The sequence below is a fragment of the Sphingobacterium corticibacterium genome, assembly GCF_004208525.1.
Classification (GTDB): Bacteria; Bacteroidota; Bacteroidia; order Sphingobacteriales; family Sphingobacteriaceae; genus Sphingobacterium; species Sphingobacterium corticibacterium.
In genome coordinates this window covers 1-57671 of record NZ_SGIT01000003.1, presented here as the reverse complement: position 1 = coordinate 57671, position 57671 = coordinate 1, and the positions used below count along the sequence as shown (strand labels likewise).

Genomic DNA, 57671 nt, shown 5'->3' with positions numbered 1-57671 from the left:
TCAGCGATCATCCAACGTCGCATATCAAACCAACGCTGTCCTTCGCCGACTAGTTCCACATGTCTTTCCTGCACAATAGCCTTAAACTGGGCCTCCTTGTTGCCAATGACAGTGGTCTTTACTCCATTGGCGGCTAATTCTGCATAACCCGAAATCCCTGCTCGAGTCCGGATCATATCGATGTATTCGATGATTTTTGGATCGTTTGGATTGATCTCGTTTAGTACTTCGGCATAATACAAATAGAAGTCGGCTAAACGGAATATGATCGATGGTCTCGACCATGAAGTATATACCGTATAAGCGGTGCCATCTACGGAGATGGATGTTCGCCCCTGCGCGATACGTCGATGTTTGAACTTGTAGAATAAGTAACCCGCTCGAGGCCAGTTCTCTCCTCCCGAAATGCCAGACGGTTTCCCGCGCCCAAACCACTGACGGTAAATTCCATTGGGATTGTTGTGTTCATTAGCGTGGATATGCCAACTTTTGCCATTATATCCTACTGCCGCGTAGAATCGCGGTTCTCGGCGGGCATACATGTTGAAAACGTTAGCATCTGCATGATTTTTGACATGGGTCGGGTTGTTCACAGTCGTAAAGCCATCTTCGCGATATCCCGATCCGGTATCATATATCGTAAGTCCATTGTCCATAAAGAATGCATCGACCGACTCTTGTGAGATACCGATATTCGCAAAGTTGGTTGGATTTGCATATAGGTCTATTGGGTTGGAGCGACGTTCTTGTGCATTGGGATTACTATATTCGTTGTACGCTGTCGCCCAGATAATCTCGTCGTTGTACTTTTGGAACACCTCATATACGGATTCGTGCGGATTGATGTCGCGAACACCCGGATTACCCGAATCCTCGGGATAATATTCGATGTGCAATTTATGGCCAAGACCATGTGCGTAATCGAGAAATTCCTCCAAGCGGATTTTAGCCGTTTGCCATTTTTCTGGGTTGTAATCCGGAAACAAACGGGTACCGTCAGTGTTGGTTACGGACAAGCTTTCTTGGAATCCACCGTTGAATAGTTTAGATGCGGCATAGGTCCATAATTTGGCACGTAATGCATAGGTCGCTACTAATGTCGGACGTACCATTTCTCCCGTGTTGTAAGTGGCATTCGCTCCTTTTATGGTACTCGGTAGATTTCCGGACACGAGAACTTCCGCTAGTAGGCCGTCGATGTAGTTTATGATGTCGTCCATAGGTGCTCGTGCATAATCAATGCCTTGATCTTCAGGATCAGCGAGCTCAGTGACGAGGGGCACAGGGCCATATAACTCCAGTAATGTAAAATATGAATACGCCAAGAGAAATCGGGCTTCGTCTTTCATACGTGCTACTTCATCTTCTGGAAGAGCCGTGCTGCCTGACCCAGCAATGGGATGCGCCCTCTCTAGAAAGATTAGTGCCTGACGAATATAGGTGTATTGCGTAGCCCAACGGTGAAAACCGGCATTACCTGCTGTATAGCCAGATACCATAATGTTGCGGGCAAAATTACAGGCCAATTCACCCGAGATGGCTGACCAGGGATTACTCATGGCATCCGCTGTGGAGGCATTTTTCGAATATTCGATGATACAATTGAAAATGTTACCATGCCAGCGCTTTGTATAGGCGGCATTCTCGAAAACTTCGTCGATCGTGAGATTTTCTGTTAGTTCGGAAGCGACGTCCAGATATTTTTTACAAGACGTCGAGAGGGTTGCAGTGGCAACCGCTGTGCAAATAACAATCTTTTTTATTATGTTCATAATGCTCTGTTTTAAAAAGTTACGTTCAAGCCAAATGTCCAGGTAGAACTGATTGGATAGCGGGCTCCTGAACGGGCGGTCACTTCCGGATCCCAGAACTTCACTTTATCCCAGGTATGTAAGTTCTCGCCTTGTGCATACAGCCGTATACTGCTTAGATGCATCCGCTCCACCCAATCCGATTTGAAGGTATAGCCAAATTCAATGTTTTTCAGACGTATATAGGAAGCATCGCGATACCACCAAGTACTGGTGCGCGTATTGTTTCCGTTATTTGCTGTCCTCAGCCTCGGAAACAGAACGTCCTGGTTATAAGGATCCGTGGCTGTCCAACGGTTCATCGCTTCGTCACGTAATGCCGCATCAGTAATAGAGCGTTGGAAAGGATAGAAGTTTTCCGTTTTGCCTAACAGGTTGGTAGAAAACTGCCCTGCACCCTGGAAGAATAAGCCTGCGCTAAATCCGCGCCATTCAGCGGCCAATCCAAAGCCATACACAATTCCGGGTGTGATATTGGAAAAGAACCCATGTGTATACGTTTGGTCGTAGTTGTCAATCTGTCCGTCTCCGTTTAAATCGGCATAACGAATATCGCCTGGTGCCACAGCAAAACCAGGGTCGGGGAGTTCAGGCCTGAGCTGGTAGTTCTGTGCTCCAGTAGACGGGTTTTGCGTAATGAGAAAGTCATCCGGGGTGTATAGGCCTTCTGCCAAGTAAATGAAAGGTTGTCCGATACTTTGTCCGGTGTAAGCTTGATAGTGAAAAGGTTGCGGTACCTCGTCGTATTCGAGAATCTTGTTTCGCGTAAAGGTATAGTTGAGCCGTCCGCTGAGGGTAAGCTCGTTAATGCGTTGTGTACCTGTTACGTTCATGTCGAAGCCTCTGTTTTGTGTCCGTCCGAAATTCTGCATAGGGCTAACGCGGAGACCTGCTGCGGTAGGCAGCGTATTGCGACGCATCAGGATATCATAACGTTCGTTAAAGAAGAAGTCGACCGTGGCATCAATGCGATTGTTAAATAAACCCACGTCGATACCGGCGTTAAATTTGTTTTCCTCTTCCCATTTCAATAAGGGTGTGGCATAGTCCATTTCTACAATACCTGCGCCTGGGCTGCCGGAACCTTGTCCGTTATTGGATACACCAGCACCGCCGGTCCAGGCGAAATTATAACCGGAACTGCTTTCGTTTAGCTGTTCACGGTAGGGGAAGCGCGAAAGATCGTTGGCCAGCACATCGTTGCCCGTCTTTCCGTAGGACGCCCGGAATTTAAGTTTGTTCACGGTTTGTTCCAGTGGTTCCCAAAAATCTTCACGGCTAAGCCACCAAGCAACACCGACGGAAGGGAAAACACCCCAACGGTATCCGGCCGCAAAGTTTTCACTTCCTGTCATACCCATACTCGCTTCCAGCAAGTATTTTCCGTCGTAACCATACGTACCACGGGCTACCATACTTTGCTTACGATAAGGTAACATCTCGATACCGTTGTTTCTGTTTTGGTATTGTCTTTCTTTCTGATTATAGAGCACCATCCCGGTCACATCATGTTTGTCAAATGTTCGTTTATAATCGAGGGCTGTTTCGAGGTATATATTGCGTTCACCCGAGCTGCCTGCGGCAGACGGATTGGAGAGGGCTGCGCCTCCCCGTATCTGCCGAAGTACCAGGTTACCTTCTGCATCTCGTGAATCAGCAAAATAAGAAATAGCCTCTTTCGTTCGGTTTGTTCTTCCCTGCGAGAGGTTGTCAAACCCTACGATGCCGCGCCAGGAAAGCCCGGGTGTAAAGTAATCAAGCTGTTGGGTCAAATGGATCTTGGATTGCAACGTAACTTCTTGATTCCGGCTATATCCCATATTGTTGAGTAAGTTGTAGGGATTGGCACGTTCGGCAGTGCCTACCGAACCCGCGGAGTACACGGGGTGTTCGGAAAAGCTTCCATCTGAATACATCATCGGGAACAGATATCGTGGCGCTAAGGAGATGATACTCCACAATTGATCTGCCGTCTGTATTGGCGCGTTTTGTTTCACGAAGAAACCAGAGAGGTCTACAGACAATTTGGTTGTTGATGTTAAATCCATATCAATATTGGAGCGTAGATTGAAACGCTCGTATTTCAGATTGGCATTATAGTCCTCAACGGTATTGCTATTATATAGCCCGTCTTCTGTATAGTAAGCACCCGAGGTGAAAAAACGCATGCGATCTCCCCCGCCACGAAAGTTAATCGTATAGCGGGACACATTGGTGTTTGGTTTTAACAATGTAAGCCAGTCCGTATTCGGGTACAGATCCGGGTCTGCCCCGGTCAAATACTTTTCTAAAGTGATATCATCGTATGTCGGTAACCAGCCTGTTGTTGGATTGCCGTCTTCATTCCACGTGGCTTCGTTATAGAGGCTTAAGGTTCTGTAAGCATCTAAAGAGGTAGGCAGACGAAGCGGCGTCCGTACAGAATGCCGCGCATCCAGAGAGATGGTTGTTTTCTGGGGTGTTCCGCGCTTGGTGGTGACCAATACAACTCCGTTGGCACCTTCCGCACCATAAACGGCGGTGGCAGCGGCATCTTTGAGTACCGAAAAACTCTCAATATCTTCCACGGGAATATTGTTCATGTCGCTTTGGCTGCGCGGTATGCCGTCGATGATGATCAAAGGATTGGTCCCGCCCATAAAAGAGCTCACGCCACGAATCCAGAAATTGGAATCATCGTATCCTGGCTCACCGGAAGGCTGTATGGCCACAATCCCTGGCAACTGCCCCGCAATAGAGTTGGAAAGTCCTCGTCCAGTTACCGCAAGCTCTTTGGCCGTAACCGTACTGATCGAAGCGACTACACTCTCCTTTTTTTGTTGTCCGAAGCCTATAACCACAACTTCATCGATGTCTTCTGCACTTTCAGTCAACCGAATGTTGACGGTAGTTTCCTCGTCTTTGAGCACATGCTCTTCCGTAACGTAGCCCACAAAGGCAAATGTTAGTTTAGCACTCGGTGTAGTGAGGACCCTATACCGGCCCAGATCGTCTGTATTTGTTGTTTGTGTGGTTTCGCCTATTGCGGTTACCGTAACACCGACAACAGGGTTTCCTTGTCCATCCGTCACAAGACCGGATATGGTTTTCTGTTGCGCTAGCAAGTTACAAGGCAGTAAGCTTAGCACGAACAGAAATAAGATATATATTTTTTCTTTCATCTTCATGATAGCATGATTTTGGTTTATTGAACGCTGATTGATACGGCTACCGGAGAAACATTCGTGTTTAAGGTAAAGACAAATGTTCTTACGCCGAGATTTCGGTTACTTCCCGTGACAATCATATTGCCATTACTTTGATTGTTGCCACTGTGAAGCATGAAACGGTCTGAACCACCGTCAGGTGTCAGGGACATGCCAGCACCATAGAGTGTTTGTACCAGCGCCATAGGTAATACATTATCTAACGAACGGCTGTTCTGGTAAAAGGAGAAACCAGCGGTACTGCCGGATGAATTGCTCTGGAACAGATTTGTGCCTGTCCTGAGCTTGAGTTCATAGATACCATCGCCCATTGGAGCCATGGCGAAGTTGTGGTTCGGATTCCATAACGCTGGATTGCTGGTCATCGACGGTATGCCCAAGCGTGCGTCCGGTATCGAACCACCCTGATCGCCGATACCACCGTTCACCCAGATCCCACCGGTCTTGGTGACGGGGTCAAAGTCCGCAAGTGCCTCGCCGCTCATAGGTTCTATCTTGAAATATTTAAGATTTTGATCAGCGGTGATACGGTATTTTCCCGTGATAGCCCGGAAAGTATAGGTGCCCCCGTTATCATCGAGGAAGGTCGGATCGATCCACCAGTCGCCAATATCTAATATCCCATCGAATACTATCGTTTGGCCTTGAGTAAGTTCTGTTTCAATGGTGGTCAGATTGTTTTCATAAGCGGGGAACTCCATGCCTCCGAACGATGGCGTAAGAAAGGGGCGCCCCACAAAGCTGCGTATGTCGAAAGATACCGTATAGGGTGTGCCAGGGTCTCTGGCAATCTGAAACGGAATGGAATCTTGATCTGTCGCATAAGCACTGATATTGGTGCCTCCGAATAGCATAATATTTCCGTTCTCGCCATAGGCCGGTGCCTCAATGAGTGCATTCAGCTTGGTGGCGGGAAAATTATCGGTCACAGCATAGAGGTACTCTTCGCCGGAAACCGGTTCCATACGGTAATTTCCATACGCTGTTTTCAGCGTAAGGTAAGGGAATTTCGGACGATTCACCTGGATGGGGATGAGTGTTGTGGCATAGTTGAAATTTTTATTCCTGACCATTAGCTGTATTTCTGCAGAGCCGTTTTCAATATCCTTTACAAAAGGTACGGGTAATTTTCTTTGGTAAGTCCCTCCCTGATTAATGGGAATGATACTTTCTGCAATCAGTTCATCGTTACGATAAAATGATGCCTTAATTTGGTTTAGAGGATGTTGTCCGTCGACCGTGATATTAACGGGAATGCTATCGCCCATATAGGCAACGTCAACGATCTGATACGATGTGAGGCTGGGAGTGTCTATCTGGGTCTCTTCCTTACAGGAATAAAACCCTAAAATTATCCCCAACATCAGCAAAAGGTTGTTTTTCCTTTTCATATGACATTTGTTTATAGGATTAGTTGTTTTTTAGGTTTCTACTTCGGTTGAAAGCTGCGACAATATAATACCTTGCTTTCTTTTTGTGATGATAGTATGCGTTAAGTCATATCAATAGCTGATTAGAAGTTTACATTAATTTTTTGGTTACTTGATAGTTGTAGCTAGCTGTATTTATCACCTCGTCATAATCGACGCAATGACAACGATACAAAACTAGAGAATTAGGAAATGTAAAAACAGCGCGTAGTAGAAAAGTGAGACTTGATCAGCTGTCATTAAATAGTAACATCCTTTTTTACAGTTTTTTATGTGTTTGTTCGGTTCGGGAAAAAGTGGATGGCAGATCGATTTGTCCACCTTTTAGATCGAATTGACGCCAATGTGAAAATAGAGGGTGTATAAGGAACTTCCGGGTATTTAGACTACTTTTTTTAAGAATTTGTTTTTTACAATAAGCTTATATATAGGTTGTTGTGATTGGATGTTTTGTCTTCTGTCTCATTTTTTTTTCAAGGTCAAATTTCATGTGTTCTTAAAGGATAAATTTGTTTGTATCAGGTTACACCGTGTTGTGTAGCCTACACCTTATAAGAGACCCAAATATGATACGCAAAATTTTTATGCAACCTCTATGTTTTTTTTGTTTTTATAGATGTATTCTCATCTTGTTATTATCCGTGTTGATGTTGAACGTGAAAGGACAATGGTTATGGGAGGTTACTCACATGCACACGATAAAAGAACAGTTGAGTTCCCTAAGCTATAACGCGGCTTATCAAAGGCTGTTACGACAAGCAGACCGAGCAATGGTTAAACCAATTTATTCCGTAACACAAAAAGAAGGAATAGCACCTAGTGGTAACCGACATGACTATGTTAGTCTAAGCCGCTATTGGTGGCCTAATCCCAAAACAGCGAATAAGTTGCCCTATATTTATAAGGATGGTCGGTCGAATCCTGAGTTAGAACAATATGATCGTAATAGATTGGGCGACATGTGTACTGCGGTAAATACATTATCGCTGGCTTATTTTTATAGTGGAGAGGAAAAATATGCCGAAAAGGCTGTAATGCATATACGGGGTTGGTTTATGGATGTCGATACTCGGATGAATCCAAATTTGAATTATTCCCAATTTATTCCGGGGAGGAACGGTTCGAGAGGGCGGCCTGAAGGACTTATCGATAGCTACTCATTTGTAAGTATGCTTAGCAGTGTACAGCTGCTTCAGGGATCGCGGAGCTATACAAAGCAAGATGAAATAGGATTGAAGCAATGGTTTGAGGAATTTGCACAATGGCTTCAGACGAGTGAGCAGGGGCGGGCAGAAAATGTGGCTAAAAATAACCATGCTACAGCTTACGATGTCCAGTTGGCAACCTATCTGTTGTTTGCCGGAGATGTAGAAGCGGCACAGAAAATTATTCACGATTTTCCGAAGAAGCGAATCTTTGCACAGATAGAGCCGGATGGAAAACAACCCCATGAGCTATGGCGTACACTCGCTTACCATTACTCACAATATAACCTAAGTCATATGTTGGATTTGTGTGCTACCGCAAAATCCCTAGGTATTGACCTGCTCAACCAGGAATCTGCAGACGGCAGGTCGATCAGCGTAGCGATGGACTACTTGGTAAGCTTTTTGGGAAAAGACGTGGACAGCTGGCCCTATAAACAGATCAGTGGTTGGGAACAAAAACAGCGAGACGTATGTGCGGATCTGATTCGTGTATTGACGTTGGATACTTCCAAAACGCACTATCGGGAAGTATACCGCCAATATGCGGAAGAGGATATTACGGACCGTCAGCGTCTGTTGTATGGTGCGGAAGATATGGTTACTGATTTTTTATCTTTTGCTTCCTCTCAGTTACAATATGCCATGGAACGCACAGACAGTGTTTATAGCGCTTCCGATAATAAGCGAGCAATCATGCCGCGATCGGTGGACAAACAAGGGAAATTAGTGCTGGTAGGTCCGCGGGATTGGTGCTCGGGTTTTTTTCCCGGGACTTTATGGTTCATGTATAAGCTTACGGAAGATATGAAGTGGCAAAAGGATGCGGATCGTTATACGCGATTTTTGGAACGAGAAAAAGATGATCGTACTTCACACGATGTGGGATTTAAGATAAACTGTTCGTACGGCAATGGTTATTTACTAACAGGAAATCCAGATTATAAAACTATTATGTTACAAGCGGCAGCTACGCTCTCTAAAAGGTATCATAAGCAAGTTGGCGTAATACGCTCTTGGGACTTTAATCGGGAAGTATGGCAATTCCCGGTTATTATCGACAACATGATGAACCTTGAGCTCTTGTTTGAAGTAGCAAAATTGTCGGATAATAAATACTATTATCAAATAGCAGATGCACACGCCGGCACGACCTTAAAACATCATTTTCGATCTGATTGTTCGTCATATCATGTCGTAGACTATGACACTATTAGCACGGGCGTGAGGCAAAGAAATACGCATCAGGGTTTTGCTGATGAATCTGCTTGGGCACGAGGTCAGGCTTGGGCTCTTTACGGTTATACGATGTCTTACCGCTACACACGAAAAGCAGCCTATTTGGAACAGGCTGAAGGGATAGCGGGTTTCATATTTAACAATAAGAATTTACCCGATGATCTGATTCCATATTGGGATTACAATGATCCTGCTATTCCTGATGCTTCCCGAGACGCTTCGGCAGCTTGCATCACGGCATCCGCACTGTATGAACTGGCGTCCTATAGTGCAATGCATCGCAACAAGTATATTGGTTGGGCGGATGTTATATTAACTAATCTTATGCGAGAATACCGCGCGAAGGAAGGTGGAGATGAAGGTTTTTTGTTATTACACTCCACGGGACATTATCCACATGGTAGTGAAATAGATGTTCCTATTAGCTATGCCGATTATTATTTTTTGGAAGCGCTAGCTCGTAGAAAGGATTTGTATGCAAATCAGTAGTGCACTTTTTTTAGCGTTTGGATTGTTCTTGACCGCCTGTAAACCTGTACCGCCGGTGAAGATAGATTTTTCGACTGTTCGCAAACAAGATTTGGATACGTTTATGAAAGAAATCTGCCATCGATACCGTATTCCTGGAATGGCTTACGTCGTGATACAGGGTGATTCATTGTATTGTAACGCGGTGGGTATAAAAAATGCACAGGAGGATCCAATGACCATACATACACCGATTAGGGCAGGTGAGCTCTCCGAGCCGTTGTTGGCCTATGCGGTGCTTGGCTTGGAACAATCTGGAGGTCTCGATTTGACGGAGAAAGTAGTCGAATACCTTCCTTATTTTAAAATGGGCGGAAATGCCTATCGGAATATTGCTATAGAGCACTTACTAACACATACTTCTGGAATTGATAATTATACGCTATTCTATGATAAGCCTCGATTTGATTCGATAGCATTGGAGACGACGACCAAAAGTATAGCTACACAAATACCGAGGTGGGAGCTGCCCCGTATAGAGATTCTCCGTTCGGCATACAATTATGATATTCTGGCCGATTTGATGGAAAAATCAACTGGTAAACCTTTTGAAGAGGAAGTACAGGACCGTGTATTTCAACCCCTAGGTATGTCACACAGTAGCTTCACAAAGCTCGATGATGCTGCACACTCTTTTGTGGTTCAAGATTATTTGGATTATAGTTTTGTCCCTAATAACGGCTATCCGTATACTCGAGCGCATAGTGGGAGCCGTGGTTTACATGCGTCAGTGTATGATATGGGACTGTGGATGTTTCACATATTGCACAATGATAAGTTTGCGAGCCGTTTTCTGCAGGTGTGCTACAGAAGTGCAAAGGAGAGAGGGATAGGCTACGGATGGGATATCATGACTGATGAAAACGGGATCGATTGCTATTTTAAGACGACCGAATCTGAGGGGTTTAGCAATCAAATGATATTAATCCCCGCTAAAAATATCGGTGTTCTTATCATGAGTAACATTAGCAGTGATTTTAATCCATCGAAAATAACAAATATGGTGGCGGCATGGTTAGAAGATCGAACAGCATTATACTTGCGGATACCAATCCATATTCCTATGGGAATAAAACTAAAGGAAACCGGACAGGTGGAAGATGCTTTGCGGGAGTACATTTCCTACAAAGATAAGTACTCGGAAATGTACGATTTCTCTGAAAAATCGTTACTGCTGCTAGGCCAAAACTTGTTGAAATATGAAAATAACGTCGTGCAGGCTATAACCTTATTTAAGTTCTGTACTGCAATGTATCCGCAATCTGCTATGGCTTACCTTAACCTAGCGGAAGCTTATCTCTATGATAAGCAACTGGCTGCTTGTCGGCTACAAATAGAACAAGCCAATAGGTTGACGGAGCATACGGCCAACAGAGAAGATTTCGTACGTTATCTGCAGGAGCGGATGGAGATTTTAGAAGAAATCAAATAAAATAATTAAACTGATGAAAAAGAGCAAAAGGAACAGATTATGGACAATCGGGCTTGTGTTTTCCGTTATTTCCACCGGCTGTAGTAAAGAGAATACCAGTAGCGTGTTTGTACCGGATCATGATATTAAAAAGCCTTCGGAAAATACCGGTAACCCAGATAGCAGAACAGTGGATTTCAATAGGCCAGATGGCGTTTATACAAAAGAGCAGGCGACAATGGATTTTGGTGCCGATGTCGTCATGACTTGGCAAAATATGGATGTCATTAGTAATCGGGCCAGGGTACGTTTGCCTGCAAATACCCTGTCCCAAGGTAATATTGTCAATATTGATGTAGCGGATGGAACGGAGTATGAGCTCTCGTTCAAGGTGCGGTTTGGCGAAGGCTTTGACTGGAGCAGAGGTGGAAAAGTGGGATTCGGATTTCACATAGGAAACGGTTATACCGGCTGTAATAAAGCGGATAATGGATTAGGTGGTACCGCACGCCTAATGTGGTATAATCCAACAGGAACAAAAACAAATAAGGTGACCACGGGAACCTACTTCCGACCGTATGTATATTATCGGGATATGCCTGAAAACTGCGGAAATAGTTTTGGTCGGCAAAGTAAACAGCTTGCCACGGACACGTGGTATACGGTCAAGATTAAGGTGAAAAGCAATACGGGGTCCAACACCGACGGGATGGTATCTTATGAAGTGGATGGAGAGAATCTGTTGACGCAAAACTTGCGCTGGACAACTAACGATAACTACGGAAAGATCAAATATATCACCTTTCATTCCTTTAGGGGAGGAAGTCAAGAGTATTGGCAATCGGCAACCGACGGATATATTTATTATGATGATCTGGTATATACGCGCATAGCGAAGTAGGAAGATCATAAATCGATAATATATAACACACGAAATGATGGATAAATGGTGGAAGTTAGGGATATGTATAGCTATTTTTAGCTTGAATGGTTATGCACAAGAAGTAAATGTACGCTTTGAGAATGGTAATTTGGAACTGGACTTTAGTGGAGTGGTAGCTGGAAAAGAGTATGACGGGTCATATACTATCAAAAGAGCAAAAGGGCGTTTTGGAGAATATAAGACCATTGGAAAAATATCGACGACCTTTTTCATAGATAAAGATGTAGAAGGAAATGCTTATGACTATTATTATCAAATTGGGAGAGGAGATAGTTCTTTAGCAATTATGGGACTGGAAATCGAATTGTTCGGCGAACATACCTTTATTTATAGTCCGACCGATAATAAATCGCAGATAGGACAGCAGATCAATGACGTGCACGATCGTATGTTCGGACAGGAGTTTAGTCCGTATCGTTATGCAGTTTTGTTTAAACCGGGCGACTATAAAGAAGCGGGTTTATTAAATATTCCATTTTATGTACAAATTGCTGGTTTGGGAAAAACACCCTACGATGTGCAGCTTTCGAATATACATACACCACCTCATTTAGCCAATGGGAACGGAACTTGTACTTTTTGGCGCTCGGCAGAGAACTTTTCTGTTATTGGACCGGAGACCTATATGGAAGAAGAAACGTTTAAGTGGGCGGTCTCACAAGCGGCCCCATTACGACGAATCTATTCGACACGTGTTGTACGCCACCAATGGGGTAATGGCTGGGTGAGTGGGGGCTATACTGCAGATTGCTATTTCGAAAGTGCAGCTGGATCCCGACATCAACAGCAGTGGTATACCCGTAATTCGCACCTCAACAAAGGTCGGGGTGATTTTGAGGAAACAAAATACAACTATTGTTTTCAGGGCGTCTCTCTTGGACCAACGGTAGATCGGGGGACTTATCAAAACAATTGGGAAAGTGGAGGGAATGTGACCGTTATTCCGATAACACCTGTTATTCGTGAAAAGCCATTTTTGTTTATCGACACCGACGGTCGTTATAAGGTGTTTCGACCTGCACTGAAACATAACAGCGTAGGAGTGTCCTATACCAGAGAAGATATGGGTGAAGGTGAGTTGTTTGATGTGTTAGACGACTTCTTTGTTATAAAGCCTGGGGTGGATGTGCAAACGATCAACCGTCAATTGCAAAAAGGAAAGCATATTCTTTTTACCCCGGGTATGTACGAACTTGAAGCACCTATACAGGTAAATCGTCCCAATACGATCCTTTTGGGACTCGGGCTGGCTACTTTAATTCCCGGTGCGACAAATACAACTTCCGCTATGATCATTGGTGATGTGGATGGTGTAACTGTGGCTTCCTTGATTTTTGACGCGCATTATAGTTCGCATAGCTTGCTTCAGGTAGGAGGTACAAAAACAACTGTCAGACATAAAGAGAATCCGGTTGTACTAGCGGATTTATTTTTCCGGATTGGAGGTTTCCGCACAGGAAAGGTACATGTGGACCAGACGGTTGTTATCAATAGTAATGATGTGATTGGTGATCATTTTTGGATATGGCGTGCTGATCATGGTGTGAAAGGTAGCGTAGGTTGGTATATTAATACGACAGCAAACGGATTGGTCGTACATGGGGATCACGTTACAATGTATGCACTGTTTAATGAGCATTTTCAGGAATACCAAACGCTATGGAATGGGGAGTATGGACGCACTTATTTTTTCCAGTGCGAAACGCCATACGATGCGCCAAATCAAGATGCTTACAGGAGTGAAGGAGGAATGAAAGAGGGATATGCTGCTTATAAAGTTGCTGATGACGTCAATCATCATGAAGCCTATGCCTTTGGGATATACGATGTGCTAGTCAACGAGATCGCGATCGAAAGTTCCGTGGAAGTGCCAAAAGGCAAGCCTGGTATTGTATTCCTGCATATTTGTAACAATAGCTTGTCTAACGGACCAAACCGTGGGTTTAGATATGTCATCAATCGTATACGGAAGAGTACGTTTGACACTTGGCGGGATAATCGGACTTTTGTTGTTGATTTTAAATCTAGTGATTGAAAAGCTAATACTTTGCACCAATCGGTATTTTCTCTTTGACCGTAGTAGATGTATATAGGATTAAAAAAATAGCTATATTTAGTTGCTCAAATAAATCGCATGCATGTCTCCGCATTAAGCGGAACGCGTGTTGTAAGATGACTAACTAAATGAAAAAAAATATCTTAACAATCGTGTCTTTGAACATTGCTGTTGTGTTTGGAAATAACGAGCTGGATTCGACATTAAACGTGCTGGATAGTGAGATAAAGCAGGCAGCTGTTTATTTCGACGCGAAAGAACGAAGGATAGAAACGCGAAGAGTACAGCGAAACGAATTAAGTCGTATTCCAGAACATACCTATCTATTAAACGCGGAACTGTACAATGAATACAAGGATTATATCTCCGATTCCGCAGTACATTATTTAAATCTGAATTTAGATATTGCTCGTATATTAAACGATTCAGAAAAAATGTACGAAACTCGTATGGCATTAGCTTATCTTTTTGTACGGCTGGGAATGTATAAAGAAGCATCCGACTTGTTGGAAAGGGTGGATAGGTCTTCTCTTGATAAACGCCAACTTCCAAATTATTATATTGCGTATCGCGAACTCTATTTGGGGTTGGGACAATATAGCCAGAATACGATGGGACGTAGTCAATATTGGGCACAAGCAAAGATGTTCAATGATAGCGTACGGAACACCGTGTCGGAGACATCAGAAGAATACCTGCAAATTTTGGAAAAGTCATTACGGTTGGATAGTGCCTATCAGGAAGCACTTTTAGTTAACGATCAACGACTGAAATTAGTAACATCGGATATGCCTGGCTATGCTTTGGTGACGTTTCACCGTTCCTTACTGTATCGTAAGATGGGGGATATAGAAAACGAAAAGAAATACCTGACGCTCTCGGCTATCTCTGATGTTCGACTTGCTATAAGAGATAATGCCTCCATTCCTATATTGGCCAACCTGCTTATGGAAGGCGGTGATATTAACCGTGCTTACTTGTATATCCGTTCATCACTAGACAACATACAAAAATACAATACCCGCATTCGGAGTTCGGAAATTTTGAATATCCAAATGATTATCGACAGAGAGTACAAACGGAGAAATGAAGAAAAAAGCCTCCAACTAAAAAGTTTGCTCATTGTTGCTTGTTTGTTGTCTATACTGTTGATTATGTCGATTATTTTTTTATATAAATATTTAAAAAGATACAGACATTCTGCACAACAATTAAAGGAAACTAACGGCGAATTAGCATCTTTTAATCAAAAGCTTCGGGAAATGAATAGAGCCTTAAAGGGCAGTAATCTGGAAGTTGCAGAAGCAAATCATATAAAGGAAGAATATATCGCTTATTTCCTCAATGTATGTTCGAAATATATTATCAAGTTGGATGACTACCGAAAAATGGTTCGTAAGAAGCTTTTAGGAAGAAATTATGAAGAGCTTTATAAGATAACCCAGGACAATACGTTGGTGGAAGACGAAATGCGGGATCTGTTTGCTAACTTCGATACCATGTTTATCAATTTGTTTCCAGATTTTTTAAAGGAGTTTAACGCACTTTTGATGGAGGATGAACAGATTTCCGTTAAAAAGGGAGAGGTATTGAATACAGAGCTGCGCATTTATGCCCTCATACGACTCGGTATTACAGATAGCTCAAAAATAGCCGATTTTCTGGGATATTCCGTAAATACAATATATAACTATCGTACAAAAATGAAAAATAAATCTAAGGTATCCCGCGAAGAATTTGAGCTCTTTGTCAAGAAAATAGGTGCTTTTAATTAAGGGAAATTTATACGAGCTCCGCTTGTTTCGTAGCACGGATTGACTATCTTTAGCGTTCTAAAGTTATCGAAGCATACCAATGATAAGCAGAATAACACTTTTTTATGTTTCGCTGTGCCTGTGCTTTTATTGTTATGGACAGGAGACGGTTAACTTTAAACACCTGACTGTAGACGAAGGCCTGGTAAGCAATCATATTAACACCATCCTAAAAGATGAAGTTGGTTTTTTATGGTTTGGCACCAATACAGGACTAAGCCGTTACGATGGATATCGTTTTAAATCCTACTCCAATAAGCCGAACGATGCATCTTCCTTGATCAATAATGGGATTATCGATTTGTTTATAGGCTTTGATCAAAAGCTGTGGGTAAGAACGAATAAGGGGAACTGTATATATGAACATACCAGCGATTCTTTTAGCTGGAACGCCGATAGCATACTGGTTGATAAACAGTTTGTGGCCGGAGAGGTTCGTAAGATCATCATAGCGGAAAGGGCTTCTTATGTGCTGTATGAAAATGGTGATTTGTATTGTTCACGAGATAGCGGAGAGAAGCAGCAGGTCACACGTTGTGAAGTGGATATGTCGGGTAAGATTACGGACATCCGTTTAGACTCTATTCGCCACGTATTGTTGTTGGTATCGGATCACGGCGAAGTGGTGTCGCTGGATAGCCATAATTTGCAACCTCAACAGCGTGTCACATTTACGTTTGAACGTTTGGTGGAAAATCCGGACTTTCAGGTGTTTATAGACAGTTTTTCTGGTGTTTGGGTGTACGCCAAAAATTTTCCATTCGGCGCATTATATTATAAGACATTAAGTTCAAAAGCCGCGGTTTTCAGACAGTTAGGCGGGACGTATCCCGTTAATAATAATACGATCAGCAACATACAGCAATTGGATCATACCGTCTGGCTTGCAACGGATCATGGGGGCATCAATGTATTCGATCTCCATACGAAAGAAGTTGAATATCTCGTTCATGATCGAGCCAATATAGCTTCACTTCCCTACAATAGTACCACCGCGATGTACAAGGATAGTGAAGGTATGATGTGGGTAGGTACATACAAGGGAGGGGTTAGTTACTATCATCCTGATTTAAATTATTTCAGTCTCTACCAACATCAGGCAGGTTATCCGGAGAGCTTACCCTTCAACGATATCAATTGTTTTGTCGAAGATAAAAAGGGTATAATCTGGATCGGAACAAATGGTGGCGGATTGTTGCGGTTTGATCCGAAAGATCACACTTTTCGATCCTATAAGCATGATAATCAAGATAATCATTCGTTGGGAAGTAACGTAGTGGTTAGTTTGCACATAGATGAGGAGGAAAACTTATGGGTGGGCACCTACCACGGGGGGCTTAATAAATTTAAAGAGGGAAAGTTTATACGATTCTTGCATGCTTCCGACAGTTCGACAACGATAAATGATAATTGTGTTTGGAGTGTTTTTCAGGACTCCAAAGAACGTTTTTGGGTAGGATTGTTGTCGGGTGGTATTGATTTATTGGATAAAACTACGGGACGTTTCCAGCGTTTCAAATCTGTCTTCTCCACGGATTTTAGCTCATCATGTAATGCGAAGTTTATCGAAGATCGACGTGGGAATATCTGGATGGGAACGTCTAACGGCCTGGCTAAATTATCTCCGGAGGGCATCGTTACGGTTTATGATGAAGGGTCGGAAAATAGAACGTTGACTAATAATGTTGTTTCCGATTTACTAGAAGATCGCATGGGCAATATTTGGGTAGCGACGCAGACCGGAATTAATATTATATCCGAAACCGAGATCACGTATCTATCTACTGCTCAAGGATTGATTGACAATGTTATCGTCGGATTGGCTATGGACGATTTCGGTGATATATGGGCGACGGCTCCCACGGGAATTTCCCGCATCCAGTATATTCAGGAGTCTGATGGCTATACGATACAGCGTTACGATCGATCTGATGGCCTGCAATCCTCCAATTTCAATGAGCGCGCAATATACAAACTAAAGGATGGTAGACTGATTTTTGGCGGATCCGAAGGGTTTAATATGTATACGCCACAACCTAGTCGTCGTACAAATTGGTATCCACCTTCTATCGTTGATTTTCGCATATTGGGTGGCAGAATGTCATCAGGTAAAGTACAGGAGCTTGTTAAGGAATGGCTGTATGCAGTGGGCAATAAGCAAGTAATTCGCGTGCCTCATCAGCTACATACCTTCACGCTTTTATTGGCAGATCTCGACTTTATTGGAAGGGACGAATCAAAAATACAGTATATGCTCAAGGGATTGGGCAATGACTGGCTTGATATCGAGAACATGGAAATTACACTCGCCAATCTTGGAGCAGGTAATTACACCTTGTTGATCCGAGGGGTGGATCATAATGGCGCTTACGCTTCACCTGTGTCGTTGGTAGAAATAACGATGCTGGCACCTTGGTGGCGTACCAATTGGGCTTATTTTATATACATACTGATGGTGGTGGGCATACTGCTGTTTTTTAGGAAAATGGAGAAAATGAGAGCGCGGACGCGATTCAATTTGATACAGGCGGAGGAAAAAGCGAGGCATGCAAAAGAAATGGAAGCATTGCGGACTCGTTTTTTTACCAATGTGAGTCATGAATTCAGAACGCCAATCAGTCTGATTATCTCGCCGGTACAAAAGTTGAAGGTTACGGAAAAAAATGGCGGAAAAGCAAAATACTTAGATATCATCGAACGCAATGCATCCTCGCTATTAAACTTGGTTAACCAGCTATTGGACTTCAATAGTATAGAGAATAACGAACATACGGTGAAGAAAACATACGGTGATGTCGCCGCGTTTATCCGACGCATAGGGGAGCAATTTGAAAGTATCGCGCAACATAAGCATATTCAGTATGTGGTGAATGTGCCTCTTACACCTTTAGAAGCTTACGTGGACTTTGACAAGTTGGAACGTGTGGTATTAAACCTTTTATCGAATGCCTTTAAATTTACCGATGCAGGTGGACATATTTATCTGAACTGTTGCGTAGAATCGCAAACGGAGGAAATACGATTGGAGGTCGCCGACACGGGCATCGGTGTGCCAAAAGCGGTGCAGCATAATGTATTCGAACGTTATTTCCAAGTTCAGGATAAGCGGAACATAGGAGAAAAGGGAAGTGGCCTGGGCTTGGCAATCGTAAAAGAATTTGTGCATTTGATGGCAGGACGCATATTGTTTACGAGTGAGGAAGGGGAGGGAACAACCGTGAAGGTTTGGTTACCTCGATTGGTCTTGCCGGATACTATAGCGCCGGTGCGCAAAGAAATAGGGGAAAGAAATGAAGCTAGGATGCGGAAAGACCTTGACAGTGGTATGAAAAGCGGGCATCTGTTAAAAGTGATGGTGGTAGAAGATCATGCTGATTTCGCGTTTTATTTACAAGACAATCTCAGCGATTATTTTCAAGTTGATGTTTACAATACAGTGGAAGAAGCCTGGAAGTCTATGTATCCCTACAGTCCGGATATTATTGTGTCAGATCTTCACTTGCCCGGAAAATCGGGAATAGATTTTTGTAAGGAGATACGCTCGAATGGACGAACGAGACATATCCCGTTTGTCTTGATTACCGCCGTCGGTACGGAGGAGAAAGAGATTGAGGCATTACAGCATGGTGCAACAGACTTTATTAGTAAGCCGTTTAACTTCGATGTTTTTCTATCTAAAATAAAGGGATTTGTCGAACAACAAGAAGTAATGGAGAAGCACTATAAACGGCAGGTTGATGTAAAAGTGGCCAAAGCGGAGGTCGTTGATGAGGATGAGCGCTTCGTGTTGAAGATGACGCAAATTATAGAAGCACATTTGCAATGTGAGCGTTTCTCGGTAGAAGTACTGGCCTCGCAGATGAATATTACCCGCGTAGGGCTTTATAAAAAAATATTGTCAATGACCGGATTCACACCCATTGAGTTCATCCGTAACATTCGATTAAATAAAGCGCTGGATTTGCTCAAAAATACGCAAATGACCGTCAGTGAAATTTCTTACGAAGTAGGTTTCGGAACACCAAAACAATTTAGCAAATACTTTAAAAATTTTTACGGTGAAGTTCCTTCTGCCTATCGGAAGTGATCAGAAGGAGGTATAAAGAAGGTTTTGTTAACATTTTAACCCATAAAAGTTAACAAAATGACCCTCCGGTGCAGCAAAATACCCCCTATGTTTGCTGTGGAAGTAATAATTATAAACTGGAAATGCCGCACAGGCTTTCTCTAAATTTCGTAAACCTTTAATGATAATGTGTAAACTTCATCTTACTATTTTATGTAGTCTCTTGTTCACCGTTCTACAGGCAATTGGACAATCTGCAGATCGAGCGACCTACCAAAAGACAGATCATGGCGTAAAGATTAGCTTCGCGGGATTACCAACTTCTGTGGATCAGGATATTTATCTGGATGCGATCCGAGATGATATTGTCCGTGTAACGGCATTACCGATCAATGTTCCTTTTCCTACACGTGAAAGCCTTATTGTCGTGGACTCCCTACATCGTCTGATCCATTCGCTGTCTGTTGAAACGGAGCGAGATACGTTGTATCTGCGTACGGCGAGCTTGGTTGTGGCGACTTGCCTACGTACCGGGCAGATTGTTTTTAAGGACAAAAATGGACAGACTATACTAGGTGAGCGGAAACGGGAAAGCAATAGTTTCCGGCCTGAATCGTATAATGGAGATTCTTTTTATGCATTGGAACAGGGGTTTGAAATCGAGGAAAATGAAGGGTTATATGGTTTAGGACAGCACCAAAATGCTGTCATGAACTATAATAATGGTAGACGTGTTACTTTGCTCCAATATAATACGGAAATTGGGATGCCGTTCTTACTGTCCAGTAAGAATTACGGACTCTTATGGCATAATTATGCTATTACGACCGCCGGAGATATACGTCCGTTACATCCATTAAATGCTTTTAAACTCACTTCCAAAGAAGGATTGGATGGTTGGTTGACCGCTACTTACGCACATCGGGACCACCCGGATAGCGTATGGTTGAGCAGACCGGAATCTATTATAGATTATTCGTATCTGACGGATCAGCATAAACTACCGAATGATATCACGTTGGCCAAGGCAAAAGTGCTGTATGAAGGACAAATAACCTCTCCTTATACGGGCTTGCACAGGCTGCATTTTAAGTATTCGGGCTATATGAAAGTGTGGATAGATGGAGAGCTGCAGGAAGATAGATGGCGAGAGTCATGGAATGCGGGAACTTTCGAGATCGCTAAGGAAATGAAGTCGGGTGAACCGCACGACATCCGTATCGAATGGCTTCCGGATGGTGGCGAATCGTACTTTACGCTAAATTGGCAAAGCCCTTTACCAGAGGAATTGAAGCATACTTTTTCTTTTGCTTCGGAGGCGGGCGATGCAATAGACTATTATTTTATCCATGGCAAACATATGGATGAGGTCATATCGGGGTACCGTGCGCTGTCGGGCAAAGCACCGATTATGCCTTTATGGAGTTTCGGTTTTTGGCAAAGCCGGGAGCGTTATAAAACACAGCAAGAGATCGAGGAGGTGGCGCAAGAATTTCGGAAGCGTCGTATTCCGATCGATAATATCGTGCAAGACTGGTCGTATTGGGCGGAACACGATTGGGGTAGCCATGATTTTGACAAGACCCGTTTCCCGGATCCCGATGGGATGATCCAAGACTTACACGATAAAAACATGCGGATTATGATCTCGGTATGGCCTAAAATTAATGAGGAATCATCTGTTTACCAAGATTTTAATGACCGGGGGTGGTTATACCCGCGCAATATATACGATGGTAGAAAAGACTGGATTGGTAAGGGCTACACATCCACATTTTATGATCCTTTTCAACAGGAAGCACGACAGGGTTTTTGGGATCTGATGAATGAAAAACTGTATAAAAAAGGAGTTGATGCTTGGTGGATGGATGCCAGTGAACCTGATGTGCATTCCAATATCAGCCTAGCGGAACGGAAAGCTGTTTTTCAGCCTGCTTTAGGGTCTTCGGTGCGTTACTATAATACGTTTCCGCTGATGAACGCAAAGGGAATATACGAAGGACAACGCCAAACAGATCCCAACAACAGAGTGTTTATCTTGACCCGTTCTTATTTTGCTGGTCAACAGCGTTACAGTGCGGCTGCGTGGAGTGGTGATATTGCATCCCGTTGGCACGATATGAAAGACCAGATCGCGGCAGGCATTAATTTCTCGATGTCAGGAACTCCTTATTGGACGATGGACGCGGGTGGCTTTTTGGTAGAGAAGCGTTTTCATAAACCGCAAGCACAAGATTTGGAAGAATGGCGGGAGATGAATACCCGTTGGTATCAGTATGGCGCATTCTTGCCGATGTTCCGCGCCCATGGACAGTTTCCGTTCCGGGAGCCGTTTAATATAGCGGGGGAAGATCATCAAGGCTATAAGAGCATGGTATACTACATCAACCTGCGCTATAAATTATTGGCGTACAATTATAGTTTAGCGGCAAAAACCTTCTTCGATGATTATACCATGATTCGGGGGCTTGCCATGGATTTTCCACAAGATCGGGAGACGTATGCGCTTAATGATCAATACCTGTGGGGACCAGCATTACTGGTGAACCCCGTAACGGAAAAAGGAGCTATACAACGCTCGGTTTACTTGCCCAAAGATGCTGATTGGTATGACCTTTACCAGGGAACATCTTTTAAAGGAGGACAAACGATACAGGCTGATGCGCCTTACGAACGGATACCGGTATTTGTGCGTTCAGGTTCCATCTTGCCGATCGGAAAAGAACTGCAATATACAGGAGAACATCCTCAGCATGAATTGACGCTATATGTGTATGACGGTGCGGATGCTTCTTTTGAGCTGTACGAAGATGAAGGGGATAATTATAATTATGAAAAAGGACAGTACGGTACTATAGCGTTTACGTACGAACAGGCCAACGGAACATTGACCATAGGAGAGCGTGTTGGCAAATTTGCAGGTATGCTGAAAAACCGGGTGTTTCATGTTGTGTTGGTCTCCGATCAAAATCAGGTAGGGATAGACTCTCCGCAAGGGAATAGAAAAACGGTCAGATACCGGGGAAAGGCAACCTCTATAGTATTGAAATAACGAGTATTTACCAATCTAATAAACTTAATAACAATGAGAAGAAAACGACAGTTTTATCACCAATCGATCTTACTGCTTTTGGCACTTTGCGTAAGCAGTTATGCCTGGGCACAATCGATACGAGGGAAGGTGGTATCGTCCGCTACGGGCGATGCGATATCGGGTGCTAGTGTGCAGGTAGGCGGACAGCAGGTTTCCACACAGACCGACGCCACAGGTAATTTTACCCTTTCGGCTAGTTTACCGGTCACGTTGAAGGTGTCTTATGTGGGATACAAAGCACAGGAAATTCATGTTACGCAACCGGATGCCTTGCTCATTCAGCTAGAAATAGAGACTTCTGATCTGGAAGAGGTGGTCGTGATCGGTTATGGTGCACAAAAGAAGAAATTGACAACCGGCGCAAACCTTCGTGTAGAAGGGGAGGATCTGGAAAAACGTAACCAGATTAATCCTTTGCAGGCATTGCAAGGACAGGCTCCTGGTGTGTCGATCACGTCTACCTCCGGACAGCCCGGAGCAGATATGCGCGTGGTTGTACGTGGATTGGGAACGATAGGCAATTCTGGACCTTTATATGTGATCGATGGTATCCCGGGTGGTGATATCAGTATCCTGAACCCGGCAGATATCGTATCCATCGATGTGCTCAAAGATGCTGCTTCTGCGGCAATCTATGGATCGCAGGCGGCGAATGGCGTCGTTTTGGTGACGACCAAAATGGGGACTTCGGGTAGAAGCCAACTGGCTATAGATGCCTTTGCCGGTATACAGAATGTTGGGCGTATCATGCCGATGCTCAACGCAAGTCAGTACAAGACCATCATGAACGAACAGGCTTTGAACTCGGGGGCATCGCTAATCGATTTTGATGCCATGGATGACCTTGCGGACACAGAATGGCTAAGCCATATGTTTTCCGACAATGCCAAGATGCAGAACTATAATTTGGGTTTGACCGGCGGGTCAGAAAATTCGGTATATGCCATGTCTCTTAACTATATCGGACAGGAAGGTGTTGCAGGCGGAAAGGATGTGTCTAATTATGACCGCTATGGATTCAGGATCAATTCTGAACACAAGCTGCTGGACAAATTCCTGACGATCGGTCAACATCTAAATTTTAATTATATCCGTAATAATGGGATCAACGTAGGCAATCAGTACAATAACACCCTGCGCGGAGCATTTGCCACGTCACCATTATCCCCCGTATACTCCAGCAATAACCGTTTTGGTATTCCGTACAACGATACGTCCAACTCCCCTTGGTATACGGGCGATGGAAACCCTTACGGGTCTATGATGATAAATTCCAATAACGCCAACGATGCGCAGCGGATGCTGGCGGATATCTATGCTGAGATCGAACCGTTTCCCGGGCTGAAGATTAGGTCTATCGGCGGGTTCAATTATCATGCTTCGGAATACAGAAGCTTTACGCCATTGTACCAACTGTCTGCTTATGCTTATAATACCGATCATACGACGGTCAACCAAAGTATGGGTAAAGGACACACCATGACTTGGACCAATACCGCAACCTACGATTTCACCGTAGCAGACGACCACCGCTTTACGGCTATGCTGGGAATGGAGTCACAGCGCTATCAGGGTACTTCCCTGTCTGGATCGAACTGGAACTTACTGTCACAGTTTAATGATTTTGCGCATGCCTACCTCGATAATACAACTGGCCAAGCGCATTTGGATGATGATGGCAATATCGTTGAAACACGCTTTGTCAATGGTAGGCCAGACAATGTGTATAGACGGGTGTCATATTTCGGTCGTGCAGAGTATAATTTCAAGGAAAAATACATCTTGAATGCCACATTGCGAGGGGATGGTTCTTCAAAATTTGCTAGCGGAAATCGGTGGGGCTATTTCCCCTCGGTATCGGCAGGCTGGATTGTTTCGTCTGAAGATTTTTTTCAAGGAGCAGGCAATACGGTCAATTTTCTAAAACTTCGTGCGTCTTGGGGGCAGGTCGGAAATCAGGATATTGCTGATTTTCAGTTTGCTTCGCCGATCAATACCTCGACGGGGTGGACGTCAGATAACCCGGCAGCACATTACGTTTTCGGTACAAGCAATTTTAATGTGCCGGGAGCTTACCCAAGCAGACTTTCCAATCCTTTGCTGACTTGGGAAACCTCAGAACAGACCAATGTCGGGATAGATGCCCGGTTTTTGACCAATCGCCTGGATGTCGTTGCTGATTTCTATATCAAGAATACCAAGGACTGGCTGGTACAACCTCCAATCTTGGCTACTGCTGGCGCCGGCGCTCCGTTTATTAATGGCGGGAGTGTCAAGAATACTGGGGTAGAACTTGGACTTTCATGGAATGATAGAATAGGCGAAGTAGCCTATAGGGCCGGCCTCAATGGTGCTTACAACAAAAATAAAGTAGGCTTGATACCTACCGAAGATGGTATTATCCACGGACAGATCAATATGTTGTACGACAATTCGGAAGAATTTTATAGGGCACAGAACGGATATGCTATAGGTTATTTTTGGGGATATGAAACGGCAGGTCTATTCCAAAGTGAAGCCGATATTGAATCTTGGCGAAATCAGGGATACGGTATTTTACAGCCGGACGTGAAGCCGGGTGATGTGAAATATGTTGACCAGAATAATGATGGCGTCATCAATGCCGGAGATAAGGTGGACATAGGTGTAGGCATGCCCAATTTTACCTTTGGGTTTAATGTGGGGGTCAACTACAAAAACTTTGATCTATCTGTAGATGCTTATGGTGTTGCGGGAAATAAGATCGTCCAGTCGTATCGTAACCACACCAACAAGCAGGCAAATTATACGACCCGTGCGCTCGATAGATGGACCGGCGAGGGAACTTCGAACAGGATTCCACGGGTAACGGAAACGAATATCAACTGGCAATTCTCTGATCTATATCTACAAGATGGTGATTTCTTACGGATTGCGAATATTACCTTGGGATATGATTTTTCGAAATTGACCACCTGGAAATTTGCCAATCAGATCCGATTGTATGTGCAAGGACAAAACCTATTTACATTTACCAAATATGACGGTATGGATCCGGAGATTGGATATGGTACCGATGGATGGGTGTCGGGAATAGATCTGGGGTATTATCCTAGACCTAAAGTTGTTCTTTTTGGAGCGAATATTAAATTCTAACCTATTTAATTATTGAAGATGAAAACGTCAAAAATACTATATACATCGATCTTAGCGACGAGCTTGTTTCTCAGCGGATGCTCCGCTAGTTTTCTGGATGTCGAACCGATGACCGATGTACTGGAAAATAATTTCTATAAGACCATCGATGATGTAGAGATGGCATTGATCGGTTGCTACGATGGCTACCAACGGACCTCCTCCAATGGCAATCTCTCTTTTACCGTTGCTTCGGAGATACTATCCGACAATTGTTTCGGTGGAACCGGACATACCGATGGAAGGGGCTATCAGGTGCTTGACAGATTTGATAAGGCACAGTCGCCTTCGGATAACAACCTGTTCGACGGTACATGGACAGACTACTATGCGGGTATTTTTAGGTGCAATACGCTATTGACTAAAATGGAAGAGACTGACTTTGGTGATCAGCAGAGTATACAACTTCGGATAGAGGGAGAGACCCGGTTTTTGCGAGCTATCATGTATTTCGATCTGGTTAGGTTATTTGGCCGTGTCCCTTTGTTGACAAGTCCAACGAGCGACAATGTGCCGCAGGTGGAGCCTAAAGAAACGTATCAACTGATTGTGGAAGACCTCAAGTTTGCAGCGGATAATATTCCGGCGGACGCTTATCCGAAATCAAACGCCGCCAACAACGATGGACGGGTGACACCGCATGCTGCTAAAGCTTTATTGGCGCGTGTATACCTGTTTTACACCGGTTATTACGGGGTGGACGATTTGCCGGTGAGCAAGGCTGAAGTCGTGGCAGGACTAGAAGAAATAGTAGCGAGTAATGAGTTTGCCTTGTTGGTGGATTTTAAAAGTCTATGGCCGGCTGCTAGCTATGTGCCTGTTCCCGGCGACAACACTCTGGACCGCTCAGGGTATGCCGGAAAGGGTAACTTAGAAGTTGTATTTGCTAAAAAATTTAATAATACCCAAAACTATAATGGAAACATAGATGGCAACAGATGGCTGGTTATGCTCGGGCTGCGGAATACCAATTTTTCACCCTACGGACAAGGCTGGGGAGCGTGTACGGTCAACCCGAGACTGGTGAATGCTTTTTCCGACAATGACGCGCGTAAGGTGGCATCGATCATCGATATTGAAGGAGAAGGTATTGCCGGATTTGATATTAACGACCAACGAGAATACACGGGTTACGCAAACAAAAAATATACACCTACGTCGTTACCTGATGGTTCGTCGAATACAGGGGGAGACAATGATTTTCAGATTTCCCAAGATCAAGACTACTTTGTGATCCGCTATGCCGATGTCTTGCTGATGGCAGCAGAATTAGGCTCATCGCAGGCGCAGAATTACTTCAACCTGGTCAGACAACGTGCTTATGGTAGCAGTTTCGTGGCTTTGCCGGTAAACCAAACCAATATATTGCAGGAAAGAAGGTTGGAGTTTGCTTTTGAGGGGATTCGCTATTGGGATCTATTGCGTCAGGGAGTGGAGCGTGCCGCAGCAACGATCGCACAGACACAAAATGTGTTGAGTGGTTCGGCTCCGGACCAAGTGATCATCAACGAACAGCAGGTTATCAGTACAAAGGGATTGATGCAGATACCGAACAATCAGATTACCTTATCAAATGGTGTTTTGACACAAAATGATGGTTGGAACTAAACTTATAAACGATAAAATGATGAACCGCGTAATAAAATTATGTGCGATGCTCATTGCCTGGGCTAGCGTATGGATGGGGTCTTGTACACCTGATGATTTTGATTTGGGAGCTGTGGATGTTAATCCCGGAGATCTTGTAGAAGGTATTGCGTTCAAAATAGAGCACGACCCACAAAATCCTAATATTGTTTACTTAACGAGTCTGATGGACAGTCGTTATACACCCTTATGGGATCATCCGCAAGGGCGTAGTCAAGCGCATAAAGTGACATTGAAAATCCCCTTTGAAGGTACTTACCAAGTCAAGTTTGGGGTGCAAACTAGAGGTGGTATGGTATTCGGAGAACCGGCGACATTCACCATCGATGATTTCTATGCAGGCTTCGTTGACCATGAATTGTGGACGCTCTTGTCTGGAGGGGTGGGCCAAGAAAAAACATGGTATCTTGATCTAGATGCAGAAGAACTAAGTAGATATTTCTTAGGGCCACTTTATTTTTACGGTACTGATGATAGTTGGGAGACTGTTACGGAAGGGAAGACTGTAGAGGGGGATTCCTGGAATTGGAAGCCTGATTATAAAGGCAATACTTGGTTGTTGGATGCCGGAGATTACGGCTCCATGACGTTCTCGCTTAAAGACGGGGCTAAAGTAAGTGTAGATCACAAAATGATTTCAGGACGCGGCGTGGAAAATGGGATGTTCATGATTGATACGGATAACCATACCATGCGGATGCTCGATGCTGCACCATTACATGATGCCGGACGTGATGGCCAAGTGGTTGATTGGGGGAATATTAAAATTATGTCCTTAACGGAGGACTACATGCAGCTTGCTGTCTTGCGTGATGAAGCTTTGTCTGGAGAAGGCCCTGCCTTATTAGTCTATAATTTTATTTCCAAAGACTATAAAGATAATTGGGTGCCAGGAGATCAACCGGATCCGGAACCGCCTTATGAGGGCAATGCCAACGATGATCTAACAACATCGACGACAACGAGTAAAAAATGGGCGTTATCATTGAATACGCCTTACAATTGGACAACACTTGCCGGAGAATTTTTAAACAACTGGTCTGATCCTTCGGGCTATCTGTCGACGGATTGGGCTTCGTACGATGCGACCTTGATTCGAAATATTTCGCTGACACTGGATAAGACCGGAGCGAACGCCGGTAATTATGTGTTTACGGATGGTTCCAACACCCGAATTACAGGATCCTATAGTACCGATGAGCATAATAATATCGTGTTTGACAAAATGATTTCATTCGCCATATCAGGCTCGATAATGCTCTCAACCAACGATGACCATATGTTGCGTATTATTGATGTTGAACGTGATGCTGCTGGTACGATATCCGGACTTTGGTTGGGGAAAAGAGATGCAGATAAGCCAGAATATCAAGTATACAAGTTCGAGCCGGTAGCTGGCGGTACGACAGCCGATCCGATGGCTCCTTGGAAAAGTGCGTTGGTAGGGAAAACCTTTACGCCAAACGTGAACTATTTTGCCGATTGGGTCACCGAATCTTGGTCTGGCGGATGGACGGCGAGTTCCAATATCTTTCCGGATAATTTTGGAGCGCAGGATTGGCTTTGGACACAATCCATATACGATGCCTGCCTGGCCTCGTCGATCTCCTATTATTTGGATGGCGATGTGCTGAAGGCGAATGCCGTGGACAACGGCGTTGCGAAGAACGGTATAGTGGTTTCTATTGATCCCGATACACGGACAATCACTTATTCTGAAGCCCCTTTCACCTTTAGCTTTGTATATATGGATAACGGAGATGGAAAAGGACCTTGGCTCTTTGGTTCGTTTGACGGAGCCAACTTGAATAACATAAATACGAAAGGAATGTATTTGGGATTCGTCTCCAAACCTGGAGAAATAACCATGAACCATATGATATTGAAACCCTAGAAAGATGAACATGAAAAAAATGCGTTGCTTGATCGTTGTATGGGGGATAATAATATCCTTTATATCTTCTTGTTCCAAGGAACACGAATCCGTTACACCAGAACTGACGGTTTCTACGGAAAACATATCCCTTGCCAATGCAGGGGATACCAAGGTATTCCATGTAAAGGCTAATGTAAGCTGGTCGGTATCCTCTTCGGAGAGTTGGTTAACCCTAACACCTTCTATAGGGGGCACGGGCACACATAAAATAGAGGCAACTGCGACGGTAAATCCCCAGACGGCTGATCGCGAAGCTATTATTACGGTCACCGCGGATAACTTGACGAGACAGATAGTCGTTGTCCAGACGGCATCTGTATTGTTTTCGGTTGGTCAAGACCAATACTCGGTGGAAAAGGGTGCGCAGGAATTGGTACTTACGCTAGCGAGCAATGCGGCCTATGTTGTTGATTTTGATGGAGAATGGATGACTAGAAAGTCGGAACCTATAGTTTCAGGAACTTCTTATCAGGAGATTATTTCGATAGAGGAAAATGGAAACATTTTTGAACGTATAGGGACGATCACGCTCAGACAGGGTGATGAAACTTTACTTGTCACTGTCCAACAGAAGGAAAATCCGTTAACGGTTGCTCCGGTATCTACTGGCGTGTCTCTGAATGCAATTGCTTTAGCCGCCAAGTTGCGTTTGGGATGGAATCTAGGTAATTCATTGGAATCTGCGGCAAGTCCTACCTCTGCCAGTGAAACTATGTGGGGAAATCCAAAGGTGACAAAAGGCTTGATTGACGCTGTGAAAGCAGCAGGTTTTAATGCTATACGTATTCCTTGTGCATGGAGCGGATACATCGAAGACCAAGAGACGTACCGAATCAAGGACAGCTGGCTAGACAGAGTTCGAGAGGTCGTTGATTATTGTGTGAACAACGATATGTATGCCATTATCAATATACATTGGGACGGAGGTTGGTTAGAGGAACATCCCTTGTATAACCATCAGGAAGAAGTCGGCAAGAAACAAAAAGCACTTTGGGAACAAATCGCGGCCTATTTCAGGGAATACGATGAGCATCTGTTATTTGCAGGAACAAATGAAGTTCGGGAAAATTATAATACCCCAACCGCCGAAAATATTGAGGTACAGCAGTACTATAACCAGGTTTTTGTCGATGCGGTGCGTTCTACCGGGGGGCGCAATGCGTATAGAAATCTGATTGTACAATCTTATAATACAAATATCAACTTTGCCATTGACTATCTGGATATGCCGACCGATGTCATAACAAACCGTTTGATGGCAGAAGTGCATTTTTATGATCCCTATGAATTTGCGTTGGATCGTAGTAGTGACAAATATCTTTGGGGGGCGGAGTTTACGGGTTCTCCCAATGTGGCCAATTGGGGGCAAGAGGATTGGGTAGATGCGCAGTTTGCAATGGTGAAAGCTCATTTTGTGGATCAAGGTATACCTGTTATCCTTGGAGAGTATAGCCCGACATATAGGGCGAATCTGTCTAATCAAACCGCTTTAGCCAATCATAAAAAAGCACGAGCCAATTATCTGAAGTACGTGACCAGATCGGCCAGAACAAACGGATTGATACCTTTCTATTGGGACAATGGCCATACCGGAGATGGTGGTTCAGGATTATTTAATAGGAGTAACGGACAGGTTGTGCATCAGGACGCATTGGATGCGATTATGGAGGGTGCACAGCAATGAAGTTGAAAAGGAATATCTTCGTTTTTGCGGTCACGATAGCTTGGTTAGCTGTAGGCAGTCAGGTATTCGGGCAAAGTAGAGCGTCCATTGATTTTAACACGGCGTGGTTTTTTCGCCTGGATTCCGTCTCTGATTACCGGGACAGTCGTGTTGATTATCAGGACTGGCGCCAATTGGACTTGCCGCATGACTGGAGTATTGAGTTACCTTTCGATAGTTTAAGTGCTGGAAGTAGCGGCACAGGATATTTATCAGGGGGTGTGGGCTGGTATAAGAAATCGTTTACGCTTTCCGAAGAAGAAAGTTCGAAACGTGTTTATATCGAGTTTGGGGCGATATACGAAAATAGTGAAGTTTGGATCAATAATACTTATCTAGGACATAGACCGAATGGTTATGTACCCATCGTTTATGACTTGACGGACCATATAAATAAGAAAGGAGATCCGAATATCATTACCGTCAAGGTAAATAACAGCAAACAGCCTAATTCGAGATTTTATGCAGGCTCGGGGATCTATCGAGATGTCAAGCTGTTCTTCACATCTGATGTAGCGATCGCTTATAACGGTACCTTTATCATAACGCCTGTCATTAACGAGCGGCAGGCGCAGATTAAGACACAATTGGAGATTGTTAATCATTCCGCGCACCGACAAAATGGGATCACGGTAGAAACACAAGTGTACGATCCCCAAGGTAAGATAGTCTCACAAGGGCAGATAGGAAAGTTACGTATTGACGGGGAGGGAAACCAATTCGTGGAGCAAAACTTAACGATAACGCACCCGCTGCTCTGGTCTCCGGATACCCCTCATCTTTATCGCGCAGTGACTATCATATGGGAGGGAAAGCAGGAATTAGACCGGTATACTACTGTATTTGGCATACGATCTTTTCATTTTGATGCTGCACAGGGATTCTTTTTAAACGGGCAGCCGTTGAAGATCAGAGGCGTTTGCCTGCACAGCGATCTTGGCGCATTGGGGATGGCGTTCAATCGATCTGCTGCGAGGAGACAATTGCAAATGATGAAGGATATGGGCGTAAATGGTATCCGGACTTCGCATAATCCAGTGGCCTCTGAATTTCTTGATCTATGTGACGAAATGGGATTTATCGTAATGAACGAAACGTTTGATGTATGGAAACACCCTAAAAATACGTTTGATTATCACCTGTATTGGGACGAATGGTATAAGCGTGACTTTGCGGATCATATTAAGCGTGATCGGAATCATCCATCGTTGTTTATTTGGTGTCTGGGCAACGAAGCGCAAGAGCAATGGCATGATCCGGAATTGGGTGCAGCGATACCTGCGCGATTGGCGGCTATTGTGGATAGCTTGGATGGCACTCGACCCACCACCATCGCGAATAATGAAATGTCCAAAGACAATCCCGTGTTAATGAGTCCGGCTGTTGATATTGTTGGCTATAATTATAACCATCAAAAATGGGCGAGCTTTCCTGAAGACCATCCGACCGGTAAATTTATCGTCACGGAAGGAACTTCCGCATTGGCTAGTCGCGGACAGTACGATGCCGTGCCGGTGGATTCTGTACGAATGTGGCCGTTACATTGGGACATTCCGTTTGATGGGGGAAACGTAGATAAAAGCATCTCCGCATACGATCATGTGCATACGCCATGGGGATCCTCACATGAGGAGAGTTTACGGTTGCTCGAGACTTACCCGCACGTTTCGGGTATGTATGTGTGGACAGGGTTTGACTATCTGGGAGAACCTACACCCTATACTTGGCCGGCACGAAGCTCTTATTTTGGTATAGTTGATCTGGCCGGGTTTCCGAAAGACGTTTATTATCTTTATCAGAGTGCATGGAGCGAAACCCCGGTACTGCACATATTGCCTCACTGGAACTGGCAAGATGGCGATACGATAGATGTGGTTGTTTATTATAACCAAGCGGATGAAGTGGAGCTGTTTGTAAACGATGTGTCGAAAGGCCGGAAAGCAAAAGAAAAAGATAAGCTCCACGTCAGTTGGGCGGTACCCTATGAGGCCGGAAGCCTTACAGCTGTTGCTTATCAAGATGGGCTAGAAGTGAGACGTACGACTCGTCAGACAACGGGAGAAGCCGTAAGTCTTGTCATAAAAAGTAAACGAGATACCTTAAACACAGCACTCGAAGAGTTGGCCTTTCTTGAAGTTGTAGCGGTGGATGCGGACGGAAATGAGCTGCCTGATTTCAATGAGTGGATCAATGTGGAAATACAAGGTGGAGGAACTGTCGTAGCTACGGATAACGGTAATCCGACAGATTTAACATCTTTTCAATCCTTGACACGAAAAGCATACAATGGAAAGTTACTCATTGTAGTTAAAGGGTATATAGCTAATGGAGAGGTAACTGTCTCGGCTCACTCCGATGGACTGAAGAGCGGAACTCGAAAATTAGTTGTGGAGTAAAATGGAAGCGTAAGCTCAGATCAATTTACTGGAGCTTACGCCTTTACATTTTTTATTTTGCTTCCTCGAGCACTTGCGTATTCAATTTTATATATTCCTCATTATTGGCAGCTTTCGCCATCGCAATGCCTTCTGTTGCTGTTTGGATCGCTCCAGCTTTATCGCCAGCTTTTAATTGGATTCTGGCTCTCCAATATTTAATATGCGGCGCTTTTGTGTTTCCTTTATCGGCCTCATTTGCCCATTCAACAGCTTTATTAATGTCCAAATCGTTGTTATAATAGTACTGTGCCGCCTGGAAGTAAGGTTTCTTCTCGCTTTTCATGGCTTCCTCTATGCTGGCCATTATTTCTTGCGATTGGTTCACAACAATAGGGAAGGAAACTTTTGTGTTTTCCCAAGCTAAGGTTAAATCAGCGCCAGTCTGTTTTACATTTTCAAAGGCGATGGTAAAGGTTTCTACTTTGTCTGAAAGTTGTTTTGACTTCGCTTGAAAACGTAGGAAATCTTCACTTTGATTGTACTGGTAAGCTCCCCATTGTTCTACATTCTTACTGAGGATGACGGTCCAATCACCTTTGGTTGGGATGGTAAAGAGACCATATGTACCAGCAGGAACTTTATGGCCTGCTAAGATCACGTCTTCTTCAAAGGTTATCGCAGGTATGCTGTTCGCCCCTGTCCGCCAGACTTGATCAAACGGCACTAGCCCTCCAAAGATCGTACGGCCGTTTATGTTTGGACGTTGGTATACAAGGGAAACCTTTTTTATACCGATGCCCTGCTCGATTTTTGTTGTGCTGCTGGCAGGTGGAAACTTCGCCTGTGCTTGTGACTCTTGTGAGGCTAACAAGAGAACTCCGGCAAATACTAAAGATAAGAATGTCTTCTTCATATATGTTGTTTGTTTTTATTACGCTAAAATAAGGTTTCTTATGATTTTTTTCCCACTTTATGGCCAGCAATACCGTAATAAAGAATAAACAAATAACAGGGTAGGGCTATCCAGTACGCAGCATGGGAGCCTACCATGTGAGCTATTTGCCCGTAAATTAGTGGTATAACAGCTCCACCCGCGATACCCATAACCAACAAACCCGAAGCTGCATTCGTAAATCTTCCGACTCCTTTTAATGCCAACGGCCAGATGGCAGGCCATACCAATGAATTAGCTAAACCTAATAAGGCAACAAAAGTGAGGGAGAGCATGCCGTCAGTAAAAACAATCCCTAAGGTAAAGAGGATACCTAGGATAGCACACGCTTTCATCGCGGTTTCTTGTGTGAAATATTTTGGAATAGCAACGATTCCAATAATATAACCTAATACCATTGCGCCCATCGTATATCCGGTGAAGACGGTTGCTTTATCTAGACTTACACCTTGTGATACACCGTAGGCAATAATAGTATCACCGGCAAGGACTTCCACTCCCACATACATGAACAACGCAATGAAGCCCAATATAACGTGTGGAAAATCCCAGATACTCTTTTTATCTTCTGATATGATATGGTGATCAGCTGTCTCTTCTTCGTCTCCTTTGACTTCCGGGAGATTCGCGCGGGAAATCCAAATAGCTAAAAGCACCAATACTACCACAATACCAATGTAGGGATTAACAACTTGTAACGCGACTTGATCTAACGCCGCTGAATATTGATCTGCTGGCATCGACTCTACCTGTTTAGCAATCTTATCGGCTTCGCCAAGGTTTAAGAATAATCCTAATAGAACTGGAGCGATAGCACCTGCGACCTTGTTACAGATACCCATGATACTAATCCGTCTTGCTGCCGTCTCAACCGGACCGATAATAGTAATATACGGATTGGAAGCGGTTTGCAAAATAGCTAAACCTCCACCCATCGTAAATAAACCTATCAAAAAGATCAGATATGTTCTGGTATATGCCGCTGGAATAAATAGTAATGCACCAATAGCCATTACGCCCAAAGAAATCGCCATTCCTTTCTTAAACCCGTATTTATTTAAAACCCATGTAGACACTGGTGCCATGACTAAATAGGCGATATAAAAAGCAAAAGTTACAAAATAAGATTGCACTTCGGTAAGTTCACAGGCTATTCGAAGATAAGGTATCAGTAAAGAGTTTAGCCAGGTAGCAAAGCCGAAAATAAAAAATAATGAAGCAATAATAATCATTGGTCCCAACGAAGATTGACCAGTTTGTTGTGTTGAGCTTTTAGAATCCATTTGTGGAATATTAGATTTAATATGTGATTATCAAAATCGAATTACAAGACTAATAAAATATATCGATATTAAGAAACAGAAAAATATACACAAACGATTGCATTTTGTAAAAAAACTTCACAAAATTTTAGGCAAAAAAAATAGAGAGATTTCATTTGGGGGTGAAATCTCTCTAAAACCTAAACCGTATCATAAAACCATATCGAATGGTATTTGTATATAGTACAATTTAGATGATGATATAGTTTTAAAATTTTTTATTTTTTTTAAGAAGGTTTATCTATAATCGCAACCGTCAGTCGAGAAATACAAATAAGAACGTCTTTTTCATTTTTTATTTTGATATCCCAGACGTGGCTTTTTTTTCCAATATGAAGAGGAGAACAATACGCATATAGTGTGCCCGCTGCAACGGATTTCAAATGATTAGCGTTTACTTCCATTCCCACACCTACTAAGCGCTGCGGATCAATAATGAGATTGGACGCGATACTCCCAACAGATTCTGCCAATACTACAGACGCTCCGCCGTGTAAAATCCCGAACGGTTGCTTGACTTTGTCAGATATGGGCATCGAGGCAATCAGCATATCGTTTCGTACCTCCGTTGCCTGGATGTGGAGATAACCTGTCATAAATTTTTGGAAAATACTGTTAATCTCCTCCAGCGTATAATCTTTAAACCAAATTTTCGACATTCTCATTGTTAAGGTAGCGTTCTTTTAAAATAATGCGATGATGTGCCAGGTGACCTGCAATCACATAAAGGAAAGCTTTAACGGTGATGAGTCTACCTGAAGCCATACCTTTTCGCTCTAGTTCTATTTCGTTGAAGGTGTTGAATAACACGAGATTCGCCTTTCGGAGATGGATGAACTCTTCTTCTATGCTGTCCAAAGAGCGTTCGTTGTGACGTCCATGTTGTACGAATTCGTCTTGTTCAAAAGGAGCTAGTTCTGTCATGTCGTTGCGAGCAAATCGTAAGGCACGATAGGCCATAACCCGTTCGGTGTCCAAGATGTGGCATAGTACCTCTTTGACTGTCCATTTCCCTTCTGCATAGGTATAATTGCCCAAATCTTCCGGGATATTTCGGATAAATTCAGGGAAAGTTTCCACCTGCTGGTGTAATTCTTCCATAACAGGTCCAACTACATTTTCTATGTAATCACTGTATATTGCAGGATATTCATCAGACTTGAGTGGGTTCATAGCGTAAATTACTTTTAAGTATAATCCTAAATGTTGTTCCTTTTTCTAGTTCAGATTCCTTAACAAATATTTGACCTTGATGATAATCAACCATACGTTTTGTTAAGCTGAGCCCTAATCCCCAACCACGTTTACGTGTTGTAAAACCAGGTTGGAAAATTGCATCGAAGTTTGATTTCGGAATGCCTTTTCCGGTATCGCTAATGTCTATAAAAATTTCCTCTTTTGCAATGTTGTCGATGATGTTAATCGTTATTTTTCCTTCGGATTCAATGGCATTCACTGCATTTTTTAGTAAGTTTTCGATAATCCAATCGAATAATGGAATGTTCAATTTCGCTTCAACAGTCTGATCCCCCGTAATTTCAAACATGATTTTCTCGCTGGTTCGCACTTTAAAATATTGGACGAAATCACGGATAACTTGATGAACAACATGGCTGGTTAAGGAAGGGATAGAACCTATTTTCGAGAAGCGATCTGCAACAATCTCCAGACGTTTTACATCTCTTTCCATTTCATTTAGGGCACTATCATCCTCAGCATTGAATTTAATACGCACAAGCTCTAACCATCCCATTAATGAAGATATGGGGGTGCCAAGTTGATGTGCAGCTTCTTTCGCCATACCTACCCATACTAAGTTTTGTTCAGATTTTTTGATAGAATTAAAAACCGTATAGGCGATGATCAGAAAAATAGCAATTAGGGAGAGTTGGAGGTAAGGGAAAATACGTAATTGACGTAATGCAAGGGAATCTAAGTAATAAACAGACCATGTTTCCCCGGTGTCCAATGGGAGCGCAATAGGTGCGTGATTCCGTTTCATGCGTGCCAATTGTTTTTCGAAATAACCGGGGTCGTATTCTAAATCGTTGTTGGTAGAATCGACTTGTTCTTGGATATTGGTTTTGTTAGGATCAAGGTCCCGCCAAAAGATGATGTTGCCGTCGCTATCGGTGATTATCGCGGGGATGGATAGACTGTCTCGTACCGCATACACATAGCTAATGAATTGATCATCCACATCGGGCATGGTCATAATACTACGGGTACTCATCGCCCAAACTTCAGCTTTGGTACGTTCGGATCTAGAAAGGCTCTTTACTAAATAGTTTGTGTAAAACAGGGATGCAGCCGCAATGAGAGCGGCAAACACGAAAAGAAAGAATTTCCAACGCTGTTTATTATTATATTGATATAGCTTGTCCTGATTCATATCTAATAGTGTGCAAAATAGGGATTTTTTGCCATTCCTAAAATGTGTAATTTTGCATCTATGAGTTCGCAACGAAAAGTAAGAGTGCGCTTTGCGCCAAGCCCTACAGGCGGTTTACACCTCGGCGGTGTACGCACGGCATTGTTTAATTATCTGTATGCTCGCCATCATGGGGGGGAATTTGTTTTGAGAATTGAAGATACTGATCAAACTCGATTTGTACCAGGAGCAGAAGAATATATCAATGAATGTTTGGAATGGTGTGGGCTTACACCCGATGAAACACCAAATAAACCAGGTGAATATGGTCCTTATCGGCAAAGTGAGCGGAAAGCGTCCTATCGACAGTATGCGGAACAATTGGTGAATGACGGATTCGCCTATTATGCATTTGATACAGCAGAAGAACTAGATGCACGCCGTAAGGAAGAACCGAACTTTCGGTATTCACATGAAAACCGTTTGCAATTGCGTAATTCGTTAAGCTTAACCAAAGAAGAAACGACAAAACTTTTAACTGATGGGCATCCCCACACGATTCGTATTAAAATGCCTTTAGAAGACACTGTTTCTTTTGAAGACATGATTCGAGGACGTGTCGCGTTTGAAACGAGCTTGATAGATGATAAAGTTTTGCTGAAAGCAGACGGGATGCCAACATATCATCTGGCTGTTGTGGTTGACGACAAAGCAATGGAAATTTCGCATGTTTTCCGCGGTGAAGAATGGCTTCCCTCAGCACCCGTGCATATATTGCTATGGGAATATCTGGGATGGAAGGATAAAATGCCCTACTGGGCACATTTGCCCCTTATCTTGAAGCCAGATGGAAATGGTAAGCTTAGCAAACGCGATGGCGACCGATTGGGATTTCCGGTATATGCCATGAGCTGGACCGACCCGAAATCGGGAGACGTTACCAAAGGATTTCGCGAAATGGGGTTCCTACCGGAGGCTTTCATTAACATGTTGGCTGTTTTGGGTTGGAATGACGGAACCGAGCAAGAGATTTTTAGTATCGAAGAACTCATTTCGAAGTTCTCAGTCGATAGAGTTAGTAAGGCCGGTGCAAAATTCGATTTCGAGAAAGCCAAGTGGTTTAACCACGAATGGATAAAGAAAACAGATAATACCGAGATCTTACCGCAGATAGAGGGGGTGTTAAATCAACACGAGGTCACTTCACGTCCGTCAGATTATGTATTGAAAGTATTAGCTTTGGTGAAGGAACGCATGACCTTTGTCGAAGATTTTTGGGAACAGGCTTCTTTTTTCTTTACTATACCTGACATCTATGATGTGGATGCAGTAAAACCCAAGTGGAATGAAAATAAAACAGCCTTTTTTCAAAATATAGCAGCAGAATTTGAGACGATGCAGGAATGGACCGCTATTTCTCTAGAACCTTTTTTCAAAAATAAGGTTGCTGATTCAGGTATGAAAATCGGTGAGCTGATGATGCCTTTTCGGATTATGTTAGTGGGTAGAAAATTTGGGCCAGATGTATTCCAAATTGCGGAGAGATTAGGTAAAGATGAGGTTATAAAGCGTATAGAGAAGGCGTTGCCGCATTTTGCATAAAAACATAAGATTAGATAGCATAAAAAAGGAGCTGTACATTAAAGTCAGCTCCTTTTTTACTTATTCCTTGTATAAACTAACGAACAGGAGCAAACTCAAATGTAGTGTCGTAAACGGTGCTTCCGTTCAAACCTGTTGTGACGTAACCTTTACCATTCAGTGAGAAACCAACTGCTTTTTCCCGAGGGTCAGTAGAAAGAGCCTGATGTTTATCGGTCCAAGAATCTGAGGATGGCTCATATTTCCATACGGTACTAGTTACGGTGCTGGCGTTACGACCGCTAACCACGTAACCGTAATTGCCAATAGTGAATGCACTTGCACTGTATTTGCGGGCATCGTAAGTATAATTGTCGTCACTGCGGTTCAAATCGTTTAGTGACGTCCAATTAGTTCCGTCAAACGAATAGAAATCTTCCGGCAACGCACTGCTACCCGTGTTTCCTCCACCCACGTAAGCTTTATCGCCAATTACAAACGCAAAAGCATACGCTTTTTTGTATTTGAAAGATGTATTTATACGTGTCCACGTGTCGCTGGAAGGATCGTAACGGTAGAAATTACTGAAGTCCGTTGCACCGGCTTTTTCACGTCCGAGACCTACATAAGCATAATTTCCCAAAGTGAAAGCAACCGCACCATAACGAGCTTCTCCCGGGAAATCGGCAATTTGCGTCCACGTGTTGGTAGACGGGTCGTAGCTGTAGAAATCGTTGAAATCTTCGTTATCTAAATTTCGGCCAGTACCAATATAACCTTTGCCGTTGATAGCGAAACCTACGGCTTCATGGCGTGCATCGCCTGGAAATGCAGCGATCGTAGACCATGCAGAACCATCAAATTTAAATCCGTCAGATACTAGTCCGACAGTAGCGTTCACATACCCGCCAACGACATAGGCATTTGAACCATCAATATTGAATGAGGCAGCACCACTGCGGCGTTGGCCGTCAAATACAACTGATCTTGTCCATTCGGTAGGGCCGTCATCCGTTGTATCGTCATCATCATCTTTGCTACAAGAGTTGAACGACGTGAAGGCAATAGCACAGGCAAAGAATAACAATAGCCAATTTTTCTTATTCATAAATTATCTAAATTTAGTATACAATATATTCAATTTTATTTTGGGTTTTGCATTTTCCAACTCGATAAATGCAGTATTAAAAGTGCTGAACAAGTCAAGACTGGCCGCACTCAGATAGAATGATGTGTTGTCGTATGTAGTTGTTGATTTAAGCGTTTGCAAATATGCCATCACATTGAATGTGTATGTGCCGTTCTGCCCGAACTCTCTCCCAGCTACAAATGCCGCTTGTTGCATTCCTGTTCCATACGAATTTTGCAGAAACGAAATAGGTACTCCATCTTGATCGGCTACAAAAAGTATTAAAGAACTCGGTATGGCATACATACCGGTGGTTTTGGACGATGTTTCGATTACCAATTCTGCTTTATTGATCGCCATATTCTCATTCTGTAGGAATTCTTTTAACGATGGTAAAGAGATTTTCGCTACAGTGCCACTTCCCGCTTGTACGTAGGTAAGACCTCCAGTCGCTGTTGTTGACAAGGCGTTAGTAGACGATAGGCTTTCAAAAGCTGTGCCTGTTCGGTCTGTCCTGATATTGTTGTATTGATAGTTCGGGTCGACAATCTTGAGTTCTTTGAAGCCGATCTGTTTATGCCCGTCAGTTCCGTAATAGCTATAGTTAAGTTTAACTTGCAGTGTATCGCTAAAACCAAGAATAGTCGTGTTGTTTCCATCCGGAGTCAATACCAGTCCTTTGAAATACTCTTGGAAATTATTGTTTGATGTTACGCGGATATCACCTTTTTTTACCTTGTCAAAAAAATCCTGTCCGATGTTGTCATCTAGACGAATGTTCAAGGTATCCATCGATTTTATACGGGGTCGGAATGTTGCTGTGCCAATTGTGGAACTATTGTAAGCAAAGGTTTGATCTGAGAATATAGATGCACCCGTTACGTATATTGGAAGCGGTTGGTTCGGATAGCGAGGAGTAGGTGTTTTACTTGCTAAAGCTTCTGTAAGTTGATGTACATGAATAGTCTGTGCAATTGTGGTATCACCAAAGTAATAGCGATTATAAGTAGGTTTTAACACTAAATTTAACGAATCAAATGTCGCAGCCTCTGGAATGTCATTGGTTAATGTCGAAAAACCAATCCTAAAATAAGAAGATGATTCTATAACTCCGCTGTACGGAACCGTAGCTTTACCGACAAGTACTACACCGGTATAAATCGAAGGCATATCGGATAGCTGAACAGTGGAAGTATTAACCGTGAACGAATCTATCATCGTGACACCTACATTGCTTGTGGCGGAATTATCTAACATCACGCTCATGTCCTTGTCGCAGGAAAGTACAATGATTAGTGTGAAAAATGATACGGCAAAAAAGTGAATACTTCTCTTAAAAAAATGATTCATACTTGTTATTTGACGAGCAAAAGTAACTAAATAGAACTGTTAAACAGTGTTATATTTTGTTAAAATAGCCTTGTGCGGTGCAAAGCTACTAATTTTCTCCTACTTCCCACGATCAAAATTTCGTAAGTTGTAAATTAGTGACAACATAAAATAACGTGTTAACGTATTGGACGTCACATCGGTAATCGCAATGTCTGTAACCCTTCTGCCAATATTTTGTGCTTGATTGAAGATATCAAATGCTTTTAACGATAGTTCTGCATTTTTCTGTCTTAAAAATTTGGTGCCCAGCGAAGCATTCCAGAGCATCGTATGGGTGCCGGGAGATTCCAATATGCCGCTGTTATAGATATATAACAGATTAGAGTGCGCAATAAGTGAACCTAGGAATTCGTATGTTAATGTGTGATTGATGGTGTGAGAATATAGCTTATAAACAGCTACACGAGACATTGGATTCTCACTTAATGTGAGGTTGATGCGATAGTTTAGTCCTGAAACAAACTTTTTGTTGATATTGGTATTTAAACCGATGCGCTGCTGTACACCGTAATTATATCCCTGTACCAATTGATCGTTGAGCACCGCAAAGTTGCTATTATAGAACGTGGTGTTGTTTAAGTTTAAGTTGAGTTTCCATTTTTTGATGGGGATACCAAAACTGTTGGTCCAGCGTATGCCATAAGCGCCGTCCACGTTGATGGGAACGGTATATTGGCCCCCAGCTCCTAAGCGTATATCCTCAATCAGTACGAGAGCGGTGTCTGTCGTCAGGACGGAATTGACAATTTTATCATTTGTATAATTGAAATCCATGCTTGAATTGAAGCTTTGCCCCGTGGAGCGTTGCACGTCCTTATACTGAATTTTTACTTGGTGGTTGTACTCTTGGTTCAGATAAGGGTTGCCGTTGCGGATGTTCAATTCATTTTGATTGTTGATGAAATCCTGTAGCTGATTGATATTCGGTGTATTCGTCGTGGTATTATAATTTAGTTCTAGACGTCTTTCTTTGCTTATATTGTACGTTGCTGAAAATTCGGGATGGAAGCTGCCAAAGGAAGCTTGTGTTATAAGGTGGATCGGTACCGTACGGTCGTTATTGCGAACGCCATGTTGATAACTTAACCCAATTTGAAAGCGCAGAGAATCTTTTTTATTATAGGAAAAAGACAATCCCCCTTTATGATAATTGAAATCATTTCTAAATTCATTTGATAGACGGTCGTTTAATTCACCCAATTGGCCTGTTTCGGCTAGCCATTCAAATGTTTCTCGATCGGAATAGTTCAGCGTGTTTCTAATATTGTAACTGATTTGTAGTCTGCTCCGTTGGGAGAGATTCTCTGTATAAGACAACCTGTTATTGAAGCCGGATCCATATCCGTTGGTGATACTCTGGTTATCGTTGGTGTCGACCCGATTAAGCAATGCGTCTTTGTAATATTCGGTAAGGGCAAGGTTTTTTCCCAAAGCATCGTTAGTATTCTTATTTCCGGAAGCGCTTAAGGAAATTGTTCGTCCGAGCTTTTTAAAACGATACATATAGGTTAGCCTTCCTCCAAAATTTAAATTGCTGTTGTGGCTGTCGGTCTGCCTAGCCGATGTATTGAGCAAATCATTTTTGTTTAAGAAAGTAGAGAAATGATTGCTTCCGGAACGACCCAAAGAGCGGTAAGATAGGTTGGGTGCAAAATCGATACGTTGCTTGTTGTTGATGTTCCACCGTACACGTGCGTTTGCCTTATGTTCTGTTTGCTGATTAAGGCTGGACTGGTCTTGTGATCGAGATTGGTTGGCACGGTTCCCTAAGATATATTCGATATCGGATAAAGAAATAACACTTGTCTTGGACGAATGAAAGTTATAGTCGCCACTGATATCCATGGCGTTATCCAAGAAATCGTTGTTGTAGTTAATAGCTCCTGCATAGGTGTCTGACAATCCACGATCGGTATTGTTGTTCCCTCGTCGTGATCCACCACGGCCCTGTTCGGCAAAGTTCGTTTCGTTGACATTATTTGCCATGAGGTTTACGGCGATTTTCTCATCACCGTTGAATCGGTTTATGGATGTATTTAGCGCAAATTTATTTTCGTCTCCGTATCCCGAAGAAGCCTTTCCAAATGTGCCACGCTTTCTGTCTGGCTTTGTTACAATGTTAATGATTTTTCGTCGTTCGCCATCATCAAAGCCAGAAAATCTAGCCTGTTCCGATTTTTCGTCTATGAGCTGAATTTTATCGATGATTTCAGCAGGTAGGGTTTTGAGAGCTATCCGGGGATCTGTACTGAAAAACTCTTTTCCGTCAACAATAATCTTGGTGACCTCTTCGCCATGTGCTTTCACATTTCCCTCTTCATCTAATTCCACTCCTGGTATCTGGGCAACTAATTCGTCAGCATCTGCATATTCTCGGGTCGAAAACCGCTTTGCATCAAATTCGGTGGTGTCCCCCCGAAGGGAAATTGCTGGAGTTCCCGTGATTTCAATCTCCTCCAAAGCAATCTCTGCGGATTCCATCGGAATGTCGATTTGGATATCTTTATCCGATAGGATAATAGATAATTTAAAGGGTTGATAACCAAGGTTAATCGCGCGTAAACTATACCTGCCATGCGGGATGTTTTTGAACGAAAATATACCTAATCGATTAGTCGATGTAGATAGCAAAATCGAATCTTTTGTGTTCAGTATGTTTATGGTTACTCCCGTAAGGGGGATATTCGAAATTTTGTCTTCGACTTTGCCATTTATCGCGTGTTGAGCCATAGATGTTATGCTGCTGATTGATAAAATCAAAATCAAGCTGAGATAACGAAGGGATACCAAAATGCGAAAATTCATTGTAGGTTTATGTTGACCATTTAAAGATAGAAAAGACAAGGCAGGTTTGGTTGATTGTTTCAAAAATTTTGCAAAGGACAGTCGTGCTGAAAAATAGTATCTTTGTTAAAAATAGTATAGTTTTACATGAAAGAGACGACATTAAGCCGTAAAGAGAAGATAATGAAAGTAGCCCTTTCTTTATTTGCGACGAAAGGCTATGTGGATACGTCGACAAAAGAGATTGCGGCGGGAGCAGGAGTATCGGAAGCGCTTATTTTTAAACATTTTGGTAATAAAGATGCCTTGTTGACACATATTATCAAGTCCGGATATAGGCGGGTGCTTTCGCATCATCGAGGGATGATGACATACAAAAACCCCAAAGAGTTTTTGAGGAATATGATTTTTCTGCCAAATAAGCTAGTTGCCGATGAACCACTTTTTTGGAAATTGCAAGAACGCTTGTCGCATAATAGTTTTTCCAAGCAACAGCATGAACAGTTTATGAAACCGGTACAGCCTGTTTTGGTGAAAGCCTTTTCCGAACTAGGCTATGGAGAACCCGAATTGGAAACGCAGTATCTGCTGCTTATTATTGACATGCTTTGGAAAAAAGAGGCGAATGGGGATATCGATAACGGGGTAGAGCTCGCGCAATTGTTGGAAAAGAAATATAATTTGCTGTAAAGCGTTTTTGTGCGTGTTTTGTGTAAAATGCGCAATAATTTGGAGAGTATCTTTTTTTTCGCGTAATTCGAATCTGAATAATTAATAAATTATGGTAAGAAAGTTCTTCTCCTTTTTCTCTTTTTGTGTGTTTTTTGTGGCTAGTGTATATGGGCAAAAAAGACCTGATTTCGTTAAATTTATCAATAGTCAGCATGTATGGGTGGATTCCGTATTTCAGAAGCTCACACCTAAAGAGCGTATTGCACAACTTTTTTTAGTTCGTGCGCATACCAATTTAGGGCAGCGGTATATCGATTCGGTCGCACAGGTTATTCAAAAAGAACAATTGGGGGGCTTGGTTGTGTTCCAGGGAGGGCCAGTACGACATTCGCAGATGTTCAATCAATACCAAAAATTGGCAAAGGTTCCGTTGTTGGTGACGTTTGATGGAGAGTGGGGACTTGGTATGCGGCTTCCCGATTCGACCATTTCTTTTCCTTATCAGATGACTTTAGGGGCTATACAAAACGAAAAGCTGATTTACGAAATGGGTCGACAGGTGGCACGAGATTTTCAGCGTATTGGTATGCATTTCAATTTTGCTCCAGTGGTTGATATCAATAATAATCCTAAAAATCCGGTTATTAACTTCCGATCTTTTGGGGATAATAAACGCAATGTAATGCAAACAGCGAAAGCATATATGGACGGTATGGTGGACGGAGGAATTATTGCCTCTCTGAAGCATTTCCCGGGGCATGGTGATACGGACGTAGACTCGCATTACGACCTTCCACAGCTGAAATTCTCAAAAGAACGACTAGACTGTCTGGAAATTTTCCCATTTCGCGAACTGATCCGACAGGGCGCGCCCGCGGTTATGGTAGCCCATATGAATATTCCTTCACTAGATGCAAAGCCTAATATACCCTCTTCTATTTCACGAAAGGTAGTAACAGATCTTTTGCGTAACGAGTTGGGATTTAAAGGGCTAACAGTAACGGATGCGATGGATATGAAGGGGGTAAAGAAGTTTTTTCCCAATGGAGAAGCAGATGTGATGGCGATTGAGGCAGGACATGACCTATTGGAAATCTCTGAAAACAGCGCGCGTGCCATCGGCTTGGTTGAAAAGGCCGTGAAAAGCGGACGTATAAAACAGGCAGAACTAGATCAACGTGTAAAACGTGTACTCGCAGCTAAATATTGGTTGGGACTAAATCAATATCGACCGGTTAATACGATCAATCTGGTAAATGATTTAAATACACCTGCGTCAAAATCATTAGTGCAGCGATTGGCGGATGCCGCCATTACGGTGCTGAAATCGGATCGGCGTATTCGATCTTTTGATAAAAAGATCGAAACAGCCATTGTATCTATAGGTGTGAATCACGCGCAAGACTTTGAGAAAGGCTTGGCTGTACAGCTGTCTGATAAAAAGGAGTTTTTTATTACGGGAAAAGAAACAGCGGAGGAGATGAAAGATTTGTTGAAAGAAGTCCGTCGAAGTCCACAGATCATTTTGGCAATACATGATAATCGTATGCGTCCGGGGAGTGAGATTAAGGTAAACGAGCAGGTGCGGGAATTCATCGATCGGCTGGCAGGAAGAAGAACGATTACCGTGATGTTTACGAATCCCTATGTAATGGATAATTTGCCTATTGAGCGTAGTAATAGTATAATCCTCGCCTATCAAAATGACCATTTTATGCAAAAAGCGGCGCTGAAAGTGCTATTAGGTCAAACTAAAGCGCAGGGCAAATTGCCCGTGACCGTCAATAAGCGTTTTGCTTACGGTGATGGGATGTAGCCAAACAGATTCATTTGACATATTGCCATTTAAAAGATAGCTTTGTGAGACTTAAATTTTCGCAATGGCTAAAGAACAAATCTCCATTTTTGATATGTTTAAGATTGGTATCGGACCGTCAAGTTCGCATACCCTTGGTCCTTGGCGTGCAGCGCAACGATTTATAGAAACATTAAAAAATAAGGAGATACTGCAACAGGTAGCGGGTGTCCATATTTTATTGTATGGTTCTTTAGCAAAAACCGGCGTAGGGCATGGAACTGATATCGCAGTGTTATTAGGGCTCAGTGGTGATGATCCAGTTACGTTCGATGTTCATCAGGTAATGCCGAAGGTGCAGGAAATCAAATCGTCTGGAAAACTAGATTTGGGAGGAGAACACTGTATTAATTTTTCTTATGCCACGAACTTGTTGTTTCTTTATACAGAAAGCTTGCCTTTTCATCCCAATGCCCTGACTTTTCAAGCATTTTTAACCGATGGTATTGCTGTATCTGAAACCTACTATTCCATTGGAGGAGGTTTTGTCGTGCAGGAAGACGACACGGTTGGTGTTTTAAAGGAAGTTGATTTGGCATTCCCTGTGGATACGGCCCAGCAGCTCATGACGTGGTGCATGCGGACGGGATTGAAAATTTCGGAGTTAGTGATGGAGAATGAATTGGCATGGCGATCCGAAGAAGAAACTAGAAGTGGCATCATGCAAATTTTCCACACGATTAAGGATTGCATATATAAAGGTTGTCATACCCCAGGTGTACTGCCTGGCGGATTGCATGTAGAGCGGCGCGCCTCCAAGATGAATAGGCGCTTGTTGAAAGAAAGGGTATATCAGAATTACGACTCGTGGGTAAATGCCATACGCGAAGGAGGGAAAGATTTTAACTATATTCTGGATTGGGTGAGTTGCTTTGCACTTGCTGTTAATGAGGAAAATGCTTCTTTTGGGCGCGTGGTTACAGCACCTACCAACGGCGCATCTGGTGTTATTCCCGCGGTGCTGCAGTATTATATTACCTTTCACGATGCCTATAAGGAGGAGAAAATTATGCAGTTCATTGCCGCTGCTTCTGAAATTGGATCTATTTTTAAAAAGGGCGCAACAATATCGGCAGCAATGGGTGGCTGTCAAGCAGAAATTGGCGTATCGTCTGCGATGGCGGCGGGTGCATTGACAGAATGTTTGGGGGGGTCGCAACGCCAAGTACTGATGGCGGCAGAAATTGCGATGGAACATCATTTGGGATTGACTTGTGATCCTATTGGTGGCTTGGTGCAAGTGCCATGCATAGAGAGAAATACGATGGGAGCTGTAAAAGCTATTACAGCTGCTCAATTAGCGTTAAATTCGAACCCTGATAAAGCTAAGGTAAGTCTTGATGCGGTAGTTAGTACGATGTGGGAGACGGCACAGGACATGAATGTGAAATATAAAGAAACTGCGGACGGTGGATTGGCGATTAAAGTACCGCTGAGCTTGCCCGAGTGTTAATCAATATTTTTATCTTTGCCCATAGATGAAATATTGTGCTTTAGCTTCGGGGAGTAATGGCAATTGCTATTACATTGCCAATGCAGACGATGCTATCTTGATTGATGTTGGTATTAACGCGAAGCATCTGGAATTGCGTATGGCAAATTTAAGTATTGCTCCTGCAGGCATTAAGGCGATATTTATAACACATGAGCATACTGATCATATTCGTGGACTAGCTGTTTTTTGCAAGCGTTATCAAATTCCTGTCTATATGACTTCCGGTTCATATCGTGGGGCTAGATTGCTGCTGCCCGAAAATTTAACACATATTATTCGTCGGGATCAGCGCGTAGAGATTGGTAGCTTGACTGTGTGTGGAGTTCCCAAATATCATGATGCGCAGGAGCCCTGTAGCTTTTTGGTTTCCAATGGGGAAATCAATATTGGCGTGCTGACTGATATTGGACGTATTTGTGATAACGTGAAACATGTAATTCAACAAGCAGATATTCTTTTGCTGGAGGCAAACTATGATGAAGAATTGCTGGATAGAGGAAGTTATCCCTTCTTTTTGAAAAACAGAATACGAAATGGTTGGGGGCATCTATCTAATCATATCGCATTGGAAACCTTTTTGGAATATAGAACATCCCGTTTGCGACATTTAATATTGGGGCATCTTTCGGGACAGAACAATAACGTAGAATTGGTGTACAGAACCTTTGCACCTCATTGTGGGGGACTTAAATTATCTATTGCTACACGCCATCAAGAGACCGAGTTGTTTGATAGCCAGGTTTTGCTACCACAATTGACAACGAAAATTGTGATTCGACAGGTTTCTTATCAAACCACTTTTGTTTTTCCTGAAAAATAAAAAAAGGTTTTCAAACGGGGAGAATGAAAACCTTTAGCTAACCAATTATAAACCTAAATTATGATAGTACAAATATAGGGGGTTTTTCTTTTTTTTCCAAATCGATTTGTATTTATCACGTATTTTTTACAAAAAACGAAGAGTTATGGTCATTATTTAATGATTCGGCATACTTCTTGAATAAAGAAGGCAGCTACTGTTAAAATAATTTTGAGAGTCGTTAGCGGAATGACATATAATAATATTAAAAAATGAACAAATTGATAAATAAATATAATCGTGTGCCGTTTGCAACGCGTACATTTTGGCTTGTAGTTTTATTTGTGTTTATCCTAATAGTTGAGTTGTTGACTCTTCATAAGCTGAGTTAATTTTAATGTTGATTTCTGAGGCGAAGGGGTTTTAGGACGAATATGTATTGAAAATGCTACGATTAGGGTAGTTGTTGGCATAGGTTAAATAAAATAACTAGACTATCCGAGGATGGATTTGAATGTACTGAAGAAGAAGTTGCGAAAGGATAATCCGCGCTGGGTTATTTTGTTGATTGACATTATTATTGTATTTGGATGCTATGTAGCATTCAACTTTATATTAAATAGTTTTCTAGGTGAATTCGATATAGAATTGATGTTTAAACAAAGCATAGTTGTCTTATCGGTTTACCTGATTTCATTTCTTTCCATGAAGACCTACCGCGAGATTGTGCGGCATACCGGTCTTAGTGAGGCCATACGTATTTTCAAAACGGTTTGGTTGGCCTGTATGATACTTTTTCTGATTACGTTATTAGTAAGATCTACTACGGTAAAGGATTCGATATGGGGGGAATACCTTCGCCTATCCTATGCTGTAGTCTTTTCACATGGTTTTTTTACGATGGTGATGTTGGTTGCGGCGAGGGTTGTTTATAGACAGATTTATGAGCTTCTTTTTTTTACAAAAAGGAAAAGCAGGCATGTATTGATATTTGGGGCGTCGAGGCCTGGTTTGGTAGCTTATGCGATGCTGCAAGACGATATACGGTCGAAAAATAAGGTCATCGCATTTGTAGAAGATAAACCTAATAGGGTTGGGAAAAACTCAAGGGGAATACGGATTTTACATATTACGGATATCGACCAGAATTTTGTCCGGAAAAACGATATTGATGAAGTTATTATTGCTGTGGAAAATGATAATCCGGAGCGCCTTTCCCGCGTTACTGACCATTTCCATAACTTGAATATTGAACTCAAAATTATGCAACCTGGCCGATCCTTGCTGAGTGGGGGAGGTAAGCGGCAAATTCGTCAATTACGGATTGAAGATCTTTTAGGAAGAAAGCCGATTAAATTAGATAATCCTGTTGTAGAAAAGGAATTAAGAGGGCGAACAATATTAATAACAGGTGCTGCAGGCTCTATTGGAAGTGAACTTGCGCGACAGATTGCTGTTCTACCTTATCAAAAGATTGTCTTATTGGATCAGGCTGAATCTGCATTATATGATGTGCAACAAACGATTCATACTTCCAATCCTGATGAAGCGTATTTCATTGTGGGAGATGTGCGTGACAAAATCTTTATGCGACGTATATTTGAGGTCCATCGCCCAGATGTAGTTTTTCATGCTGCAGCATATAAACATGTGCCGTTAATGGAGGCTAATCCTTACGAAGCTATTTGGACGAATGTATACGGCAGCCGCATTCTGGCAGATTTGTCGATGGAATATAACGTGTATAAGTTTGTCATGATATCGACTGATAAAGCTGTCAATCCTACAAATGTTATGGGAGCGACTAAAAGGGCTGCGGAGATATATGTCAATTCTTGCAATGAGCAGAGCGATACTAATTTTATTATTACACGCTTTGGAAACGTATTGGGATCTAATGGCTCTGTTATTCCTCTTTTTGAAAAGCAAATAGCAAAAGGTGGACCGCTAACGTTGACCCATCAGGAGATTACACGTTTCTTTATGACTATTCCAGAGGCTTGTCAGCTTGTTTTGGAAGCCGGAACTATGGGAAAAGGAGGTGAGATTTTTGTTTTTGATATGGGAAAATCGGTCAAAATTATGGACTTGGCTAAGCGCATGATCAAATTAAAAGGGTACCGTTATCCACAAGATATCGATATTAAGATAGTAGGGTTGCGTCCCGGTGAAAAAATATACGAAGAGCTCTTGGCAAATAATGAAGACACGCTCAAGACGCACCATCCGAAAATTATGATAGCGAAAGTTTGTACGGCAGATTTGTTGATGAAAAGAAAGCAGATTAATCTGTTATGTGAATTAGTGGAACGTAATGATGACTCGGCAGAATATGCCGATTTCGAGTCGGTTCGTCAATTAAAAGCTATTGTTCCTGAGTTTCTCTCCCAAAATTCTGTTTTCGATCAGCTGGATAAATAGATGTCTGCTTACGAAACGATGTCTCTCTGGCCAACGGACCGTTTGTCGAGTTTGAACGGCAAGCATTACGACGAGTGTGAGGTCTTTTATACTTTGATATCGTTTCGGAGAAAAAAAGTTGGGATCAATAAGTTATGCGCAATTGATTTTGTCAAACTACGCGAAAAAAGTTGAGCAAAAAAACTCTTACGGCTATAAGCCACTAACAATAAGTCTACCTGCGTCTTTTCGATCATCCAATCGATACATTTTGGAATCGGCATATTATAATCTAATCGATAAACTGCGTTTTTTTCACAGTAGTCAATGTTTTTTATAGGAAACCGTTGCACGATTTGCTCTTTCCAGAATTCGACGTCTGTTAGGGCAGGAGATTCTTCTTTCTCTGTAACATGCAATAACACTAAATCCAATGTTGCTTGTATGCGTGCGGTAAACGAGCGAAGAAGCTGAGCTTCACTTTCTTTAAAATTTGTTAACAAGCCGATTTTTTCCAATTTGAAATGCTGATAGTTTTGCGGAACCGCTAAAACACCAATAGGACTCTTTTTGATTAGTTCAAATGTATTACTACCAATAGTTGCGCTTTTAATGTGGCCGGCTCCCTTTGTTCCCATAATCAAAAAATTATATTGGTCTGTTTGTAAGAGATCCAATACTGTTTTGCTTAGGTCGCCTAACATACAGGCTGAGGTAAACACAAGATCTGGAAACTGTACACGTAGGTCTGTTTCTAATTTTTCCATGTTTTGAGTAGCAGTTTCCGACATAGAGGTACGTACTTCTTCCGTAAATTTGATGCCTGCTCGTGCATTACTAAACTCATGATAGGTGTGAAGAAGGTGTAGTTGCCAATTGTGCTTTGCAGCATAATGAGCCGCATATATAACAGCAGTCCATGCGTTATCAGAAAAGTCGGTGGGTACAAGAATTGCGTTCTTCATAAAATGAGCGTAATATGTTTTTCTTTATATAATAAGCTATTTATCAAACGTAAATAAAATGCTTTGTATTCACGAATTTCTACAATATAAAATTATCATGAGTAATTCATTTTTATATGCAAAAAAAATGTGCTCTCCTATCAAAGAATTTATTTTGCTATCCTTTAACCGTTAAAAGATGTTAAATAAAGGTTTTGAAAAAATAAAGTGCTCCGTTAGACGTTTTAGAGATAACAATAGAGTAATTTTTTTCATAATTTAGGTTAATTAATAATTGGTTAGTAGAAAAATCCTGGAGTTCCCCGCTTCAGGATTTTTTTTGAAATGAATTTTTTATTTGCCGTCAGAAATTTTCGTGTGATATTTCACGATTGTTGTTGTATAAGAATTCAGGAAAGTTTCATTTTTGTATTAACTTTGTGCATGATATATTCCAGAACATAAATAATGGATCATGTTATTAACTATCTTTCGGAAGTAAATCCTGTATTAGCTGCATTGTATGCGTCCACTTTCACATGGCTGGTTACGGCTTTGGGGGCAGCATTTGTCTTTTTCTTTAAGACGATGAATCGTAATTTTCTTGATGCAATGCTGGGCTTTACCGGTGGCGTAATGGTAGCGGCGAGTATATGGAGTCTATTAATTCCTGCTATAGATATGAGTGAGGGAGAGGGGTTTATGCAAGTCTTTCCCGCTGTCGTAGGTTTTTTAATGGGGACGGGATTCCTTTTTGCACTCGATAAACTATTGCCGCATTTCCATGTTAATTTTAAGCAAGTTGAAGGTGTGAAATCACCGTGGCAGAAAACGACATTACTAGTGTTGGCCATAACATTACATAACATTCCGGAAGGACTTGCTGTAGGTGTATTGTTTGGAGCAGTTGCAGCAGGTGTTCCTGAAGCAAGTATTGGTGGCGCCGTTGCTTTAGCTGTAGGAATCGGTCTGCAGAATTTTCCCGAAGGCATTGCTGTTGCTATGCCCTTACGCCGTATGGGGATTTCGCGAAGGAAGAGCTTTTATTATGGACAGCTTTCTGCTGTGGTGGAGCCGCTAGCAGCTGTTTTGGGTGCATTCGCGGTCGCATTCTTTACGCCATTATTGCCATATGCTTTGGCTTTCGCTGCTGGCGCCATGATGTTTGTTGTCGTGGAGGAGGTAATTCCTGAAGCCCAGCAGAATAAGGATTCGGATTGGGCGACTTTGGGTTTTATTGGGGGGTTTATTTTGATGATGTCATTGGATGTTGTACTGGGTTAGGTAATGAGTGGGAGATAAGCGATAGATAGGCATGAATGCGGAAACGGATGCATTGTTTAAAGCGATAAAACGTTGTAGAGTCTGTGAATCAGGACTGTCAGCTGGGGTCAATCCGGTGTTGACAATTGATGATCGCTCTAAAATTTTGATTGTGGGGCAGGCTCCCGGTACGAAAGTACATTCGTCGGGTATTCCTTGGGATGATCAAAGTGGAAAAGAACTTAGAAGTTGGTTGGGGGTCGCGGAAGAGACTTTCTATGATCCTAAAAATTTTGCTATTGTGCCTATGGGGTTTTGTTATCCAGGAAAAGGCAAAAATGGAGATTTGCCCCCTCGCAGAGAATGTGCACCATTATGGCATGAATCTATATTTGAGCAATTGCAAAATATTAAATTGACTCTGTTAATAGGTCAATATGCACAATCATATTATCTTCGGGGAGAAAAATGTAGGACGTTGACGGAAACTGTAAGAAATTATCAACGTTACTTACCAACGTATTTTCCATTGCCACACCCCTCACCAAGAAATTTTATTTGGATGTCCAAGAACCTGTGGTTTAAAGAAGGGGCTGTGCCGGTGTTACAAGGATGGATTGACCGCGTTTTGCATGAGGCATAAAAAGAAGCCCTGAAGTCGGGCGACTTCGGGGGCTTCCAAACCAATTATTAACCTAAATTATGAACTTATATATAAGCAAATTCTGTGCCATAATTTTTATATAATATGGGTTTTGTATGATAAATTTTTGTGAATCGCATTTAATTTGAATACATGTAGATCTGTAAGGAGGGAATGAATATGAAAACAGCAATAAGATCATCAACGCGCCCGTCGGTTAAAGGAACGGTGTATAGTATTTTGTTTGCAATCAGTTTTGGACATTTTATAAATGATCTATTGCAGGCCGTCATACCATCGATATATCCGATGCTTAAGGAGAGTTTTGCCTTAAATTTTACCCAGATCGGGTTGATTACATTGGTTTTTCAATTATCAGCTTCTATATTGCAGCCGTTTGTAGGGCGTTATACCGATAGACGACCAAATCCAGGATCACTTGCCATTGGTATGGGATTTACATTGGTAGGGTTGGTGTCATTGTCTATGGCGTCGAATTTTTTGTTTGTTCTTCTTTCCGTTTGTTTGGTTGGGATTGGTTCGTCTATTTTCCATCCGGAAGCCTCTCGTGTTGCTCAGCTTGCTTCCGGCGGTAAGAAAGGGCTTGCACAATCTATTTTTCAAGTGGGCGGAAATGCGGGCAGCGCTATTGGGCCGTTAATGGCGGCTCTAATTATCATACCGCATGGGCAGCGTCATATTCAATGGTTTTGTTTGATTGCCATCGTCGGGATTTTACTGCTATCGGTGGTTGGAAAGTGGTATAAAGGCAGTATACAGGAAAGAGAGAGGCGGAAGAGTGCAGCGAATGCGGGAGCGCAAAGCCTGGTCAATTCTACTTACGCATTGAGTCGTGGAAAGATAATCAGCTCTATTGTTATATTGCTGGTACTGATTTTTTCGAAATATATTTATATGACGTCTATAACGAGTTATTTTACCTTTTATTTGATAGGTAAATTTGGTCTAAGTGTTCAAGAGTCACAATTTTATTTGTTTGCGTTTCTCGCAGCTATTGCAGTAGGAACGATACTTGGCGGGCCATTAGGCGATCGTTATGGGCGTAAAATAATTATTTGGATTTCTATTTTGGGGGCTGCACCGTTTACTCTCGCGTTGCCTTACGTTGGTTTGACGTTTACCGTTATCTTAGCAATCATTATTGGTGTGATTATCTCTTCTGCATTTTCTGCCATCTTGGTGTATGCGACCGATTTGGTTCCTGGAAAGGTAGGTATGATTGCAGGACTGTTTTTTGGATTTGCTTTTGGGATCGCAGGATTGGGGTCAGCCTTTTTGGGTTGGCTGGCAGATCGTACAAGTATTGAATATGTATTTCGGATTTGCGCTTATCTCCCACTGATTGGCATTGTGACTTGGTTTCTGCCAAATGTAAAAGGACGGTAAACGGATTGTCCTTCTTTTACGCGAGCGATCGTTTGCTCAACACAAATAATCGGCTAACACTTAGAGGCTTTGTTTCTGGAATAAGAACGATTTGTTGGTGAATCAAGATCGTTTGTTGGTGAAAAGAGTTTGGTTTGTGGTGAATCAAGATCGTTTGTTGGTGAAAAGGGTTTGGTTTGTGGTGAATCAAGATCGTTTGTTGGTGAAAAGAGTTTGGGTTGTGGTGAATCAAGACCATTTGTTGGTGAAAAGGGTTTAGTTTGTGGTGAATTAAGACCATTTGTTGGTGAAAAGAGTTTAGTTTGTGGTGAAAGAAATCTTTCTTATTTCGAAAAAAAGATATTAAAAACTGCGTTCAGACACCTTTAAACGTTGTTTTTTAGTTAAATAGATCTTTCTTTATGGGGTATATTTTCGCCATGAAAAGAGATGGGTTTTTAATTGTTAATACGAAGCGGTGTGCATTATTAAATAATGCCATATCATAATGTACAACGGATTGTGAATAAAATTATCCGCCAATCTTTCAGTGTTTTGCGTTTTGTCGGGTCGAAAAAGGAAGAAAACTGTTGGAGTGTATTGTTAAAGTTTCTACCTTTGCACCACTCCGCGAGGGAGGGCGTCCTGTTCACAGGATATGTTGAAAGGGGGTAGGTCAAAAAAAGAAAATATTTTTTTGTTATTCCGAAAAACATCCCTACCTTTGCAGTCCCTTCGGGAACGAGGGGGTACAGAAACAGAAGATCGACGGCCTATTTGGTCGGCAGATATAAAGGCCAAAGCGCGAAGCGGCGGCGAGAGAAGTTCTTTAAGATATATGATCATGTAGCGCAGCAGGAGTCCTTTAGAGGGACGAAAGCTGTAAGAGATTACAATTTTTTCGGTCCGGGCCGTACAGTATACAAATACTGACGATCCGGTCATATAAGATGACCGGGGTCAATTTACATTTTTACAATGGAGAGTTTGATCCTGGCTCAGGATGAACGCTAGCGGCAGGC

34 protein-coding genes (1 of these 34 running past the window's edge) are annotated in these 57671 nt (G+C 42.6%); 22 read left to right on the top strand and 12 right to left on the bottom strand.

Going from position 1 to position 57671, the window contains the following annotated elements; genetic code table 11:
• The 3 genes in view from EWE74_RS15245 to EWE74_RS15235 are tightly spaced (at most 17 nt apart) and all read right to left on the bottom strand, a layout consistent with a single transcriptional unit that may run on beyond the window.
• A protein-coding gene (locus EWE74_RS15245; protein WP_130142469.1) for a RagB/SusD family nutrient uptake outer membrane protein crosses the window boundary here: on the bottom strand, window positions 1-1772 show its 5' portion. 292 nt of this gene lie to the left of the window's left edge; only the first 1772 of its 2064 coding nucleotides appear in the window; its start codon is at window positions 1770-1772; its stop codon lies off the left edge, out of view.
• Between the two features lie 11 nt (window positions 1773-1783).
• Window positions 1784-4978: a SusC/RagA family TonB-linked outer membrane protein gene (locus EWE74_RS15240; protein WP_206365271.1), complete on the bottom strand. Its 3195-nt coding sequence runs from the start codon at window positions 4976-4978 to the stop codon at window positions 1784-1786.
• A 17-nt stretch (window positions 4979-4995) separates the two neighbouring features.
• Window positions 4996-6408, bottom strand: coding sequence for a DUF5125 domain-containing protein (locus EWE74_RS15235; RefSeq protein ID WP_130142468.1), 1413 nt, complete (start codon window positions 6406-6408; stop codon window positions 4996-4998).
• A gap of 686 nt (window positions 6409-7094) precedes the next feature.
• Here EWE74_RS15235 and EWE74_RS15230 point away from each other — a divergent pair.
• The 12 genes from EWE74_RS15230 (at window position 7095) to EWE74_RS15175 (ending at window position 33679) form a co-directional block, all read left to right on the top strand.
• Window positions 7095-9380 carry an alginate lyase family protein gene (locus EWE74_RS15230; RefSeq protein WP_206365270.1) on the top strand — a complete coding sequence of 762 codons (2286 nt, stop codon included), beginning with the start codon at window positions 7095-7097 and terminating at the stop codon, window positions 9378-9380.
• Complete coding sequence (locus EWE74_RS15225) at window positions 9367-10851, top strand: serine hydrolase domain-containing protein (RefSeq protein ID WP_130142467.1); 1485 nt, start codon at window positions 9367-9369, stop codon at window positions 10849-10851. Before EWE74_RS15230 ends, EWE74_RS15225 begins: the two co-directional genes overlap by 14 nt.
• 13 nt (window positions 10852-10864) lie before the next feature.
• Window positions 10865-11731, top strand: coding sequence for a polysaccharide lyase (locus EWE74_RS15220; RefSeq protein ID WP_239018679.1), 867 nt, complete (start codon window positions 10865-10867; stop codon window positions 11729-11731).
• A 34-nt stretch (window positions 11732-11765) separates the two neighbouring features.
• Window positions 11766-13808 (top strand): glycoside hydrolase family 16, encoded by a 2043-nt coding sequence (locus EWE74_RS15215; protein WP_130142465.1) that lies wholly within the window; start codon window positions 11766-11768, stop codon window positions 13806-13808.
• A gap of 149 nt (window positions 13809-13957) precedes the next feature.
• Entirely contained in the window at window positions 13958-15604 is a 1647-nt protein-coding gene (locus EWE74_RS15210; protein WP_130142464.1) for a DUF6377 domain-containing protein, read from the top strand.
• Between the two features lie 79 nt (window positions 15605-15683).
• On the top strand, window positions 15684-19730 hold the full coding sequence (locus EWE74_RS15205) for a hybrid sensor histidine kinase/response regulator transcription factor (protein WP_130142463.1): 4047 nt from the start codon (window positions 15684-15686) through the stop codon (window positions 19728-19730).
• A gap of 166 nt (window positions 19731-19896) precedes the next feature.
• Window positions 19897-22761, top strand: coding sequence for a glycoside hydrolase family 31 protein (locus EWE74_RS15200; protein WP_130142462.1), 2865 nt, complete (start codon window positions 19897-19899; stop codon window positions 22759-22761).
• Window positions 22762-22794: 33 nt separating this feature from the next.
• On the top strand, window positions 22795-25938 hold the full coding sequence (locus tag EWE74_RS15195; protein ID WP_130142461.1) for a SusC/RagA family TonB-linked outer membrane protein: 3144 nt from the start codon (window positions 22795-22797) through the stop codon (window positions 25936-25938).
• Between the two features lie 18 nt (window positions 25939-25956).
• Window positions 25957-27585 (top strand): RagB/SusD family nutrient uptake outer membrane protein, encoded by a 1629-nt coding sequence (locus tag EWE74_RS15190; protein WP_130142460.1) that lies wholly within the window; start codon window positions 25957-25959, stop codon window positions 27583-27585.
• Between the two features lie 16 nt (window positions 27586-27601).
• Window positions 27602-29518, top strand: a complete 1917-nt coding sequence (locus EWE74_RS15185; protein ID WP_130142459.1) for a hypothetical protein — start codon at window positions 27602-27604, stop codon at window positions 29516-29518.
• Between the two features lie 4 nt (window positions 29519-29522).
• Window positions 29523-31244, top strand: coding sequence for a cellulase family glycosylhydrolase (locus EWE74_RS15180; protein WP_206365269.1), 1722 nt, complete (start codon window positions 29523-29525; stop codon window positions 31242-31244).
• Window positions 31241-33679, top strand: coding sequence for a glycoside hydrolase family 2 TIM barrel-domain containing protein (locus EWE74_RS15175; RefSeq protein WP_130142458.1), 2439 nt, complete (start codon window positions 31241-31243; stop codon window positions 33677-33679). The genes EWE74_RS15180 and EWE74_RS15175 overlap by 4 nt, the downstream gene beginning before the upstream one ends.
• A gap of 52 nt (window positions 33680-33731) precedes the next feature.
• Here EWE74_RS15175 and EWE74_RS15170 read toward each other — a convergent pair whose 3' ends face one another.
• From EWE74_RS15170 to EWE74_RS15150, 5 genes are all read right to left on the bottom strand, one after another.
• A complete protein-coding gene (locus EWE74_RS15170; protein WP_130142457.1) occupies window positions 33732-34574 on the bottom strand; it encodes a DUF2911 domain-containing protein in 843 nt (280 codons plus the stop codon).
• Between the two features lie 38 nt (window positions 34575-34612).
• The gene (locus EWE74_RS15165; RefSeq protein WP_130142456.1) at window positions 34613-35896 is read right to left on the bottom strand and encodes a sugar MFS transporter; all 1284 of its coding nucleotides are present in this window, start codon (window positions 35894-35896) and stop codon (window positions 34613-34615) included.
• A gap of 266 nt (window positions 35897-36162) precedes the next feature.
• Entirely contained in the window at window positions 36163-36594 is a 432-nt protein-coding gene (locus EWE74_RS15160; protein WP_130142455.1) for a hotdog fold thioesterase, read from the bottom strand.
• A complete protein-coding gene (locus EWE74_RS15155; protein ID WP_130142454.1) occupies window positions 36575-37108 on the bottom strand; it encodes a DinB family protein in 534 nt (177 codons plus the stop codon). Before EWE74_RS15155 ends, EWE74_RS15160 begins: the two co-directional genes overlap by 20 nt.
• On the bottom strand, window positions 37089-38327 hold the full coding sequence (locus tag EWE74_RS15150) for a sensor histidine kinase (RefSeq protein ID WP_130142453.1): 1239 nt from the start codon (window positions 38325-38327) through the stop codon (window positions 37089-37091). Before EWE74_RS15150 ends, EWE74_RS15155 begins: the two co-directional genes overlap by 20 nt.
• Window positions 38328-38387: 60 nt before the next feature.
• Here EWE74_RS15150 and gltX point away from each other — a divergent pair, with 60 nt between their 5' ends.
• Complete coding sequence (gene gltX, locus EWE74_RS15145; protein ID WP_130142452.1) at window positions 38388-39908, top strand: glutamate--tRNA ligase; 1521 nt, start codon at window positions 38388-38390, stop codon at window positions 39906-39908.
• A gap of 76 nt (window positions 39909-39984) precedes the next feature.
• Here gltX and EWE74_RS15140 read toward each other — a convergent pair whose 3' ends face one another.
• The 3 genes from EWE74_RS15140 to EWE74_RS15130 form a co-directional block, all read right to left on the bottom strand.
• Window positions 39985-40995, bottom strand: coding sequence for a Kelch repeat-containing protein (locus EWE74_RS15140; RefSeq protein WP_130142451.1), 1011 nt, complete (start codon window positions 40993-40995; stop codon window positions 39985-39987).
• Between the two features lie 3 nt (window positions 40996-40998).
• Window positions 40999-42366, bottom strand: coding sequence for a DUF4270 family protein (locus tag EWE74_RS15135; protein WP_130142450.1), 1368 nt, complete (start codon window positions 42364-42366; stop codon window positions 40999-41001).
• Window positions 42367-42465: 99 nt separating this feature from the next.
• On the bottom strand, window positions 42466-45213 hold the full coding sequence (locus EWE74_RS15130; protein ID WP_130142449.1) for an outer membrane beta-barrel protein: 2748 nt from the start codon (window positions 45211-45213) through the stop codon (window positions 42466-42468).
• A gap of 126 nt (window positions 45214-45339) precedes the next feature.
• On the opposite strand from EWE74_RS15130, the gene EWE74_RS15125 reads away from it, so the two are divergent.
• The 5 genes from EWE74_RS15125 to EWE74_RS15105 all read left to right on the top strand — a co-directional run bounded on the left by EWE74_RS15125 (window position 45340) and on the right by EWE74_RS15105 (window position 52434).
• Complete coding sequence (locus tag EWE74_RS15125; RefSeq protein ID WP_130142448.1) at window positions 45340-45882, top strand: TetR/AcrR family transcriptional regulator; 543 nt, start codon at window positions 45340-45342, stop codon at window positions 45880-45882.
• A gap of 91 nt (window positions 45883-45973) precedes the next feature.
• Window positions 45974-47680, top strand: coding sequence for a glycoside hydrolase family 3 protein (locus EWE74_RS15120; protein ID WP_130142447.1), 1707 nt, complete (start codon window positions 45974-45976; stop codon window positions 47678-47680).
• Between the two features lie 64 nt (window positions 47681-47744).
• Window positions 47745-49172, top strand: coding sequence for an L-serine ammonia-lyase (locus tag EWE74_RS15115; RefSeq protein WP_130142446.1), 1428 nt, complete (start codon window positions 47745-47747; stop codon window positions 49170-49172).
• Between the two features lie 25 nt (window positions 49173-49197).
• Window positions 49198-50034 (top strand): MBL fold metallo-hydrolase, encoded by an 837-nt coding sequence (locus tag EWE74_RS15110; RefSeq protein ID WP_130142445.1) that lies wholly within the window; start codon window positions 49198-49200, stop codon window positions 50032-50034.
• A 483-nt stretch (window positions 50035-50517) separates the two neighbouring features.
• Window positions 50518-52434 (top strand): polysaccharide biosynthesis protein, encoded by a 1917-nt coding sequence (locus EWE74_RS15105; protein ID WP_130142444.1) that lies wholly within the window; start codon window positions 50518-50520, stop codon window positions 52432-52434.
• Window positions 52435-52520: 86 nt separating this feature from the next.
• Here the strand turns inward: EWE74_RS15105 and EWE74_RS15100 are convergent, their stop codons facing one another.
• Window positions 52521-53378: a universal stress protein gene (locus EWE74_RS15100; RefSeq protein ID WP_130142443.1), complete on the bottom strand. Its 858-nt coding sequence runs from the start codon at window positions 53376-53378 to the stop codon at window positions 52521-52523.
• Between the two features lie 447 nt (window positions 53379-53825).
• Here EWE74_RS15100 and EWE74_RS15095 point away from each other — a divergent pair, with 447 nt between their 5' ends.
• The 4 genes from EWE74_RS15095 (at window position 53826) to EWE74_RS21115 (ending at window position 56929) form a co-directional block, all read left to right on the top strand.
• Window positions 53826-54641, top strand: a complete 816-nt coding sequence (locus EWE74_RS15095; RefSeq protein ID WP_206365268.1) for a ZIP family metal transporter — start codon at window positions 53826-53828, stop codon at window positions 54639-54641.
• Window positions 54642-54672: 31 nt separating this feature from the next.
• Window positions 54673-55263, top strand: a complete 591-nt coding sequence (locus EWE74_RS15090; protein ID WP_130142441.1) for a uracil-DNA glycosylase family protein — start codon at window positions 54673-54675, stop codon at window positions 55261-55263.
• Window positions 55264-55443: 180 nt separating this feature from the next.
• Window positions 55444-56670, top strand: a complete 1227-nt coding sequence (locus EWE74_RS15085) for an MFS transporter (RefSeq protein WP_206365267.1) — start codon at window positions 55444-55446, stop codon at window positions 56668-56670.
• A 97-nt stretch (window positions 56671-56767) separates the two neighbouring features.
• Window positions 56768-56929, top strand: a complete 162-nt coding sequence (locus EWE74_RS21115) for a hypothetical protein (protein WP_165384740.1) — start codon at window positions 56768-56770, stop codon at window positions 56927-56929.
• Window positions 56930-57671 lie beyond the last annotated feature (742 nt).

Coding starts and splice junctions, on each gene's coding strand:
- EWE74_RS15205 (WP_130142463.1), top strand. CDS start 15,684: ATGATAAGCAGAATAACACTTTTTTATGTTTCGCTGTGCCTGTGCTTT.
- gltX (WP_130142452.1), top strand. CDS start 38,388: ATGAGTTCGCAACGAAAAGTAAGAGTGCGCTTTGCGCCAAGCCCTACA.
- EWE74_RS15085 (WP_206365267.1), top strand. CDS start 55,444: ATGAAAACAGCAATAAGATCATCAACGCGCCCGTCGGTTAAAGGAACG.
- EWE74_RS15210 (WP_130142464.1), top strand. CDS start 13,958: ATGAAAAAAAATATCTTAACAATCGTGTCTTTGAACATTGCTGTTGTG.
- EWE74_RS15135 (WP_130142450.1), bottom strand. CDS start 42,366: ATGAATCATTTTTTTAAGAGAAGTATTCACTTTTTTGCCGTATCATTT.
- EWE74_RS15150 (WP_130142453.1), bottom strand. CDS start 38,327: ATGAATCAGGACAAGCTATATCAATATAATAATAAACAGCGTTGGAAA.
- EWE74_RS15215 (WP_130142465.1), top strand. CDS start 11,766: ATGATGGATAAATGGTGGAAGTTAGGGATATGTATAGCTATTTTTAGC.
- EWE74_RS15235 (WP_130142468.1), bottom strand. CDS start 6,408: ATGAAAAGGAAAAACAACCTTTTGCTGATGTTGGGGATAATTTTAGGG.
- EWE74_RS15190 (WP_130142460.1), top strand. CDS start 25,957: ATGAAAACGTCAAAAATACTATATACATCGATCTTAGCGACGAGCTTG.
- EWE74_RS15095 (WP_206365268.1), top strand. CDS start 53,826: ATGGATCATGTTATTAACTATCTTTCGGAAGTAAATCCTGTATTAGCT.
- EWE74_RS15125 (WP_130142448.1), top strand. CDS start 45,340: ATGAAAGAGACGACATTAAGCCGTAAAGAGAAGATAATGAAAGTAGCC.
- EWE74_RS15165 (WP_130142456.1), bottom strand. CDS start 35,896: ATGGATTCTAAAAGCTCAACACAACAAACTGGTCAATCTTCGTTGGGA.
- EWE74_RS15110 (WP_130142445.1), top strand. CDS start 49,198: ATGAAATATTGTGCTTTAGCTTCGGGGAGTAATGGCAATTGCTATTAC.
- EWE74_RS15105 (WP_130142444.1), top strand. CDS start 50,518: ATGGATTTGAATGTACTGAAGAAGAAGTTGCGAAAGGATAATCCGCGC.
- EWE74_RS15185 (WP_130142459.1), top strand. CDS start 27,602: ATGATGAACCGCGTAATAAAATTATGTGCGATGCTCATTGCCTGGGCT.
- EWE74_RS15130 (WP_130142449.1), bottom strand. CDS start 45,213: ATGAATTTTCGCATTTTGGTATCCCTTCGTTATCTCAGCTTGATTTTG.
- EWE74_RS15240 (WP_206365271.1), bottom strand. CDS start 4,978: ATGAAGATGAAAGAAAAAATATATATCTTATTTCTGTTCGTGCTAAGC.
- EWE74_RS15230 (WP_206365270.1), top strand. CDS start 7,095: ATGTTGAACGTGAAAGGACAATGGTTATGGGAGGTTACTCACATGCAC.
- EWE74_RS15180 (WP_206365269.1), top strand. CDS start 29,523: ATGAACATGAAAAAAATGCGTTGCTTGATCGTTGTATGGGGGATAATA.
- EWE74_RS15175 (WP_130142458.1), top strand. CDS start 31,241: ATGAAGTTGAAAAGGAATATCTTCGTTTTTGCGGTCACGATAGCTTGG.
- EWE74_RS15225 (WP_130142467.1), top strand. CDS start 9,367: ATGCAAATCAGTAGTGCACTTTTTTTAGCGTTTGGATTGTTCTTGACC.
- EWE74_RS15120 (WP_130142447.1), top strand. CDS start 45,974: ATGGTAAGAAAGTTCTTCTCCTTTTTCTCTTTTTGTGTGTTTTTTGTG.
- EWE74_RS15140 (WP_130142451.1), bottom strand. CDS start 40,995: ATGAATAAGAAAAATTGGCTATTGTTATTCTTTGCCTGTGCTATTGCC.
- EWE74_RS15115 (WP_130142446.1), top strand. CDS start 47,745: ATGGCTAAAGAACAAATCTCCATTTTTGATATGTTTAAGATTGGTATC.
- EWE74_RS15155 (WP_130142454.1), bottom strand. CDS start 37,108: ATGAACCCACTCAAGTCTGATGAATATCCTGCAATATACAGTGATTAC.
- EWE74_RS15090 (WP_130142441.1), top strand. CDS start 54,673: ATGAATGCGGAAACGGATGCATTGTTTAAAGCGATAAAACGTTGTAGA.
- EWE74_RS15200 (WP_130142462.1), top strand. CDS start 19,897: ATGTGTAAACTTCATCTTACTATTTTATGTAGTCTCTTGTTCACCGTT.
- EWE74_RS15170 (WP_130142457.1), bottom strand. CDS start 34,574: ATGAAGAAGACATTCTTATCTTTAGTATTTGCCGGAGTTCTCTTGTTA.
- EWE74_RS15160 (WP_130142455.1), bottom strand. CDS start 36,594: ATGTCGAAAATTTGGTTTAAAGATTATACGCTGGAGGAGATTAACAGT.
- EWE74_RS15100 (WP_130142443.1), bottom strand. CDS start 53,378: ATGAAGAACGCAATTCTTGTACCCACCGACTTTTCTGATAACGCATGG.
- EWE74_RS15195 (WP_130142461.1), top strand. CDS start 22,795: ATGAGAAGAAAACGACAGTTTTATCACCAATCGATCTTACTGCTTTTG.
- EWE74_RS15220 (WP_239018679.1), top strand. CDS start 10,865: ATGAAAAAGAGCAAAAGGAACAGATTATGGACAATCGGGCTTGTGTTT.